Origin of the sequence: Pseudomonas sp. ANT_J12, assembly GCF_008370045.1 — a bacterium.
In the GTDB taxonomy this organism is placed as follows: domain Bacteria; phylum Pseudomonadota; class Gammaproteobacteria; order Pseudomonadales; family Pseudomonadaceae; genus Aquipseudomonas.
In genome coordinates this window covers 1-56,196 of the sequence record NZ_VOBN01000010.1, presented here as the reverse complement: position 1 = coordinate 56,196, position 56,196 = coordinate 1, and the positions used below count along the sequence as shown (strand labels likewise).

Genomic DNA, 56,196 nt, shown 5'->3' with positions numbered 1-56,196 from the left:
TGCCGTTCTGGCAGCCGGTTTTGCGGCTGGTTTGGCGGCCGTTTTTGCAGCAGGTTTAGCGGCTGCGGTTTTCGCCGCAGTCGGTTTGGCAGCAGCCGTTTTTGCAGCAACTGGCTTGGCGGCAGCTGGCTTGGCAGCCGTCGTTCTGGCAGCTGGTTTCGCAGCGCTGGCAGCCACTGGTTTTTTCGCGGCAGGTTTTGCTGCGGCTTTGGCCGGCGCTTTGGCAGCCGGTTTGGCAGCAGGCTTGGCGGCTGCTTTTGCAGCAACCGGTTTGGCCGCGGCTTTCTTGGCAGGTGCCGCAGCAGGCTTGGCCGAACGCAGGGACAACGCCTTGCTCACAGCCTCTTGTACGCGACCGACGCCCTGGGCCAGTTTCAGGCTTTCCTGAGCATCGCGCTTGAGTTGCAGAATGTAGGTGCGGGTCTCGGACTGACGATCTTTCAAGGCATCGAGCAAGTCTTCGAGTTGCTTCACTCCGTCCTTCGCCTTGGCTTGTGCCTTGGCTTTGCCGGCCGCCGCAGCGTCCTGCAATTTGGTACGGGATTTGTGCAGTTTTTCTTGCGCTTTACCGCGCTGCTTTTCCAGTTTGGCGAGCAGTTTTTCAGCATCAGCCAAGGCTTGGGAACAAGCGGTTTCCAAATGCTCGAGCAGGCTGCCCGAGAGTTGTTGGAGTAAGTGCAACGGAGTATTTACAGGCTTCTTGGTGGCCGACATGGTTTACCTCCTGGCTGACGTGAATGCGGCTCATACTAGACCTCTGCTGACACCGCCGCTAGGTCATGTTGACAGTATCCAAAGCGTTGCGTTGCAGCGAATCGAAAATGTTCTGCATCGGCGCAAAAGCAGTTCACCGTTCAACCCATCCTCGCTGGCATAATCCCCCGCATCTCAGGTCGGAGAGTGCCCATGTCGCGTTACCTTTTTTTATCCCTGCTGGTGTGTTTTTCCGTCGCTCATGCCGCGGAAAAAACCGCTGCAAATGATGCTCACGATCTCGCCTACAGCCTGGGGGCAAGCCTCGGCGAACGCTTGCGCCAAGAGGTTCCGGACCTGCAACTTCAGGCGCTGGTCGATGGCCTGCAGCAAGCCTATCAAGGCAAACCCCTGGCGCTGAAAGACGCGCAGATCGAGCAGATCCTGGCCGACCACGAAGCCCAGGTCGCCTTGCAAACGCCAGCGCCGCAAACCGAAGAAGCCCTGGAAAAAGAGCAGCGTTTTCTTACTCAGGAAAAAGCCCGGCCCGGCGTTCGTGAACTGGACGATGGAATTTTGCTGACGGAATTGACCCCGGGCAACGGCGCCAAGGCCGGGCCGAATGGCAAGGTTCAGGTGATGTACATCGGTCGCCTGCCCGACGGCACGGTGTTCGATCAGAACAGCCAGCCGCAGTGGTTCAGCCTCGACAGCGTGATCACCGGCTGGCGCACGGCGCTGCAAAACATGCCGGTTGGCGCGAAGTGGCGACTGGTGATTCCATCGGCCCAGGCTTATGGCGCCGATGGTGCCGGCGACTTGATCGCGCCATTCACTCCGCTGGTGTTTGAAGTCGAATTGCGCGACGCCACCAGCTGAATCGCGGAAACGAAAAACGGCGCGCATAGCGCACCGTTTCGGTTGTTGCGGGAAGGGGTTCAGGCTTGAACCGAATCCTCTTCCTTGTGAGCCGTGTGCAGCACTTCGATCAGGCAATCTTCCAGCTCGAAGCGTTCATGCAATAGGCCACCCAGCTCTTTGAATTTCTCGGCGACACACTTGCCTGCATCACACAGGTCGTTGAACGCGAGCAGCTTCTCGGTGATGACGTCGATGCGTGGGTAGATCGTCTCGGCCAGCTCCAGACCACGCTTGTCACCAAAGGCCTTGGCTTCACCGGTGAGCTGTTCGTAGATCTCGAAATGCCCCGCCGACACGTAGTCGACCAGCACACCGCAAAATTCCTGCAACGGTTTGCGGCTCTCACCCAGCGCTTCAGGCTTGTCGCCGAGAGCATCATAGGCCCGAACCAGTTCGTGACGCTCCTGCAACCAGCGGTCGATCAGCAGATGCACTCCACCCCAGCGTTCCTGAGCATTCTGACAACTTTCGAGCATGGTGATCTCTCTTCCCTTGTGGGTCATGCTGCTCTACACCTGTCGCACCCTTGAAGGTCAAGAATCGGCCAGGCAGAGCGTCATCGAGCAACATAAATCCAATGACACGTGCGGGCCAGATTATGCCCGCACGACAATGCCTTCAAGGTACGCAGGAGATAAAGTTCATACAAGTGTTTAATCACGCGCCACCGCCGGGTGCGACGACACGCCGCTGAGCGGTCGCTGACAGGCGATCCAGACATGGCGCAGCAACTGATAAATGCTCAGGATCAGCATCGCGACGAAGAACAGCAGGCTCCATTCCGGGATGCTCAGGTCGAACAAGGTCCATGAGAGTTGCGCGCAATCATCGCCGCCCTTGAACATCCGTTTCACGGCGCAGGCCCAGGGCAGGTTTTCGTACACGTCATCCAGATTGGGCGAGCAGAGTGACAACTGCTGCAGCGGATCCGCTTGCAACAGCACCTGGCGCCACGCGGTGACGGTCCCGCCCAGGCTGGCAGACAACCCCATCAGCCAATAAACAAAAGACCCGAATCGCCGCGGGCCGTGCACCGAGGCCACCAGGCAAACCAGCATGAGCAGCGCGAGGAAAATCCGCTGCAATAAACACAACCCGCAAGGTCTGAGCCCGACCACATATTCCAGGTAAAAGGAAACGCCCAAGGCCAGGGCACCTGCAGTGAAAGCCATGAAAAACAAGGAGCGTGAGCAGGCCAAAGACATGGCTAATCCGTAACTTTAGAGACAGGCGGTTACGGTAGAGGAAAGCGCGCCAGCCTTTCAAGGCGGGCCACCACGGACACTTCACCAAAGGTGTAGGGAATTCCCGACAGGATCTGAAGGATTAGATGTAGCACCTTGTAGGACGTTGCCGATGGCGGACGACAAGAGCTAAACACAAGACGCTGGAGTGAGCGTTTTGCGGTGAGGCGCTTGCTCTCACAGAGGTGCGAAGCGCCTTCAGATGGGACTGCTGCGCAGTCCAACGGGGGCAAGCCCCCTCGCCACAAGCAAGCTCCCTCGCCCCAGGATTTATGCCAACCCGGAAATCAGGCGCGGACGGCGACGGGCAACGGCGCCGCCAGTAGACGCTCGTCCAACAGGCCAAGGCCTTCCTGGAACAGTTGGTTACTGCGTTCGGTATCGCCCAGTTGCGCCAGCAACCTGGCCAGCTCCGCACAGGCTTCCGGGTTGCGCTGCACACGCAGGCTGCTTTCCAGATAATCCCGGGCCTTGCCCCACAGACTGCTTTGCAGGCACAGACGGCCCAGGGTCAGCAGCAGGCTCGGGTCAGCGGGATGATCCTTGAGCCAACCCTCGGCGGTCTGCAACTGCCGCGACGGATCGCTGCCGCGCACCAACCCATAGAGGCGCGCCAGATGGCTGTCGTACTTGCGCTTGAGCGCCGCACGCAGAACCTCTTCCGCTTCGGCCTGCGCGCCCAACTGCCGCAATTGCTCGGCATAGGCCAGCACCAGTGGCGACTCTTGACGCTGCGCCGTGCTGAGTTGCTGCCAGGCCCGATTGAGGGACTGCAAACCAACGACGCCATCCTCCTCGCGGTGCGCCGCCAGGTTGAGATTTTCACCCCAGGCCCGGCGCTCCAGCTCTGCCAGCTCGGCCGCTGGCAGGACCTTGTCCTTGCGCAGTTCCGGCAGCAGCCGAATCACTGCCGACCAGTCGCCGCGCTGCTGATGCAGGCGCTGCAATTGACGCAGGGTCTGCACGTTATGCGGATGACGCTCGTGCATGGCTTCCAGGGTCGCCAGGGCGCCGTCGGTGTCGCCGCGATCGGTCTGCAATTGCGCGTGGCTCAAGGCAATCGCCAGCTCGGCCTGGGGCTGACGCTCCAGCGCGCGCTCCAGCAAGTTGTCGCTTTCTTCGTAATGACCTTGCTCGTTGGCGGCACGCGCCGCACCGAGGTAATACAACAGTGGCTGGCGCTCGGCTTCGGCGGCCCGATGCAGATGACGCTGGGCACTGGCCCAACGCCCTTCGGCCAAATCCAGCTGACCATGTTCGATCGCCACTTGCACCCGGCGACTGCGATTGCGTCGGGACCACGGGTTGACCACACCGCCGGAGGTCGTCACCAGTTCGACCAACGCCTTGATGCCCCAGAACACCAGCCACAGCACCGCCAGCAAGGCCAGGGTCGCCCACAGGCTCGACTCATAGCGGAAGCTTTTGTAGGCGATCAGCACGTAGCCGGAATGCTCGGCAATCGCCAGCCCCAGCGCCCCGGCAGCGGCGATGACCAGGAACAGGATCACATAGAGGCGTTTCATGGCGTGGCCTCCTGCGCAGTGTTCGCGGCAGGTTTGGCCAGCGGTTTGATCGAATCCTCGGCATTCACATTACGCCGCTCCAGGTAACCCTGAACCGCGCTCAACGTGCCCGTCAGGTCCGGCGTGACGACCGTGACCGGTTGCGTGCCCAGATCGGCCACCTGCTCAAGCATCGCTTTGCTCTGCGGGTTGTCCGGGTTGAAGTTGCCCTTGAGCACATCCCGCGCTTCCTTCAGCGACTGGGTATACACCGAGGCCTGGCCGTTGAGCGCGGCCCACTGCGCCTGCTCCAGCGCCAGGCTCAGGGCCAGACGCACCTGGCTGAGGCTTTGCCCGGCCAGCAACGGACGCACATTCTTGTCGGCGTTGAAGTCGATGCGGATGTAGCGCGAAACCTCGTCCCACCATTGCGCCCAGCGACTGGCGCCGTCGCCATCGGCGGTCAGGCCCAACAGGGATTCGCCACGGTCCTTGTACTCGGGCGCCAGCTCGGTGAGGTTGATCACCTGATCGCGCAATGCACCCAGCCTCAGGAACAACCCGGTGCGATCCGGCTGCTCGGTGCTGCGCAAGGCCACCAGGGTCTTGGCCACTTGCTCGCGGGCGGCGAAGGCGCCGGGGTCGTTCTGTTCGCGCAGGATTTCATCGGCACCCTGCACCAGGGCCTGGGCGCTGCTGATGTCCTGCAACGCGGAAAGACGCAGGCTGGCCAGACGCAGCAAGTGCTCGGCCTCGGCCAGGCGCCAATCCTTGCGACTGGCACCGAGGACGGTTTCCAGCTTTTGATTCAGGCGTTGTTGATCGCCTTGCAGCTGGGTCACCAGACGGCGACGGTCTTCCAGCTCATCGGCGGCGGGCAGTTGTTCGAGACGTGCGGTCAGGCGTTGATCGTTAAGCTTGAGGCTCTGGGCCTGATCGTTCAGCGCCTGGACTTCACTCAACTGCTGTTGGGTGTTGGCCTGCAGGTGGCGCACTTGCCACACCCCCCAGCCGCCCACGGCAACGCCGGCGGCACCCAGCAACAGCGCGACGATTGCCAGTCCATTGCCCCTGCGCGGCACCGCAGCAGGTGGTGGAGTTTCAACGGGTGCATCGAGCACCGGCTGCACGTCATCTTTAGGCAAGACTGTTTCGCTCACGTATCCATCCTTTGCATTAGAGAACGGGTACGGGTTGCTCCCGTAACGCCGTCAGCAAAGCCGTGGCACTGGCGCCACGACAATCCACAACTGTTTGGGCCCCGGCGGCACGTGCCAGCTCGGCGACCCTTGGGCTTGGAACAAACAACGGCAACTGCGCCAACCGTGGCCAGGCATCGCCGGCCAACTGGTGCAGGTGCTCAAAACCCTGTCCACTGCTGACCACCAGCCCGTTCAAGCGTTCCGCTTCGATCCGGTCCGGCAGCGCAGTCGTCGAATAGCTCGGCAAGCCACGACGGTATAACTCCAGATACTCGACACTAGCACCAAGCTCACGCAAACGCCCGGCCAGCAACTCGCGGCCACCCTCCCCGCGCATGATCAACACACGCGGATCAGGCCGGGCGACAGCCTCGCGCAACTGCGCCAGTTCAAGCAAGGCTTCGCTGTCATCGCCATCGACCGGGAAGCTCACATCGAGCCCGAAATCTTCAAGGATTTGCGCGGTCGCGGCGCCTACGGTGAACCATTTCAGTTGAGGTGGCTGCGGCCACTGCTGGCTGAGCAGATCAACGCCAAGCCTGGCCGCCGGCTTGCTGACCACAATCACCGCGCAATAGCGATCCAGCTCCCGGATCACCGCGCGCATTGTGTCAGAGGCGGCAATCGGCTCGATTTCCAAAAGCGGCAGGCAGTTGCTGAAAATCCCGCTCTCGGCCAACACGCTGCTCAGCGCCGCCGACTCATCTGCGGGGCGCGTCAGCAGCAGACGCCAGCCATTCACTCGTGACCTGCCTCGCCGTAGACCGCTTTCAGAATGTCACCGGCCCCCTGGCTCAGCAGGTCTTCGGCGACCTGCACACCCAGGGATTCGGCGTCACTGCGCGGCGCACGGGCCTCGGCATTGAGCAGCAGGCCACCGCTCGGATCGCCCACCAGCCCGCGCAACCAGATCTGCTCGCCTTCAAGCACGGCGTAGCAGGCGATCGGCACTTGGCAGCCGCCATTCAAATGTTTGTTGAGGGCACGTTCGGCGGTGACGCGGGTGGCGGTGTCCTGGTGATGCAGCGGTGCGAGCAAGGCGTGGATTTCAGTGTCGACGCTGCGGCATTCGATCCCGACCGCGCCCTGGCCACCGGCCGGCAGGCTGTCGTCGACGCTGATGGCCGAGGTGATGCGGTCTTCGAAGCCCAGGCGAATCAAACCCGCCGCAGCGAGGATGATGGCGTCGTATTCGCCGGCATCGAGCTTGGCCAGGCGTGTGTTGACGTTGCCGCGCAGGAAGCGGATTTCCAGGTCCGGCCGGCGCGTCAGCAACTGGGCCTGACGGCGCAGGCTCGACGTGCCGACGATGCTGCCCTGGGGCAACTCATCGAGGCTGGCATAGGTATTGGAAACGAAAGCGTCGCGCGGGTCTTCGCGCTCGCAGATGCAAAACAGACCGAGGCCTTCGGGGAAGTCCATTGGCACGTCTTTCATCGAGTGCACGGCGATGTCGGCTTCGTTTTCCAGCAGCGCGGTTTCCAGTTCCTTGACGAACAGGCCCTTGCCGCCGATTTTCGACAGTGGCGAGTCGAGCAGCTTGTCGCCGCGACTGACCATGGGCACCAGCGTCACCAACAGGCCTGGATGGGCTTGCTCAAGACGAGCTTTGACGTATTCGGCCTGCCAGAGGGCCAGCGCACTTTTACGGGTGGCGATGCGGATTTCGCGAGAGGACATGGATCAATCCGTACTGAATAGATACGGCGGATAATAACAGCTCAGCCAAATCCACTTTGACTTGTATCAGGAACTGCTTGGCCTCCCTGGCCTTCGACGTCCGGCAATCGGGTGTGGAGTCCGCCTGGGAACGGCGGATTAAAGCTGCTGCATCATCTTGCGCACGCCGGCCACATGACGACGGCTGACGATCAACGCATCGCCGTTCAAGCCCTTGAGGAACAACTGGAAATGCCCCAGGGGCGTGCGTTGCAGGCGTTCGATGCGTTCGCGGGCGACCAGGGCGTTGCGATGGATACGCACGAAGCGGTCGCCGAATTCGTCTTCCAGGGCCTTGAGCGGCTCGTCCAGCAGCACTTCGCCGCCTTCGTGGCGCAAGGTCACGTATTTGTGGTCGGCAATGAAATAGACCACCTGACCCAACGGGATCAGTTCAATACCTTTGCGGGTGCGGGCACTGATGTGGCTGCGCGGGCCGCTGCCGGTTTCGGCTGCCGGGCGTGTCAGGGCGGCGAGTTGCACGCGATTGGGCCGCTCGGCCTTCTTCAAGGCTTCGAGCAATAACTCGGTGCGCACCGGCTTGACCAGATAACCCACGCCACTGGCCTGCAAGGCCTCGGCGGCGAATTCATCCGGGCCGCTGCAAAACACCACGGCCGGCGGCGTTTCACGCTCGCACAATCGCGCAGCCACTTGCAGGCCATCGAGGCCCGGCATGCGGATATCGAGCAGCACGATATCCGGCTTGTGGCTGTCGATCAGCGCCAACGCCTCTTCGCCGTTCGTGGCACCGGGCTCCATGACACTGTATCCCTCGAGTTCACCGACCATTCGGCTCAGGCGCTCGCGGGCTAGGGGTTCGTCATCAACGATCAGGACATTCATATTGCGCTGGATTCCTGCGTGAGTCTCGCACAAGGATAGCGTAGACAGGTGAAGTGACATCCGTCACCGCGATCCACGCTAAGACTGGCGCGAGGGCCAAAAAGTGCCGCGAGACCGGCGGCTAAATTTTCATCTGCGGGGCGATTGGCGGCCCGGGCCCGCGTTGGCGAGGCATCGCCGTAGGGTTTGCTGATACACAATACGAACACCCCCTTTTTTTATAGGCAGCGCCAGCGCACAGAAGTGCGCTGATCCTACTGTCCAACTGTAGACGGTTGCCGGCGTGATATTGCTCAATTGAAAAATATCGTTGCGCAACGCCTTCTGGCGATACCCCGAGTATGGGCCGGCGTATGAGAAAAAAACGTATCGACCAGTGTCAGCGACAGGATTGGCAACCCTGTTATTATCCGCCCCAGCGTTAAACGCCAACCTTCTTCAAGCCGATACGAGCGAATTCATGAGCACTGACAAGACCAATCAGTCCTGGGGCGGCCGCTTCAGTGAACCCGTCGACGCCTTCGTCGCCCGCTTCACCGCCTCCGTCACTTTCGACCAGCGCCTGTATCGCCACGACATCATGGGTTCGATCGCCCACGCCACCATGCTGGCCAAGGTCGGCGTGCTGACCGATGCCGAGCGCGACAGCATCACCGATGGCCTGAAGACCATCCAGGGTGAAATCGAGGCCGGCCAGTTCGACTGGCGCATCGACCTCGAAGACGTGCACATGAACATCGAGGCGCGCCTGACCGATCGCATCGGCGTGACCGGTAAAAAGCTGCACACCGGCCGCAGCCGTAACGACCAGGTCGCCACCGACATCCGCCTGTGGCTGCGGGACGAGATCGACCTGATCCTCGCCGAAATCACCCGCCTGCAAAAAGGCTTGCTGGAGCAGGCCGAACGCGAAGCCGGCAGCATCATGCCGGGCTTCACCCACCTGCAAACCGCGCAGCCAGTGACCTTCGGGCACCACATGCTGGCCTGGTTCGAAATGCTTAGCCGCGACTACGAGCGCCTGGTGGATTGCCGCAAGCGCACCAACCGCATGCCCCTGGGCAGCGCCGCGCTGGCCGGCACCACCTACCCGATCGACCGTGAGTTCACCGCGCAACTGCTGGGCTTCGATGCCGTCGGCGGCAACTCGCTGGACAACGTGTCGGATCGTGACTTCGCCATCGAATTCTGTTCGGCCGCGAGCATTGCGATGATGCACTTGTCGCGCTTCTCCGAAGAACTGGTGCTGTGGACCAGCGCGCAATTCCAGTTCATCGATCTGCCGGACCGCTTCTGCACCGGCAGCTCGATCATGCCGCAAAAGAAAAACCCGGACGTGCCGGAACTGGTGCGTGGCAAGACCGGCCGTGTGTTCGGCGCGCTGATGGGCCTGCTGACCTTGATGAAAGGCCAGCCATTGGCCTACAACAAGGACAACCAGGAAGACAAAGAGCCGCTGTTCGACGCCGCCGATACGTTGCGCGACTCGCTACGGGCCTTTGCCGACATGATCCCGGCGATCAAACCCAAGCACGCCATGATGCGCGAAGCGGCGCTGCGCGGTTTCTCTACCGCCACCGACCTGGCGGACTACCTGGTACGCCGTGGCCTGCCGTTCCGTGACTGCCACGAAATCGTTGGCCATGCGGTGAAGTACGGTGTGGAAAGCGGCAAGGACCTGGCGGAAATGAGCCTGGAAGAACTGCGCAAGTTCAGCGACCAGATCGATCAGGACGTATTTGCCGTGCTGACCCTGGAAGGCTCGGTGAATGCCCGTGACCATATCGGCGGGACTGCGCCGGCGCAGGTCAAGAAAGCCGTGGTGCGCGGTCAGGCATTGCTCGCCAGCCGTTAAAAGCTTCGCGGGCAAGTCGAATCGTCGCACCGCTCGCTCCTACACAGGTCGCGCTGTACCTGCGTAGGAGCGAGGCTTGCCCGCGAATGCAATTTCGGATGCGCTACACAAACCCTACTTCTTGGACGCGACCATCGCCAAAAACCCTGGCATCGCCGCTTCCTTGTCCGCCGCAATCCGCTGCACATGCGGGTTTTGCTCCAGACGCTCCAGCAGCGCCTTGGCCGCCGGCATTTCGGCCAACAGATCAATCCCGAACAGCTTCTGCCCGACCGCACAGGCCAGCGGCACGCTGTAGAGGAAATACAAATCGGCAATGCTCAGGCTATCGCCCGCCACGTACGGGGCGAACTTGCCGTGGCGGCCCAGCGACGCAAAGCCCAGCAGCAATTCGGCCTTGGTCTTGTCCTTGATCGCATCCGGTACAGGCGAGCCGAAAAACGCTTCGCCATAACAGGCGCGGCCCGGCAACTCGATGTACAGCTCGATTTCCTTGGCCAGCGCCAGGGCCTGCGAGCGCTCGAACGGATCGCTCGGCAGCAGCGGCGTGCCTTTCTGGGTTTGCTCGATGTATTCAAGAATGACGGCGGTTTCGTTGACGAAACCCTGTTCGACGCCCAGCACCGGAACCTTGCCACGCGGGCTGATGGCCAACGCCTCGGGGGTCGGGGACGGGTAAAACAGCACTTCCTCGAACGGCAGTCCTTTCTCGAGCAGCGCCAGTTTCACCATGTTGTAGTAGTTGCTGACGGAAAATCCATAAAGCTTGAGCATCACAAAGCCTCCAGGCCGTGCGGGGTGGGCAGTGCCTGTTTATAGAACGCCCAGGCGTTTCTTGCCAGCAGCATCACGGCGCTGAATGCGGGTAAACTGCCCGCCTTAACTTGAGGAGCCTGCCATGAGCGAGCCGACTGATATCGATAGCGACGAAGAAGAATTCACCGAGAACACCCTGATCGAAGCGATTGAAAACCAGATCGAAAGCGACAACCCGCCGGCCGCCAAGGCCACCTTCAACAAGTTGACCCTGGTGGGTTACGAGCGCGAAGAAATCCTCAACCTGATGGCCCACGTGCTGGCGGTGGAAATCGACGCGATCCTCGAAGAAGACCGCGCGTTCAATACCGAATGGTACGAAGCCGCCCTGCGTGCACTTCCTGAATTGCCACCAGAAAAAAAGTAAGCACCGCCCCCCTGTAGGAGCGAGGCTTGCCCGCGATGAACGATTACACGGTTCATCTGACAGATTGCGGCGCGGCAATCGCGGGCAAGCCTTGCTCCTACAACACCCCGTTATCGGGGAACGGATCCCAAGGCGAAAAAACCCTGCTGCCAGCACTGGACATGCCGCACGAGTGAGCTCACCTTAGGGGCGCTGTCGTCCAATTCCTAGAAAGTCTGGAGTCCTTATGTCGCTTACCCCTGAGTTGGTTGCCGAACTGGAAGTCCTTGCACTCTTCAACCTGGACAGTTCCCAGGAAGGTTTGAAAATTCATCAGACCGCTGCCCCGAAACACATTGCCGCCGCTAAACGCCTGCACGAAAAAGAACTGATCGACCAGCCCGATGGCGGTTACCTGACCAGCCTGGGTCGTGACGCCGCGCAAAATGTACAAACCGTTCTGACCATTCTGAGCGTTCGGGAAACAGCCTAAACCTCACCGCATCGCCCACGGAAACCCCTGTGACGGGATTTCCGCGGGCAGCTTGTCGCCTCGCGATAGAAATCTGGCGCCAAAAAACAAATACAGCTTAAAAGTCCCGGGGCCGAGGCGCTAAACTGCCCCTCATCCGCAGACCCTACGTCCGAGCTTCGCGAGCCGGTTTGAGCTGACATGACCCGAACCCATGAAATCCGCCCCGACCTGGACGAAGGCATCGACCGCAAGGTCCTGAGCCAGCTGCGCGCCCGTTTCCTGAAGCTCAACGAAGGCCGCACGGCCCGCGCCATGGAAGGGTTGTCGACGCGCCAGCAAGGGGTGTTGACCCTGCTGCCGCTGTTTTTCCACGTCAATCACCCGCTGCTGCCGGGTTACGTGTCCGGCAGCGCGCCGGCCGGGCTGTCGAATTACGAGCCCGACGCCAACACCCTCGCCGAAGCCCAGCGCCTGACCCGTTCGTTTTCCTACAAGCCGCGCCACGGCAGCAATCCGCCACGACCGATTCATGGCCTGTTCCTGATGGGCAGCCTCGGCACCCTGGCCCAGGCCGACCAGAGCGACATGGACGTGTGGGTGTGCCACGGCCCGGATCTGAGCGAAAGCGAACTCGTCGAACTGCGCAAGAAATGCCAACTGCTCGAAGCCTGGGCCGCCAGCCAGGGCGCCGAGGCACACTTTTTCCTGATCGACCCGACCCGCTTCATGCACGGCGAGCGCGATACGCAACTGAGTTCGGAAGACTGCGGCACCACCCAGCATTACTTGCTGCTGGACGAGTTCTATCGCACGGCGATCTGGCTCGCTGGCCGCACGCCGATCTGGTGGCTGGTGCCGGTCTACGAAGAGACGGGTTATCACCAATACACCCACACGCTGCTGTCCAAGCGCTTTATCCGCGCCGACGAAACCCTGGACCTGGGGCATCTGGCGCACATTCCGCCGGGAGAGTTCATCGGCGCCGGGCTCTGGCAGTTGTTCAAGGGCATCGAATCGCCCTACAAGTCGGTGCTTAAACTGCTGCTGATCGAGGTCTACGCCAGCGAACACCCCAAGGTCCATTGCCTGAGCCTGCGCTTCAAACAGGCAGTGTTCGCCAATCGGCTGGACCTCGATGAGCTGGACCCATACATCGTCGTCTACCGGCGCATCGAGGAATACCTGACCGCTCGTGGCGAACCCGAACGCCTGGAACTGGTGCGCCGTGCGCTGTACCTGAAGGTCAATCGCAAGCTCACCGGCAGCAACAGCCGCACCGCGAGTTGGCAGCGCTCGCTGCTGGAACGCCTGGCCAGCGAATGGCATTGGGATCAACGGCAACTGGCGTTGCTCGACAGCCGCAGCCAGTGGAAAGTCCGCCAGGTCAGCGCCGAACGCCGGGCGCTGGTCAACGAACTGAATTACAGCTACCGCTTCCTGACCCAGTTCGCCCGCACCGAGCAAACTGTCAGCCTGATCAACAAGCGCGACCTCAACGTGCTGGGCCGGCGGCTGTACGCGGCGTTCGAGCGCAAGGCCGACAAGGTCGAATTCATCAACCCGGGCATCGCCCCGGACCTGGCCGAAGACACCCTGACCCTGGTGCAGGCGCCAAACAAGAAAGAACCGGGGCAAACCCAATGGGGTTTGTACAACGGCAGCCTGACCGCCCACGAGTGGGAGCATTTCGCGCCGATCAAGCGCAGCCGTCAGTTGCTGGAACTGCTGACCTGGTGCCACCGCAATGGCGTGATCGACAGCAGCACCCGCCTGGCCTTGCACCCCGGCACCAGCGACTTGAGCGAATTCGAACTGTTCAACCTGCTCGGCAGCCTGCAGCAGAGCATCGCCCTGCCCCTGACCACCGTCGCCGAAGATGCCCTGTTGCGCCCCAGCGTGCCCGGCGAAGTGTTGATCCTGGTGAACGTCGGCGTCGATCCGCTCAAGCACCATCGTGACCTCAACATCCTGATGACCACCGAGCGCACCGACTCCCTGAGTTACGCCGGCGTGCGGGAAAACCTGGTGCTGACCCTGGATCAGGTCACGCTCAATAGCTGGAATGAAGTGCTGGTCAGCCGCTACGACGGGCCGCACGCGCTGCTCGACTGCCTGCGCGATTACCTCAACAACCTGCCCAAAGGGCCGCAACAGCCGCGCTTGCGGGTCCGTTGTTTCTGCCACAACCGCGCGCAATTCATTGCGCGGCGGGTCGAAGAAATCCTCGATACCGCGCAGAACCTGCTGTTGAGCAAACTCAACCATCGCTACCTGATTCAGGTGCAGCAGCATTACCACGTGCTGGAATTGGTGCCCGGCCAGGTCAACCACGTCGCCCTCGCCACCCTGCCGGCGCTGTTCGACTACCTGGGCGAGGAGCTGGCGAGCTACAGCCCGCTGCACCTGGACCCGATGGCCCTCGAAGAACAGGACCTCGCGTTGCTGTTGCCGATGGGTCAGCCCGAGTGCATCCAGGTGTTCTACCGGATCACCGAGCAGCAGGCCGATCTGTACGTATTGGATGAATTCAACGCGCTGTGGCAGCAACGCCTGCCGTATCACGACGAGCAAAGCCTGCTGGTGCCGCTGCAACGTTTCCTGCAATCGATCCTGTATCGCCGGGACGCCTTGTTGCCGATGGACGCCGCCCAGCCGTTGAGCCTCGACACTTTGTATTACCAACTATTGCCGTCCGGCCCTGGCCGGGCACGTCGGGTCGAAGCGCGGCCAGCGCCGCAAACCCCGGTCAACAAGCCGTTCTACGACGTGCAGGCGATCATCGGCAAAGCCGCACCGGGCCAGGTGCAGGTCACGTTGTATTGCAATCAGCGGGAGTTTTCGGAACTGGAGTATGGCGATCAGCTGTTTACCGTGGTCGCCCGGGAAATCGTCGAGCAGCGCCGCGAGATTGAGCGCTACCGCTGCTACATCACCGACCTGGACCTGTCGGGCCTGCTCGGTGATGGGCAGAGTTCAAGCAATTTGTATCTGCGCTACAAGGCCGACCTGGAGCGCGCATTGAACGAAGCACTCGAGCAGGTCTGAGGCGTTATTCCGGAAAGGCGCCGCCATTGGCCGGCTGCGATTCCACTTCCAGCAGGGTCAGTTTGAGGGTCTTGCCACCCGGTGCCGGCCAGTCGATGTGCTGGCCGACTTTCAGGCCGAGCAAGGCGCTGCCCACGGGCGCCAGAATGGAAATCTTGCCTTCGTCGGCATTGGCATCCTTGGGATACACCAGCGTCAGGTGATAGTCCTTGCCGCTGATCTCTTCGCGGCAATGCACGCGGGAATTCATGGTGACGACATCGGCGGGCACTTCATCGTGACCGACCACTGTATCGGCGCGGTCCAGTTCGGTTTGCAGCGCGATAACGCCCGGCAGCGTGTCATCCAGGCTGTCGATCAGGCGCTCCAGACGTTGCACGTCCAGACGAGTAAGGGTGATGGAAGGTACGGTCATGATCCGGGCAGACTCCTTTCTTCTGCACAAAAAAAGCAAAACCCCGCCAGAAAAAGGCGGGGTTTTCACGAGCCTCGATGGGTTGAGGCGTTTCTGGACACTATCACAGCTCAATAAATATACAAGTGAGGGGAAGGGGCGCTTCAGACACACGGGGAGAAACACTGTGGCGAGGGGGCTTGCCGCCCGTTCGGCTGCGAAGCAGTCGTGAGCTTTTGGGGCCGCTTCGCGACCCAGCGGGGGCAAGCCCCCTCGCCACAAAAGCTCTTACGCCAGGGCTTTGCGGTCAGCCGCCTGGGCGCAGATCACCCGACGACGATCGTCGTCGGCCGAGCGCCATTCGCGGATGTCTTCGACATGGCGAAAACACCCCAGGCAGACCTTCTGTTCATCCAGCCGGCACACGCCGCTGCACGGCGAAGGCACCGACGGGCTGATGTTGCTGTAGAGCGGCTTGGGCGGACGAACCGGTGCAGGCTGAGTCACGGTTTCACAGGCCTTCGAAATCGAATTCGGCGCCCGCCTGCTGCTTGACGATGCGCTCAAGCATTTCGCCCAGCTGCTCTTCGCTCTTGTCGCACATCCAGCGCTCGCTCTCTTCGTCATAGTCGAAGTGGAAGCCGCCGGACACCGCCGCCAGCCACAACTGGCGCAGCGGTTCCTGGCGGCTGAAGATCAACTGGCTGCCGTTTTCGAACTTGACGGTGAGCACACCGGCCGAGCTCTCCAGATCGATATCCAGGTCACTCTCATCGAAAATGTCTTCCAGCGATTGCTGGGTGGCATCGACCAGGTCGTGGAAACGGGCTTCGGTCAAACTCATTGCAGGAACCTCAAAAAGTGTCTGTTCACGCTCAAGCGCCGCAAGATACGGGCGAGCCCCGGCGATTGCAAAGGATAACGACCAAGCGCCCGGTAGCGTTATGAAATATCGACGCAAGACCCGGGACCCGTGAACGCACTTCAATCCAAGGCCCGCCGGACGGGAGCCGCGTTACATAGGCAAGCTGACGGGTGGCCGGTATACTCCGGCGCAATTAACGCATTTTCAAGGATTTCGCCATGAAGCGCCTGATCTCTTCCCTTGCCGCGCTCCTCGCGGTCGCTTGCCTTGTGTCGGCCTGTGGTCAAAAAGGCCCGCTGTACCTGCCTGACGACAACCAGGACCCTGCCGAGCAGGCCCAGTCCTCGCAAAAGCAGCCTGCCTCCAAAGCACACAAGCACGACGTCTACCAATAATAAGGGAACGCCATGGACGCTTTTAATTACCGTGACGGTGAGCTGTTCGCGGAAGGCGTGGCCCTGTCCGCCATCGCCGAACGCTTCGGCACGCCGACCTACGTCTACTCCCGCGCCCACATCGAAGCCCAGTACCTGGCGTATGCCGATGCCCTGGCCGGCGTGCCGCACCTGGTCTGTTTTGCGGTCAAGGCCAACTCCAACCTCGGTGTACTGAATGTCCTGGCCCGTCTCGGCGCCGGTTTTGACATCGTCTCCCGTGGCGAGCTGGAACGCGTCCTCGCCGCTGGCGGCAGCCCGGACAAGATCGTGTTCTCCGGTGTCGGCAAGACCCGCGAAGACATGCGCCGCGCCCTGGAAGTCGGCGTGCATTGCTTCAACGTCGAATCCACCGATGAGCTGGAACGCCTGCAAGTGGTCGCCGCCGAACTGGGCGTTCGCGCGCCGATCTCGTTGCGTGTGAACCCGGACGTCGATGCCGGCACCCACCCGTACATTTCCACCGGTCTTAAAGAGAACAAGTTCGGCATCGCCATCGCCGACGCCGAAGACGTGTACATCCGCGCCGCGCAACTGCCGAACCTGGAAGTGCTGGGCGTCGATTGCCACATCGGCTCGCAACTGACCAGCCTGCCTCCTTTCCTCGATGCCCTCGATCGCCTGCTGGGCTTGATCGATCGTCTGGGTGAATGCGGCATTTACCTGCGTCACATCGACCTCGGTGGCGGCGTCGGCGTGCGTTATCGCGATGAAGAGCCGCCGCTGGTGGCCGACTACATCAAAGCCGTGCGCGAGCGCTGCGAAGGTCGCGAGCTGGCGCTGGTGTTCGAACCGGGCCGCTACATCGTCGCCAACGCCGGCGTGCTGCTGACCCAGGTCGAGTACCTCAAGCACACCGAGCACAAAGACTTCGCCATCGTCGATGCGGCCATGAACGACCTGATCCGCCCGGCGCTGTACCAGGCCTGGATGGACGTCACCGCGGTGCGCCCGCGCGATACCGCTGCTCGCGCCTACGACATCGTCGGCCCGATCTGCGAGACCGGCGACTTCCTGGCCAAGGAGCGTGAACTGGCCCTGGAAGAAGGTGACCTGCTGGCCGTGCATTCGGCCGGTGCCTACGGGTTTGTCATGAGTTCCAACTACAACACCCGCGGGCGTACCGCCGAAGTGTTGGTGGACGGTGATCAGGCATTTGAAGTGCGTCGCCGTGAGACGGTAGCCGAGTTGTTTGCTGGCGAAAGCCTGCTGCCGGAGTAAAACCATGCTGCTGCGTTTTACCAAGATGCACGGCCTGGGCAATGACTTCATGGTCCTCGACCTGGTCAGCCAGCACGCGCATATCCTGCCCAAGCACGCCAAGCAATGGGGCGATCGGCACACCGGCATCGGTTTCGACCAGTTGCTGATCGTCGAAGCACCGAGCAACCCGGACGTAGATTTCCGTTACCGGATCTTCAACTCCGACGGTTCCGAAGTGGAGCAGTGCGGCAACGGTGCGCGCTGCTTCGCCCGCTTCGTGCTCGACAAGCGCCTGACCGCCAAGCGGCAGATTCGCGTCGAGACCAAAAGCGGCATCATCGAACTGGATATCCGCAGCGACGGCCAGATCAGCGTCGACATGGGCGCGCCGCGCCTGGTACCGGCCGACATCCCGTTCGAAGCCGAAGGCCAGGCCTTGAGCTATCAGCTCGAAGTCGACGGCAACACGGTGGAACTGGCGGCGGTGTCCATGGGCAACCCCCATGCCGTGCTGCGGGTCAGCGACATCAATAACGCACCGGTGCATGAACTGGGCCCGAAGATCGAACACCATCCGCGCTTCCCGTCGCGGGTCAATGTCGGTTTTCTCCAGGTCATTGACCGCAACCGTGCACAGCTGCGGGTCTGGGAACGCGGGGCCGGGGAAACCCAGGCTTGCGGCACCGGTGCCTGTGCTGCGGCGGTGGCCGCGATCAGCCAGGGGTGGATGGATTCGCCGCTATTGATCGACCTGCCTGGCGGGCGTCTGTCCATTGAATGGGCAGGCCCTGGCCAACCGGTCTTGATGACCGGCCCGGCAGTCCGCGTATATGAAGGACAAGTGCGTCTTTGAGAGAGCCAAATCCATGAAAGACAAGCCTCAGGTTCCCGCCCTACAGCCCGACGAATCCCCTTCCGAAAGCCTTGAGGCGGCGGCGATTGCCGCGTACCTGGAGGCTCATCCGGATTTCTTCGTCGAACACGAAGAACTGCTCCCGGCCTTGCGCATTCCCCACCAGCGCGGCGATACCATCTCGCTGGTGGAACGCCAGATGACCATCCTGCGCGACCGCAACATCGAGTTGCGCCATCGCCTGTCGCACCTGATGGACGTCGCGCGCGACAACGATCGCCTGTTCGACAAGACCCGTCGCCTGATCCTCACGCTGATGGACGCCGCCAGCCTCGAAGACGTGGTGATCAGCGTCGAAGACAGTCTGCGCCAGGATTTCCAGGTGCCCTTCGTCAGCCTGATTCTGCTCGGTGACAACCCGATGCCGGTGGGCCGCTGGGTCACCCACGCCGAAGCACAAACCGCCATCGGCGGCCTGCTCTCGGAAGACAAAAGCGTCAGCGGCAGCCTGCGTGAACACGAACTGGACTTCCTGTTTGGCGAAGAACAACGCAAACAGATCGGTTCCACGGCCGTCGTCGCCATCAGCCATCAAGGCATCCACGGCGTCCTGGCCATCGCCAGCCGCGATCCGCAGCACTACAAAAGTTCGGTGGGCACGCTGTTCCTGAGCTACATCGCCGAAGTCATGGGCCGTGTGTTGCCTCGGGTCAACAACTCCCTACGCTCGGTACGCTGATCGTGGAACGACAACTGGACGCTTACTGCGAACACCTGCGCAGTGAGCGACAGGTGTCGCCCCACACCTTGTACGCCTACCGCCGCGACCTCGACAAAGTGCTCGGCTGGTGTGTCAAACAGAACATCGACAGCTGGGCCGGGCTGGATATCCAGCGCCTGCGCAGCCTGATTGCGCGCCTGCATTCCCAGGGGCAATCTTCCCGCAGCCTGGCGCGGCTGCTGTCGGCGGTGCGCGGGCTCTATCACTACCTGAATCGCGAAGGCTTGTGCGACCACGACCCGGCCAACGGCCTGGCGCCGCCCAAGGGCGAACGCCGCTTGCCGAAAACCCTCGACACCGACCGCGCGCTGCAACTTTTGGAAGGTGCGGTGGAGGATGACTTTCTGGCACGTCGGGATCAGGCGATTCTGGAATTGTTCTATTCCTCGGGTTTACGGCTTTCGGAGCTGACCGGGCTCAATATGGATCAGCTTGATCTGGCTGACGGCATGGTCCAGGTGCTCGGCAAGGGCAGCAAGACTCGCCTGCTGCCGGTGGGCAAAAAGGCTCGGGAAGCGCTGGAGCTATGGCTACCGCTGCGCGCGATGACTAACCCGACGGACGACGCGGTGTTTGTCAGCCAGCAAGGCCGGCGCCTCGGCCCACGGGCGATTCAGGTGCGGGTCAAGGCTGCCGGCGAACGCGAGCTGGGGCAAAACCTGCACCCGCACATGCTGCGGCACTCCTTCGCCAGCCACCTGCTCGAATCCTCCCAGGACCTGCGCGCGGTGCAGGAACTGCTCGGCCACTCGGACATCAAGACCACCCAGATCTACACCCACCTGGACTTCCAGCACCTGGCCACGGTCTACGACAGCGCCCATCCACGGGCCAAACGCATCAAAGGCGATGAGTCATGAGAATCCAGTTGATCACCTTCGACCTCGACGACACCCTGTGGGACACCGCCCCGGTGATCGTCAGCGCCGAAGCCATGTTGCGCGAATGGCTGACCGAGCATGCACCGAAGCTGGGCGCGGTGCCGGTGGAGCATTTGTGGGCCATTCGTGAGCGGGTCTTGACCAACGAACCTGCCTTGAAGCACCGCATCAGTGCCCTGCGTCGGCGGGTGCTGTTCCATGCGCTGGAAGACGCGGGTTATGCCCAAGACCAGGCTTCGGACCTGGCGGATCAGAGCTTCGAAGTGTTCCTGCACGCCCGGCATCAACTGCAAATCTTCCCGGAAGTGCAGCCGACCCTGGAAACCCTGGCCAACCATTACGCCCTCGGCGTGGTCACCAATGGCAACGCCGACGTGCGTCGGCTGGGGCTGGCGGATTACTTCAAGTTTGCGTTGTGCGCCGAAGACATCGGCATCGCCAAGCCCGATGCGCGGCTGTTTCACGAGGCGTTGCAGCGTGGCGGTGCGACGGCCGAAACGGCGGTGCACATTGGCGATCACCCCGGCGATGACATTGCCGGCGCCCAACAGGCAGGCTTGCGCGCAATCTGGTTTAACCCGGCGGGCAAGGCCTGGGAAGCGGATCGTTTGCCGGATGCGGAGATTCGCAGCCTGACCGATTTGCCGGCACTTTTAGCCCGCTGGAACGCAGCCTCGGCCTGACACAAAACCCGTAGGAGCAAAGCTTGCTCGCGATAGCGGTGGATCAGCCACATCCATTTTGAATGTGACGGCCTCTTCGCGGGCAAGCCTCGCTCCTACGGACTTGTGTCGTACGCCAATTGTATGAACGCCATCAACCCTGTAGGAGCGAGGCTTGCCCGCGAAGGGGCCCTGTCAGTCGGCATTGATATTGGCTGACCCTCCGCTATCGCGAGCAAGCTTTGCTCCTACGCAGGCGTTCCCCGGCTTTTGTTGCGCCCATGAAAAAGCCCGCAGCGACGGCGGGCTTTTTCAGCAAGCAAGCCAGTAGCAGGCGCTTAGATAGGCCGGCTGCCGTACTTGTTGTCAGGCTTCTTGGGCGGATCGGCGACCACATTGGCCTCCACTTCCTGCACCTTGCCACCTTTGGCCAGGAACTCTTCCATGGCTTTGGCCAGGGCGTCGCGTTCCTTGTTTTTGGCTTCGACGCTCGGCAGCTCATCGACTGACACAGCAGCCTTGGCCTTGCCTTTAGCGGTCGGAACCGGCGTTTCACCGCCGTCGTCGTCAGCAACGTCTTCCGCTGCTGCTTCCAAGCCTTCTTCGGCCTCGTCTTCGTCGCCTACTTCGAGGTCGTCGTTTTCCAGATCATCGTCGCTCATGTTCTACCTCATGACTTGCGAAAAGCAGATTAGTTATAGCCCAGCTTCGCCATCTGTCGAAGGCCGCCGGAAAAAAATCAACAGCCGCTGGCAACCAGCGGCTTATGCCCCTTCACCGTGCACGGTGGCGAGGACTTTACGGGCACCGCCAAAATCACGGTGCTCGCCCAGATAAACGCCTTGCCAGGTCCCCAACGCCAGTCGGCCCGCCGAAATCGGCAAACTGAGCTGACAGCCAAGCACGCTGGCCTTGAAGTGCGCCGGGAGGTCGTCCAGGCCTTCGTCGTTATGCTCATAGCCGTCTGTTCCTTGTGGGATCAGACGATTGAAAAATCGTTCGAAGTCGCGACGTACCGCCGGATCGGCGTTCTCGTTGATGGTCAACGACGCCGAGGTATGCTGCAGCCACAAATGCAACAGACCGACCCGACACGCCTTGAGTTCAGGCAAGCCGGCGAGTAACTCGTCCGTTACCAGATGAAAGCCCCGGGGCCTTGCCCGCAGGGTAATCAGAGTCTGTTGCCACATACAGTTCTCCGCACGTTCGGGGCGCATTCTAGCGCGCTCTGGGAAAAAACAAAGGCCCTAATATTCCTGCATTGCTGTAAGTTTTTCGCCCCAGAAAAACGCTCGTCGTAAACACGACTTAAGCCGTAGGAAAAAACCTTTCAGCTACCTCTTTAATGACAAATCCCGGACAAAAAAATGCCCGGCAAGCCGGGCAAGTTTTTTTCTGCGCGTCTTACAAGTTGTAGCCGCGTTCGTTGTGTTGTGCCAGATCGAGGCCGACCGCTTCTTCTTCGTCGGTCACACGCAGACCCATGACGGCGTCCAGGACCTTGAGGATGATGAAGGTGACGATCGCGGTGTAGATCACCGTGAAGCCCACGCCTTTGGTTTGAATCCAGACTTGTGCGGCGATGTCGGTGACGGTGCCGAAGCCACCCAGGGACGGTGCAGCGAACACACCGGTCAGGATCGCGCCGAGAATACCGCCGATACCGTGCACGCCGAAGGCGTCCAGGGAATCGTCATAGCCGAGTTTGCGTTTCAGGGTGGTGGCGCAGAAGAAGCACACCACGCCAGCCGCCAGGCCGATGATCAGCGAGCCCATCGGGCCCACGGTGCCCGCAGCCGGGGTAATGGCGACCAGACCGGCAACCACACCCGAAGCGATACCCAGTGCACTGGGTTTGCCGTGGGTGATCCACTCGGCGAACATCCAGCCCAGTGCAGCAGCAGCAGTTGCGATCTGGGTGACCAGCATCGCCATACCGGCCGTGCCGTTGGCCGCTGCAGCGGAACCGGCGTTGAAGCCGAACCAGCCGACCCACAGCATGGCGGCGCCCATCAGGGTGTAACCGAGGTTATGCGGTGCCATCGGGGTGGTCGGGAAGCCTTTGCGCTTGCCCAACACCAGGCAGGCAATCAGGCCCGCCACACCAGCGTTGATGTGAACCACGGTGCCGCCCGCGAAGTCGAGCACGCCCCAGTCGCCCAACAGCGAACCCGGACCGCTCCAGACCATGTGCGCGATTGGCGCATAAACCAGGGTGAACCAGACGCCCATGAAGATCAGCATCGCGGAGAACTTCATCCGCTCGGCGAACGCACCGACGATCAGCGCCGGGGTGATGATCGCAAAGGTCATCTGGTAAGTAACGAATACTGCCTCAGGGAACAGCGCCGCCGGGCCGGTAATGCTGGCAGGCGTGATGCCCGCGAGGAAGGCCTTGGCAAAGCTGCCGACAAAGGAGTTGAGGTTGACGACGTTGGCTTCCATCCCCGTGGTATCGAACGCCATGCTGTAGCCATAAATGAACCACAGGATGGTGATCAGACCGGTAATGGCGAAGCACTGCATCATCACGGAAAGAATGTTTTTGGAGCGAACCATGCCGCCGTAGAACAGCGCAAGGCCCGGAATGGTCATGAACAGCACAAGGGCAGTCGAGGTCAACATCCAGGCGGTATCGCCGGAATTGAGGACTGGAGGCGCCACCGGATCTGCCGCCAAAGCCAGGCCGGGCATTACGATGGACAACAGGGCTCCTAGCCCTGCGAATTTACGCAGAGTCATATTGTTTTCTCCTGGGGCGTTGGGTGTGTGGCGGCTTAGATTGCGTCGGTATCGGTTTCGCCGGTACGGATGCGAATCGCCTGTTCCAGATTGACCACGAAGATCTTGCCGTCACCGATCTTGCCGGTGTTGGCTGCCTTGGTTATCGCCTCGATAACCCGGTCAAGATCCTTGTCGTCAATGGCGACATCAATCTTCACCTTGGGCAGAAAATCGACCACGTACTCCGCGCCGCGATACAGCTCGGTGTGACCCTTCTGCCGACCGAAGCCTTTGACCTCAGTAACGGTAATGCCCTGCACGCCGATCTCGGACAACGACTCGCGTACATCGTCCAGTTTGAACGGCTTGATGATGGCAGTGACTAGCTTCATGAAAACTCTCTCCCGAATTGGTGGACTTGCCCCAGGAAAACAAACCCGTCTCAAGTCTAAGCGCAGTGCCTGGCTTTGTAACGCATCGTCGGCCCAACCTGCCCGTCCGACGCCAGCTAACCACTCCGTACGAAACTTCCCCGTTTCGTGTGGCGCACTGCATTCGTCACAGCGACTGCATCAGTGCATGGGTCAAGGGTGACTAAGCAGAAACCTTGCCATCTCGCCAAAACTCACTGAATTCAACCCCTTGGTCACTGCTGCAAGCTGCTTTCCACAAATGCCAATGGCATTACGCACAACAACAGTGCGCTGCCGTCCGTCCGCCTGCGCGAAAAGCGTGCATCCCTGCCTGCGGGATTGACTATAGACACTGCGTGATACACTGCCCGCCATTGTTTCCAGGACCTTTCCCATGCTCGCGCCCAAAGACTTCCTCGACGCCCTGAGCGGCACCGCCTCCCGCCTCTTCAGCGGCGACACCCCGCTGCCGAAAAGCGAAATCGAAAGCCAGTTCAAAGCCTTGTTGCAGAGCGGCTTCAGCAAACTGGATCTGGTGAGCCGGGAAGAGTTTGATAGTCAGATGGTGGTGCTCGCACGCACTCGCGCACGGCTGGAGAGTCTTGAGGCGAAGGTGGCGGAGCTGGAAGCGAAGCTCAATCCGCCTGCTGACGCGGAGTAACTGATCGTTCCCACGCTCTGCGTGGGAATGCCGCCAGGGGCGCTCCGCGTTCCGCTCTATGTCCTGCAGGAGCTGCCGAAGGCTGCGATCTTTTGATCTTGCGCCTCGCAACAATCTCGGCAACGTCCTACAAAGATCACTACCGCCGTCCGATAGCGTCGTGAAGCTTCGGCGCCTAAGCTCATTCTCAGCTGACTTATTCAGCACTGGGTTTGGCGACCTGGAACCAAGCTATGCACGCAACCACATCCGATTATGGGTATCTCTCCCAATTCGAAATATGGCGGCTGCGTGTGGGAGACCTTCGGGTCTGCCGGTATTCGCTTGGCCGGTTCGCCAACCCGCACGCAGCTGCCACCCTTATTGTTTGGCGACGATAAGTGGCAGTGATCTATCAAGCGAATTTGAGAACTGTTTATGGACGACAACTATCTAGTCCCCCACGTCTTCACCCGCCACAAACTCCACCTCCACGCCCTCCTCCTCCAAAACCAACCCTGGTTCAGCGCCCGCGACCTCGGCCGCCTCCTGCGCCTCTACCTCGACGAACGCGCCGTGCGCAAACTCGACCCCGACCAACACCAGACTCTGAAAATGCTCAGCCACGGCACCGTCGAAAACACCCTGCTCATCAGCGAATCCGGCGTTTACGCACTACTGATCTACCACTACTGCCCCGAATACCGAGGCCTGCGCGAATGGCTGACCCACGACGTCGTCCCAGCCCTCAGAGATGCCCAACAATCGACCACAACCGAACGCCCGAGCCTGCTGAACTGGCCAGAGATGTCATTGAGCTTGCTGCACTGGAATAACCAGCCGTGGATTCGGTTACAGGATGTGCCGCATATGCTGTTGGAGGGTGAGCGGCCACGGCGTGCGGTGAATGCGCCTTGGTGGAAGCGTGCATCGCGAATGCTCCAGGCATTCTGAGCGACACAAAAAACCCCACGTTTGTAGCGTGGGGTTCGTTCTAGAGCAGAGAATCAGGCGCAGTGCGCAAGACGCTCAACCTGTTCCCGAATCGCAGCCCCTCGTTCAATCTCGGCTTTACGCAAATCGTAAGTCGATTGCAGGTTCAGCCAAAACTCAGGGGTCGTGTCCAGGCAGATAGAAAGCCTAATAGCCATATCAGCACTGACACCACGACGCTGAAGCACGATGTCATTCACCGTAGGCGTCGAAACGCTCAATGCCCTGGCCAACGCCGCTGCTGTAAGGCTCAGAGGCTCCAGGTATTCCTCTTTGAGGATCTCGCCGGGGTGAACCGGGCGCATACCGTTTTTAGTCATTACTCATATTGCCTCTGGCACCGACAACGAATATTCAGCGTTGAATGACGGAGCAAGCTTGAAACATGTAGCTCTTAACTTTCATACAGATCGAAAAACCGCCCCAGCCGAAGCCAGGGCGGTTTCCACCGGGTCAATCCTTACTGCGGATCATCCCAGCGGTCCCGCAGAAACTCGTACAGGCGAAAAGCCCATAACGCGTTTCTAACGAGGCTCCACATATGTTTAAGAAACTTAGACATACTTTGGCCCTCCTTGCGTGAGGCCAAACCTCCAGTGCGCTTTCCGGTGTACGCGCACCTTTGGGAATACATGTGAGTGCATTCATTGAGGCGGCCGGGTGTGGGTTCCTCAAAACCTGCACCGGCACGACTCTCACACCGTGTCGAGGAACATGAAAATCTTTACGCTCCCAGCCACACTTCGCGACTCACTCACTCATCGAGCCTCATCGCGGCGAATGCTATCGCAGTTCTTTCAATGCGTACCTTTCAAATCTGTTAACGAGTTGTATCAAATCATGAAGTGGCGAAATCCTTTTCCGGTTCATCGCCGTTGTTAGTTCCTACCATCAGCAGATTGTTATCGACGCTTGCCTGGAGGAGAAAATTTGAATAGGCTTCCCACCGTGAGTGTGTTCATTGAGGAAGTGCAGGCCTCGGCCTCACCGAAGCCTGCAAATAAAAAACCGTCTACTCAAGGCGGTTTTTTTTCGCCTTCGATTCGGCTTTCACCGACGTCCTTCATCGATCCAGGCAACGTCCTACAACAACCTCATCCCGCGACTGATTACGTCGGCACTCCCCTCTCCCTTACGCTTTCCCCACCAGAAAGACACTCGCAACATCCTGCGAAAGTTTGGCGCCTGCGCCGCCACACGACCCGGCTACCCTTCAAAAACCGCAGGAAGCGGTTCCCGTAAAAGCTCAAGGAACGACCATGTCCCTCTCCATCGTCCACAGCCGCGCCCAGATTGGTGTCGATGCCCCCGCCGTTACCGTAGAAGTCCATCTGGCCAACGGCTTGCCGTCGCTGACGATGGTTGGTTTGCCCGAGGCGGCGGTGAAGGAAAGCAAGGACCGGGTGCGTAGCGCGATCATCAATTCCGGCCTGCAATTTCCGGCGCGACGCATCACGTTGAATCTCGCCCCGGCGGATTTGCCGAAGGATGGCGGGCGGTTTGATCTGGCGATTGCCTTGGGGATTCTGTCGGCCAGCGTGCAGGTGCCAACGTTGACGTTGGATGACGTGGAATGTCTCGGAGAGTTGGCACTGTCGGGCGCAGTGCGGGCGGTTCGCGGTGTGTTGCCGGCCGCGTTGGCAGCGCGCAAGGCCGGGCGGACGCTGGTGGTGCCGCGGGCGAACGCCGAAGAGGCTTGCCTGGCATCGGGGTTGAAGGTAATTGCGGTGGATCATCTGCTTCAGGCAGTGGCGCATTTCAATGGTCATACGCCCGTTGAGCCCTACGTCTCCGATGGATTGCTATACGCCAGCAAACCCTATCCCGACCTGAATGAAGTGCAGGGCCAACTTTCCGCTAAACGAGCGCTGCTGATCGCGGCGGCGGGCGCGCACAACTTGTTGTTCAGCGGTCCGCCAGGCACGGGGAAAACCTTGCTGGCGAGCCGCTTGCCAGGGCTGTTGCCACCCTTGGCCGAGACGGAAGCGCTGGAAGTCGCGGCGATTCAATCAGTGGTCAGTTGTATGCCGTTGAGTCATTGGCCCCAACGCCCGTTTCGCCAACCCCACCACTCCGCATCAGGCCCGGCGCTGGTCGGTGGCGGCTGTGACATTTAGAAATAGATGCAGATTTATAGAAATAAATGCAAATTTTATTGTTCCGTGAGCTACTACGGCGGCAGATGACGTGCGCGTTATCGAACTAATGGACGGCCTAACTTCCGGTTTCTCTTTTGGGATTGCCGGGGAACGATACGCATGTCTCATCCTACATTTCTGAAGAAACCGGCCGTCGCCAAGATAGCTGAGGCCCTTGATTCAGAGCGTCTCGCAATTATGGACTGCTTACGTTTTTTGTAAGCTACGCTTAAGCGTAAGTGGCGCGACCTTTCAACAATCGTAGCGGTTCACTTAGTCATCCTCACGTTAGCGAACCGACCTGCGCGAAGCTTGAGCAATAAACCAAGACAAGCAGCAGCTACAATGTCATAGATCAGGCAGAACGAAGGCCACCACAAGGGAACGCCCGCGTTATCAATAAATAATCCGTGCTTGAAGTCGTAGATACCATGCGCGCACAGTCCGAGAACGATCCACCATGGGCTAAATTTGAATCCGGCAACCGCTACAATCAGAAATACCGTCATCCCCAGAGCTTCAGTGGTTGCCGCTTGCACTGATCCGCCGATAGCTGCGAAAAGCACGTAATAGGATGCAATTACGACAAGAACCGTCGGGTAAAATGCGCGATCTCGATCAAACCCTACTAGTGCCGCAAATACGGCAACTAGCAACGCGAGCCCCGCGCCGATGATATATTCCATTATTCCCCCTGAAGTGCTTCAAGTTTTGATTCAGGCGGACTGCCCGAGTTGTTGTTTCTGCCAAAAATCTTTCAATAAGCGCAGCAAGCTGGTCAGAATTATCGATTCCGGAAAGCATGTCAAACCCTGTGTCAGTAAGAGTCGTGCATTTGGAAAATCACCCTTCGACCACCTTCCGTGTTCAAGTTAAAAAGAAACGGTTCTCCTGCAACCAGGCAATTAATATGGGCGGCCTATATGAGGTGAAACGTATTTGTTGATTCTAGAAATTCCGTAATTCCTCGTCTTGAACAAAACGTCTATATGTCAGGCCTTATCGATCCGTACCGGAAGTAGAATCACCTCGCACGCCTGAAATAAACAGGGAGGAAATTTCGAGCATCTCGAAAAATGCCCGGAGTACCCCCAACGATGAACCTGAACAAGTGACTGAACCAACGATGTAAGAGCCCGAGCAATACCCTGATAGCTATGGACCCGGACAAAGTAGAATTTGAGAATGCGACGGCATCGGCGAATACAAACCAACGCCCGCACCTTCCGTGAATATCAAATGTAGGCTGCCTGGAATAACTGACAAGACGCGTCCATTACGCCTGATTGCGTCCGCTTAAAAATATGCGGACACAATCGCCCTTATCGGCCAGGCGAGGAAGGTTTGTTCCCCGGCCCATTACATTGAAACTTTACCCAGGGCGGGTTGCTGATTTTACATCAGCAATTGTGGATAAGTTTAGTCGGGCACTGGTGGCCTAGGGCCCTATCAACCGAATGTGCGACTTTCACCGTATTCGGCTCAAGCAGTTGTTAACCCGAACAAGCGCCGATCTATGTAGTAGCCAAATAATTTGGACTCTACGATATGTTGATTTGCCCGCTCCCGCTTGTAGCGTTGGCGGCTGGAACCTAGGCTACGAGCACTGGCGAGGAACAGTTTGGCGCCGTCCTTATCGCGGCGGCTCACTTAGCGCAAACTGAAGACTGCTGGTCGGGCGATGACTGCGGGGGTTCCACTCGCCGAGTCTGCCCATACGGGGATGCCGACCCAGCCCACTTCACACGGAGCATGCGTAAGGTGCTTGGCACCACCCTAAAATCAGCATCTCAAATCGTGCGCCGCACCCGAATCACTCAGCCGAATCGTTCAATACAGCTTGACCAGACAGCGAAACAATATGTTCATATTCACTACAAGCAGGTGTATCGCATGGCAAGCCAAGCAAAACGAGTTTTCAAGCTCGAGATGGACTTAGCTAAGAGCGATTATGCCTCCGGACACTGGGCTACTGCCATTCATCACCTAGAGCGTGCGCACATTGTTGGCCAACGCTACTTCTGGGCACACCTGAGCACGCACCTATGGATGCTTCGCATCGCATTTCTGCGCCAAGATCTAAGCGAGGGCATAGGGCAATTCACCCGCATACTTGCCGTTGTGCCGGGTTATATATTCGGTTGGGTTCCCGTTGGCAACACGGGAGGCACCAATGCCTCGCCTATCAAACCCATGCCTATTCCTCAGGATTTAGAATCGTGCTTTGTCCGTTATAGCCTGCGGCGTCAGATCATGTGGCGTCTTGTTGTGGTTGCCCTGCTCCTTCTAGTGGCCTGGCGCTGTTAACGCCTGTACCTACAGACCAAGCGAGCGCTGAGCCGATCAAACGCAACAGTTGGAACTGAGGTCCTTATCCACCTGACGCTCGTCGAGCATCTGCCCAAGCATTTGCTTGCGCAGAACGGGATCATCTGGAAGGTCTACGGGCATGGAATTGTCGGATAGCCCCGGATCATTACTGATCCCGGACTCCCTTAGAACCGTACGTGCGAGTTTCCCCGCATAAGGCTCAAGCTTACGAAAGCTAGTCTATTACTAGCCGGTCACGTTGGAAGGTGGCTTTTTTTGCAAGCCGCTGTGCTTGAGTGGTCCCTTGAATCCCTGCTTGTGAGCCTGCGAGTAGCAGTCGGTGGAACAGAACGCGATTGCACAGCCGGCTGGCACAGAACCCGTCGCGCAGGCTTTCTGGCTTCGTCAAGTGGGCTTGTGGTGCGATTGTCAATATGAAATTGTCGATTCGGTTACGTCAAAGGCCAAGCGAGGAGCGCTGGTGAACAAGATTCGGAACTGGCCGCGATAGGTCTCATCCGTAGCGACAGTTTTGCCCGCGTTGACGAATGACGGTGTGAGTGACGACGGAATCTGCGCCAAAAATAGATCTGTCCCAATTTGTCCCCTTTTCTTTGACCTTTACATCGCTTTGGAAGAGATCGTATCGGCCAACCCAAAACGTGCCTTGAGCAAACGCGGCTAGGCGCGTTCACGCCGCTATAGTCGATTCTATTGCCGACCGTACTTCCAAGAGCCTTTTCCCAGTGTCTGACATGCCGACCAACTTCGCTTACACAAAACGCTTCAACACCGTCCTCGCCTACATTGATGAAAATCTCGAAGGTGACCTGTCGGTGAAGACGTTGAGCCATGTGGCGAACTTTTCGGCGTTTCACTTCCATCGACAATTCACCGCGTTCGTAGGCGTGCCTGTTTCACGTTATGTGCAACTGATGCGATTACGACGCGCGGCGCATCGCCTAGCCGCCGTCGCTGATCACTCGGTACTGGAGGCTGCACTCGGTGCCGGCTTCGAAAGTCCCGAGGCATTTTGCAGGGCGTTCAGGCGGGCGTTCGGTATGACGCCGAGTGCGTTCAGGAAGGAACCGAACTGGCAGGTCTGGAATGCGGTGTTCGCAATCCCTCACTTTTCTAGGACTATCATCATGCAAATACGAATCGTGGAATTCCCTGAAGTCAGGGTCGCAGCGCTTGAACACTGCGGACCCGCCGGGCTCGTCAATGAGAGCGTGCGCAAGTTCATCGAGTGGCGTAAGCAGAGCGGACAGTCGCCGGTGGCATCGAGTCGCAGCTTTGGCATTCCCTATGGCAACCCCGATACGACACCTGCGCAAGCATTCCGCTTCGCAATCTGCGGCGAGATTCACGAGACCGTGGCGCCGAATGAGTTCGGCGTGCGCGAGATCGTCATTCCCGGCGGTCGCTGCGTCGTGGTACGACACGTGGGGTCACCGGATCACATCGGCGAAACGATCTATCCGATTTACCGCGATTGGCTTCCTGCCAGTGGAGAGGAACTTCGTGACCAGCCGCTGTTCTTCCATTACCTGAGCGTCTATCCCGAGACACCGCAGGATCAATGGCAAACTGATGTGTATGTTCCACTGCAATAGCGGAGCGAGCAGCTTTCGACTCTGAACTGACGTTGACGAATGTCCGCTCAGGGTTGTGGATTCAACCGGTCGAGGCAACAGATTGGCTAAATCGTTCAGCGGGCGTTCAGTCCAGGCCTTCTTTTCGGCCAGCAGGGGACGGTCAAAGGTTCTGATAAATTGGTAGAAATTCACTATCTGTTCGAGAACCGCGATCAATGAGAGTTATTCGTAGCAAAGATTTCACCGCCACTCGCGCTTGGGGTGCTGACGACATAGCTAACATGGGTGGAACCACGGTCCGCCTCCACTGGACCGACCAGCCATATAAGTGGCATGTCAACGATGGTGAGAAGGTATTTGCAGTTCTCGACGGCAAGGTAGATATGCATTATCGCGAGTCAGGCATCGAGCGCGTCGTGACATTGGTGTCAGCAAGAGGCAACTCACGGTGAGTATTTTAGGCATGGCAGCGAGGCATGGGCTTTGGATTCCGGGCTCCTCACAGGGAGCGCTGATTATTTTGTCCGCAAAACCACCCCTGACTCCTTTCTGAAAACAGACCTCGAATCAGTGCTGGTAGAAAGCGGCAGTTCTCATCTTGTCGTCTGTGGCTATGCCACGGAGTTCTGCATCGACACCACGGTCCGGCGTGCAGCGGCACTGGGGTACGACGTGACCGTGGTGAGTGATGCTCACACTACTCACGACAAAGCCCATGCCGACGCGGCGCAAATAATCGCTCACCACAACGCTACCTTGCCCAGTATCAAAAGCTTTGGGGTGCATATCCTCGCGCAAGAAAGCGATGCCGTTGAGTTCGTTCACGTATAGAAATCCACCGTTCTGACAGACCGCTACAGGGTCGTTCTCTGCCGGTCGTCACTACGGCGTGTGCTGGTCAAGTCGAATGCAAACGATTGGTCAGCACGTATGCAATTGACTGGTCAGTGGCAATGCAAATGGGTGGTCAAGTCCATGCAATTACACAACAGTCAACCTTGTTCGCTTTGTCGAACCTGTGGATGGTGCGAAAACGGTTGTTGAATGCAGGTGAGGTGCGTCTGTAGTGAGGGCTGATGGCCCTCAAGCACAGCGATCAGAGGAAAAAACCATGAGTTAACGACAGGAAAGGTCTGATTTTGGCCGACTAGCATTTTTTGAACCTCAGGCAGCGAGGGCATCAAAAATCGGTGGGTATTTCAGATCTTCCTGAGAAACGCAGACTTCAAGACGGCGCATGGGGTTTCACACAGTCTGGACCGAAAGTCGCTGTTCTCGTAGACCAGTTCGACCATCGCGGGAGCTGACGCGGGTAGCGCGGGTTAGGCCTAGGTATCGAGATTTTCCCTTACGAGTCAGCGAGAAGATGTGAAGAAAAAAATGAAGGCCGGACTTAGCTTGGGTCGAATAGTGGCTTGGATGCCCCGTGAACACTGAGAAAGAGACTGCCGCATATGTGAAATATAATGTGAAGTGTCACGTCTCGGAGGACGGCTTTTGCATGAAAGCCGACAATCATGCCGAGCCGCTTGTGATGAGCTGGCTTCCCAGCAAACCTTTAAAATTTGAAGCGTGACAGCACTGGGTTCAAGGAGAGGGCGAAGTATTGCGCTTTGGCTTCAGGACTATCGCGCCATCTATTATTTCGATGGTCAACTCATCACCAAGGCTGAGGCCTAGTTTTGCAAGTAGTTCAGGCGGTAAATCGACGATGACGTCGCCACTTCCATCCGCAGTGTCTTGGCATTTGACTGTCCAGTGTTCGTTTTCGCTCATGATCGTAAGACTCTCATTTCGTCATAAGAAACGCCTCATTATGGTCGTGCGGTGTCCCGTGTGGATGGATACAGATCACTGGCTGTTCGTGGCCGATTGCTCCCTGACCTGACCTGACTTGGCTGAAGCAGGCATTTCTGTTTGCGGTGTCGTTAAATTTTGTCGCTTGGTACTTTTCCATATGAAATCGATGCAGGAGTCGCATATTGGCTTCGAGGGTAAAGTCTCGTAAGTGCATCACTTCGCCGGGAGATTGCGGCAACCTCGGTGGATTGTTATCCGTGGACGACCCCGGACACCTCTTCCTTAGCCGCTGAGAGCACGCCTGAGGGATTGGCCAAGAGCGCTTCTTTGGGCCGCTTCCCGCCGAGGAAGGTATTTGGCGAAGCAAACCAAAACGCCATTGCCCACCCGTCCTTAATTGTGGCGAACGTCGAAACTACACTCTCCAGCGCAGAAAGCGGCCGAAAGCCCTGTGCCGGGTCGAGCCCGTAGATCGGGAAATAATCGACGCCTTCATGGCGCAAAGCAAAAATCTTCCCGGCCCGCTTCCATTTGTTGGGCTGCGAGCTGGGGTTGCTGGAGCTGAATTGTGCGAGATTCGAGATCTCGTTGGCCGTCAACCAGTCGTTACTTTGAAGTATCTCGGTTTTCGCCTGTGCCAGCATTCGGGCCTCGCGTAGTAACGTCGACGGCACGGGTTTCTTAGGAACCATTAGTGAGACGATGGAAGAAATCGTATCGGCAGGAAGGGAGTTCATGCGGGCGCGGAATGCCTGGGTGAGCATTTCTACCGAGCATACATAGGCGTCGACCATGTCCCGTGATTTCGCGTTCACGGTAATGACAATCTTATGCCTAGAGTCGTCAGTTTCTTGAGATAGGATTTCAATCTCAATCACGAGCGATTCCGGACCGATTTCAACCGAGTCAGTTCTGAAAGTCATGCCAACTTCCCCAAGGTTATCGGAGCGATCACATATCACCAATAACCAATCTATCCCCGAAGGCTAGTTATCGCAATGATCATCTGACGGTGGTAGCCGTGTTCCTTTTTGCTGGCGAGGATTCCCTGAGATGCAAAAAACGGTCGTGGAGCGGGGAAATCAAGACCAATGGCACGAGGTATACCGATACTCGATCAATGGTTAAACGTCTCTCGAAGGAATCGTTGTTGCCTCACACCATGGTGGACCGTCACAGACTAGAGACATCATGAAAACCTGTTCCATTTGGCGCGCAGGCATAGATTAAGCTCGGTAAGTCGAGACGGGTTGTGGGAACAGTGATGCCGATAACTGTACCGGTGCGTTGCAGGTGCAGAGCGCTATCGTTAAATTCTCGGCCTGGTTCTGTGAGGCATCAGCGACAACCCTGCTAGCATCCCGACTGGTTCTTGCTCGATATCAAATGTGGAGGCAGCAACTAGAAATCGCTGTTGAGTCCTCAGTGATCTACCGGCCAACAGGCATTGGGCCTCGGTCCTGAGCTGTTGCTCCAACCCCCACTTGGTTGTCTTGGCCTTACGCTTACCTTTCATGGCCTCCGATGCTCCTGTGTTCAGAATGCAAATGGTTCTGCTGCTTGGATCAGCATCAGCTCGACCTCCCGTGTGCCGGGGTGGTAGAGAGCATCTCGTACGGCTTCCTGCCGGCCAGCCGTTCTTTGGACTTTGAGAGCCATCGCCTAGCCTTCGTTTCGTCCCCGAAAAGTACCTCCGCCATGGCCGTGATGTGCACAAATCTGAAAAGCCGGTCGCTCTCGTACACTGTGAGTCGCTGATTACGAGCCGCTCTGTCTCTCAAAGTTCTCAGCGGAATAATCTGGTCACGCTCTAGCGGGCTCAGTAAGCGAAGATCGCTGAGTGAAATGACGCTGTTGGGCATGAAGCAGCCATCAAACAGTTCATGTATGTCTTGATCGGATGCGTGCCTGGGGATGCCTAATAGCAGTTCCAGCCGAATCCGGTAGGAGCGGTAAGGTAAGGATCTTTGAGCATGAGTTCGGCAAACATGGCGCCACCCTTCGGCCAGGTAAGTGTTGCAGAACAGCATCCTACAAATCTCTAGTCCTGTGAAGTCGGTTAGTCGGTAGGCAGCGCCTGGTGCGGTTCTGAAGATATCTTTTCATTCACCGGAGAGGGAAAGGCCTAAACGTTAAACTCATTATCAACCTTGTCGCATTGATTGCCGAAAAGTCGCATTTATTTCCAAAACCTACACCAAGGTCGCCAGTTTGGCTTCGATCAACGAAGTGCTGCTAGACGAAAACCGAGAGCTGAAGGCTAAGCTAAGCGATCCGAATGTTGTCGATCTGGCCTCGAAGTAGGCTCAGAAATAGGAGCGTGGTCGTCACTGGGTAATTGCACTGCCTTGACCACCCGTTTGCATTCGACCTGATCAGCCATATTGGACTTGACCAGCGCGCTTCGTAGCGATGACCGGCAGAGAGCGGCCGAGGCTGTGTAAAAACGTTTTAGAGCAAGTGTGACAGTCAGAACCAGGACGAAAATCGAGTTCCTGCGCAAATTTCAGGTCTGCTGATTAACCAAGCACTGGCAGGTTTTACGTAGCAACGCAGACTTCAAAACGGCACCTGCGTTTTTACACAGCCTGAGCCAAAAGCAATGGGATGGACTCCTCCTCACTTCGGTATCTTGAGTGCCAGACTGAAGGTGCGAACCACAGTCAACAGTGAGAAGGAGTCCACACATGAAGCTTATGCGCATTGGGGTTGACCTGGCCAAGAACGTGTTTCAGATCCACGGTGTGGATTGCCATGAGAAGCCGGTCTGGCGGCAGTGGCTACCACGTGATCGCTGGCTTCAAGCGGTGCTGGAAAAGGTCGAACCTGGTTGTGGGATCGGCATGGAGAGTTGCGGTGGGGCCCATCATTGGGCGCGGCAACTCGAAGCTCGCGGATTTCGAGTCAAGCTGATCGCCCCCAGTTCGTTAACCCTTATGTCAAAAACAACAAGGACGACGCGAACGATGCCGAGGCGATCTGCGAAGCGATGAGCCGTCCCAGCATGCGCTTGGTCGCCATCAAGACGATCGAACAACAGGATATCCAGTCGACGCATCGCATCCGGGCCGGCTTAATCGAACAGCGGACGGTCAAAGCCAATCAGATCCGTGGGCTGATCGCCGAGTACGGTCTCGTTGCATCGAAGGAATTGCTAATGCTGGGTCGTGCAAACCGTCCTGGCTAGAGGATGCGGATAACGGTTTGACGGCACGCTTTCGTCGTCTGCTGGATGGTTTGTGGGACGACCTTCGTGCGCTGGATGGGGGTGTATGCAAGCTCGACGGCGAGATCACTGCGATCGCGACAAACGAGCCGTCCGCCGTTCGCCTTCAACAGCTGCGCGGTGTCGGTCCAATGATCGTCACAGCGCTCGTCGTCGCTCTCGGTGATGCTCGTCAGTTTGCCAATGGCCGACAGTTTGCCGCCTTGCTGGGACTGACACCGAGGCAACACAGTTCTGGTGGTAAGGATCGACTGCTCGGTATCAGCAAGCGCGGTGATACGTATCTGCGAACATTGATGGTGCATGGCGCACGCTCGGCGCTACGCACAGCCAAATCCAATTAGGATCGGCTCAGCCAGTGAGCCGTTCGTTTAGCCGAGCGATCACATCCCAATGTGGCCGCTATTACGCTGGCCAATAAAACTGCACGCATGGCTTGGGCGATGCTGCGTCACGGCACTGATTACCAACCGAATCAGGCAGCGGCCTGATCTATTTACCCGGCGTATTCTACGAGAGAAACAACTCTTAACCACGATTGCGAAGCAACCTGAACGATGACAAACCGGTCGAACCGGCGTCGGCAAAACCCTCGAATGTCCAAGTGCGAAAAGCACGAAAAAGCGATCGAGAGCCGGCGCGCGAATAGCGCATCATGGCCCTGCATCGAAACGATGCCGTATTTAGAGGCCGAATATACGCGTGCAGTCGGCACGGGAGCCAAAGCAACGGGGCTTGCAATGAGGAGGAGTCCATATACGGACGGTGGAACTAGGAGTCGGTTCCTACCCAAAGCAAATTTCCGGTTTGTCCATATAAGCAGCAGGTCGGGTGAGATTAGAGGCAATGTGCGAGGTGCTCTGGATACGATCAACAAGAATGAAGAGTCAACATACGGTTCCAGCGCCCAATAGGGCCGCAAAGGGCCCCCTCAATCGATAATTCATGCAATAAACGTTCGCTTTTGATCAAGAGAATTAACATATGACCATACGTTCCAGGATTCTCAGCGTCCTCTCCTAGATCCGGCCCTCACTGAGAGACCTAATTTAAACAGGCCAAAAACAATACTATTTATCGAACGCCTAGAAAAGCGTAACTACTCGATATCGATCGGAAGCTCAAATCCAGCCTTTACCCTATCCATCACAACTAATGTTTTAAAACTTTTAATATCCAAATTCTCATAGAAAAATCTCCTGGTAAACCGCTCGTAATCTTCCATATCTTTTGAGGTTATAACGAGAACGAAATCAGAGTCCCCTGTCACGTAGTACCCCGTCATAACCTCTGGTGTATTACGGATCGATTTTTTGAATTTATCAATGATATCCGCTCGCTCTCTTTCTAGAGAAACAAGTACTAACATGAATACGTGACGCCCCACTGCCTTAGGCGACACGATTGACACATCACCTTCGATAACACCATCCTTTCGCAACGCCTTTAATCGCCTTTGACATGCCGTAGCAGACAAGCCCACAGCGTTGCCCAACTCCTCAGAAGTGATTCGATTATTTTTTTGGACGGCACTCAGTATGCTCGCATCGATTCGATCCAAAGATATCATGCAGTTTTTCCTCCAATACTATCAATTTAACGCATTAAAAATGCAAAAGCTCATATATTAACGCCGAAATACGCTCTGAGGATCTCATAAACTTATTGCTGCGGCAACGGGACGATTCAGCGCAGAAAGCGCCAGAAACGGCGTTTACACAAAGGACGACATTGCCCGAATTACGTATATAAGTATCTGAATTAACAAGTACGGCCTTTCTTATCTCATCAAAAAACTGCCTTTAACAATAATCGAAGTGGGAGTTACAAAGATGAAAAAAATCACACTATTCCTCGGTGTCGTAGGGCTTATCGCCTCGCTTTCTATCGCCCCTACGCAAGCTAAAAGCCTGGAGGAAATACAAAGCTCCGGAAAAATTATTATCGGCACGGACGGTACATTCCCTCCATTTCAGTACTTTGACGGCGGAAACCTCACTGGATTTGAAATTGATATCGGTAATGAAGTTGCTCGGCGGTTGGGCGTAACGCCCGAGTGGAAGCCTATGTCTTTTGACTCGCTGCTGGCCGGCTTGACCCAGGATCGATGGGATATCGTTATTGCGTCATTCACCATTACAGACGAACGCGCCAAAGCCGTCCATTTTACATCTCCGCTTTACTGCACTGGCGGAGTGATTGTTAGCAATCAACCTGGAATCAAAGGCGCCACAGATCTGAATGGAAAGGTGGTGTCCGCGCAAACGGGGTCTACCTACTTCCAAAAAGCGAGCACCATCCCCGGTATAAAGCAAGTCCGAAACTTTGCGTCTGATAGTGATGCCCGTAACGCAATGGTTTCGGGCCGCGCCGATGCATGGGTCACCGATAAATTTGTAGCTAAATTGTCTGTTGAGAAGCAACCTACACGCGGAATGACTGTTGGAGATTACCTTTTCTCCGAGAAGGTTGCATCGGCAGTTAAAAACAACAATGACTCACTCGCCGCGGCCTACGACACAACGCTTGCGGATATGCAATCTGATGGCACTTACGAAAAAATCTCGAAAAAATGGTTCAACGAAGATATTCGTTGCTTATAAAAATTTTCGGTAAAAGCTAAGAATCAAGTAGCTTGGATTTTGAGGTACTACTATGTCTTCTAGTGCAAAATTTTGCGTACTCCCAAGCAGAGCCCTGAAAATAAATAATTCGCTACTCAAAGGTTTGTTAGCGACCGTCATCACGTCAGCAATACTATTTGCAATGGATGCGATACTGCATTTTTTTCCAAACCCGATTGGGCCTAACTCCAAGGAGCTGGCAGCAGCTGTATGGGTAACGGTAAAGTTGACCGTTATGGCGGGAATTTTCGGAGTAGCAATCGGAACCATTATCGCCTTGGGAAAAGCATCAACCCTTCCTCCTCTGCGATGGGTTTGTTCGTTCTATGTTTGGGTAGCACGAGGAACCCCATTATTACTGCAAATTTTGTTTGTGTTTTTTGCGCTCCCTGTAATATTACCGTCCTTAGAGTTCAATGACTTCACCTCTGCCGCCGTTGCATTGGCATTCAACATTGGCGCTTATAATGCCGAAGCAATTCGCTCAGGTCTGCAGTCCGTTCCAAAGGGGCAAATAGAAGCGGCTCATGCACTTGGGCTCTCCAGATTTACAATTTTCATCAATGTTGTGATGCCTCAGGCACTACGGATCTGCCTACCCCCTCTTGTGAACAATGGCGTCTCACTATTAAAGGACTCCTCACTGGCTTATGCCATCGGAGTGGTCGAGCTTTCCAATGCGGCCAGCCGCATCCAGTCCGCGACATTTGAGCCAGTCCCGGTCTTGGTTACGTCCGCTCTTATCTACTTGACGCTCACCACTGGACTCACCCAGGTTACTAATGCGCTTGAACGCTACCTAAGTGTTGAAAGGAGATAATGATGGAGTCGCCTGAAGTGTCCACTCTGATTAATATAGCCGGCGTCAAGAAAAGCTATGGTGCAACCTGTGTGTTGAAACGCGTGAGCGTACAAATAAAGGCCGGCGAAGTTATCGCTATTCTTGGTGCTTCCGGTTCAGGAAAATCCACCTTTCTACGTCTTTTGAATAGGCTGGAAAAACACGAAGAAGGCTCGATTGTCATCGACGGCGTAGAGGTATCAGACAAACCATCTAACCTCGCGTTGCTGCGTCGCGAGGTGGGAATGGTTTTCCAGTCATTCAATCTATTTCCACATCTGAGCGTGCTGGATAATCTTTGTCTGGCGCCGATGAAAGTTCGAGGACTGTCACGTGCAAAAGCAATGTCACTGGCCAACGACTTGCTACAGAAAGTAGGTATGGGCGACCACAGCCATAAATATCCTCATGCGCTTTCAGGTGGTCAGCAGCAGAGGGTCGCTATTGCACGAGCATTGGCAATGGAACCTCGGATTCTTCTGTTCGATGAGCCCACGTCGGCGCTTGATCCGGAAATGGTCAACGAAGTTCTGGATGTAATGAAACGCCTTGCGGCCACAGGTATCACCATGCTCATTGTTACCCATGAAATGGGTTTTGCCAGTCAAGTAGCTGACAGGGTGATTTTCTTCGATCAAGGAGAGATTGCGGAGGATCTTCCGCCCTCCCAATTCTTTGGGGATAATAAAAACCCACGGGTCAAAGCCTTTTTAGGCCGTGTGTTACAAACAGGTATTTGACAAAAAAAGCAAAAATCGGAGTACGGGATGATCGCGCTCTACACGGCTGAATTTACTTGCGCGCCTATTCCCTTCAGAGTTTTATTTTTGCATTGAGTAAGGTTTGGTCACCCGCCCAATGCTTTTTTTATAATGAGCGTCTTCCGGTCAATGCGAACCGTCCTGGTCGCTACACGCAATGCCTTTTTCGGCTCGTACAGCCTCCAGACGTCGTAATCTGTTGGCGCTGATTGAAAACTGACCCACTGGGAATATGCTTTCATTGCTGGAACTGCGTCTCCGTTTTACGGGATCGACGTCAGGTTTTTCGCTTCTGCTACGGGACAGTTCCGCTCGCAGGGTGGATTGGCTGTAACTGTCGATAGCAGTTTGCAACAATGTCTGGACTGGAAACCGGACGTTGTTGTCGTCTTTGGAGGAATGGTCTGGAAACGTGCAGAAGCACCGGATATTCGAGAGTTTCTTCATGCTAGTCGTTCAAGTGGAGCGACAATTGCCGGTATCTGTGGGAGAACGCTGGCACTTGCGAGGGCCGGGCTTCTCGACACGGTTCCTCATACATCGAACAGCGCTGACTTCTTACAACAGAATGCCGTAGGTTATGAAGGGCCCACGCTTTATCGAAGCAGTCCAGTGGCTGTGGTTGCAGACCGCATCATAACTGCTCCAGGCCCTGCACCCGTTAGCTTCACCTGCGCAGTGTTCGAAGGTGCCGGGCTATCTTCAGAGATCACTTCTCAATTCAGGTCAATGTTGGCAGCGGAACATCAATGACTGCTTCGTCCTACAAAACAGCCAATCCGTTGCATCGACCGGTTCAATCCACAGCCGTTTGCTGCCAGTCGCGAGAGGCAGAAATCGAATCAAAACAGCCCTCCATTGCAGGTAACCTCCCTCGAATTAGGAAAGCGTAGCAGCCAAAAAAATGGCCCGCATGCGGGCGTGCCAAATGGGAATTCTTCAAATGAGCAGGGGTAATCTGCGCTCCATTCTGTGATCACTGCGTGAAAAGCATGTCGCAGAAACTAAAGCATTCGGTCGAAGCAAACACACTACTTTTGCTGATGCAGGTATTTCTGAATTGCATCAATTTCAAGTTTGCTTGGCTTTACACCGTTGTCAGATTTGAAGCTAGCGTTAACCCAATGCGGCATTGGCGCCTTCAGAGGCGCCCCATGGTCGTCGATACCGCTCAGCACGGCTCTCTCAAATACTTTTGATTTCCACTCACTGGCATCTCCGGCCAGCTTAGGTGCCGATCCTCCCGTGCCTCGAGGCCCATGACAAAACATGCAGTTATCTTGAAAAAGTGTTTCTCCATCTGGCGGTGATGCCATTGCCGATGAGCAGGTGAGTAGGGCTATGAACGTCAGAAATGCGAATTTCATTTTAGGCTCCTGACGACCCAACGATGACGTGAGCTGCTTAGGGGCGCTAAGTGAGAGCGTAGCAGGAGGGGAATGACGATGGGCGAAAACGGCTGCAACCGACCCTTTGCCGTAGGTCATGCTTCCCGGAAGCTGTCGTTCAACGCCGAGCTAACAGGCCGCAACCTATGCCGCGCAGCGCCAGTCTTCGGTTGCGGTCCGGGTTGAGGGAAGGGTTAGACCTCAGTTGGCCGCGCATGATGATTTGGACTTTGGCTTACGTCTCCGTCGCCGACGGCCAGCCGATCCGTGCCGCACGACGAAGATTGGACTGAACGACTAAGCGATGAAACGGGGCAATGAGAAAAATATAGAGACGACCTAAGCGATTGTGGCAATGAACAACGGTCGACAGAATCAAGTGACGTTTAGCTCCCGGCGACGACTGACCGGAACACAGAACAGAGAGCCTGAAGTCCAGGTGCTTGTCGTCTTCTCCAAGAACAACTTCAGTTGGACTTGTGCTGTAGATCTTAAAGATGCCGAGTCGGCCCGCTCCGCTCTCCGCATCCAGTGATGCGAGATGCTTAGCTGTCTTGAGGCCGAAACCGGCTACGAGCGCGTCTCGAACCGTCAAGAGGCTGCTGACCCAAGGCGCTTGGTGAGCGAAGATGAACCTCGCCAACAATTCGGGATTGGTTGACGCTCCGGTGGGAAGCTCGATCGAGTAAGCGTCGGCGAGATTCATTGATGCGTAGGCTTTAGCAATCGCCGACTCCGGAGGAAGCGACACAGATGTTGCGTGATGGTGTTCGGTTGACATGTATGCGGCCTATGGTTCGTTTCTGAGGTCTAAAATTTCAACCACATGATCTGGCATATCCTGCGGGAGCATTTGACTAGCACTGTAATTGGCATCTTCTTTGCTATCCGCCCGAATCGGCCTTGTGCCTTCGGACCAGGACTCGCTATCGAGCGACGACTTGAGGCGATATCTGTACTTCACGAAAAAGAACCTCAGTGCTGTCATTTTTTGGCCCTAGATGAGGGTTCGAGTACGAATCACAGGAAGCGTAGCATTGAATAGCCCCTGGCTTAGTAGTCGCAACCGAACGCCCCACTGATCTCCGACTCTTACTGGTACTCGCCGGCTGCTTTTGGCCCAGAGTGTGTAAAAACGCTCTCGCAAACCCTTGCTATGATTTCTGAGGATTTCATCTCAGGGATCGCCCATGAAGCGCTTTATCCAAGGTGAACATCGAGACCAAGGCACCTTCCTTCCGGAGAGCCTCGACGATTACGTCACGGATACCAACCCGGTGCGCGTAGTCGACGTCTTTGTCGACGAATTCGACCTGGTCAAATTGGGTTTCGAAGGTGCCATACCGGCTGATACAGGCCGGCCGGCTTACCATCCCGCGATCCTGCTAAAGATTTATATCTACGGCTATCTGAACCGCATTCATTCAAGCCGACGCCTGGAGCGAGAGGCCCAACGCAACGTCGAGCTGATGTGGCTGACCGGACGTTTGATACCCGATTTCAAGACCATCGCCAACTTCCGAAAAGACAACAGCAAGGCCATCCGAGGCGTCTGCCGCCAATTCGTGGTGCTGTGCCAGCAGCTGGGACTGTTCGGAGAAAATCTGGTCGCCATCGACGGCAGGAAGTTCAAGGCGGTCAACAACCGCGACCGCAATTTCACCAGCGCCAAACTGAAGCGGCGAATGGAAGAAATTGAATCGAGTATCAATCGGTACCTGACTGCGCTCGACGAAGCCGATCAGCAAGAAGCCTCAATCGCTCAGCCCAAGGCTACTCGCCTGTTCGTGTTTTCCGCTGCATTAGTCTGCTCAACTTCCTTTTTGATATCCCCGCGAATCAACCGCTGCATAACGTTGACAAGTTGAGGCCAATCCAGGCTTTTCCCTCTTCGACTCTTACTTTGATAGACCATTGCGTTCAAATGAGCTGAATCATTCACGTAGTCACTGCTTATCATGCATATGTTAAATTCATAGCACCTCAAGAGGTAATTACAGGATAAAAAAGGCCGGTGAGGTTCCGGCCAAGAGTAAAAATCATTCTTTTAGTTAAGAATCAGCGCAGGGCGCCTTCAGCGGTCAATTCGTTGATAATTTTTTGTACAGCTTGATGGGCTAGATCAATTATCTGATCGACTTCTTTTTCGGTGGTCACCAGAGGTGGAGCGAAACCTAGGATTTCGCCATGGGGCATTGCCCGGGCAATCAGGTTCAAATCGCGAGCAGCCTTGGAGATACGCGCACCTACTTTCAGGGCCGGATCGAAGCGTTTCTTGGTAACCGGATCCGCGACAAACTCCAGAGCTGCCATCAATCCGACGCCCCGAACCTCTCCAACAATCGGCAGACCACCGAACACTTCCTTGAGGCTGCTCTGCAGATAAGCCCCCACTCGAGCGGCGTTGCCGGGGATATCTTCTTGCTCAACAATGTCCAGGACAGCATTTGCGGCAGCGACACCAATTGGATGGCCAGAATATGTATACCCGTGCGAGAACGCACCGACATGATCGGCCCCCTCTTCCATAACCTTGTAAACCTTCTCGCCAACGATAGCAGCGGACAGTGGAGCGTATGCCGAGGTCAAGCCTTTTGCTACGGTGATAAGGTCAGGCTCGATGCCGTACTTATCGCAGCCAAACATCGCGCCGGTGCGACCAAATCCCGTGATCACCTCGTCGGCAATCAGAAGGATGTCGTATTTCTTGAGGACTGGCTGGATCGCAGCCCAATAGCCGGCTGGAGGCGGAGTGATACCCCCCGTGCCCAGAACTGGTTCAGCAATGAAAGCCCCGATCGTGTCCGGATCTTCATGCAAGATCAGCTCCTCCAGCTCCTGTGCGCGACGGGCGGAAAATTGCTCTTCAGTTTCACCAGCTTCGGCCCCCCAATAATGGTGCGGGGCCCCGGTACGCAGGATGCCGGTGACAGGCAAGTCCATGTAGTCGTGGTAGAAGCTCATCCCGGTCATAGAACCCGAAATCACCGAACAGCCATGATAGCCACGATCGCGGGTGATGATTTTTTTCTTCCTCGGCAGACCACGCAGATTGTTGTAGTACCAGACCAGTTTGGCTTGAGTTTCGTTAGCATCGGAACCGGAGAGACCGTAAAAAACCTTGCTCATCTTGCCGGGTGCCATGCGAACCAGACGATCCGACAGGCGAGCCAATTCGTCCGTCGTGTGGGCTGCATAACTGTGGTAGTAGGCGAGCTTGTGTGCTTGACGAGAAATAGCCTCGGCCACTTCAGTACGACCGTAACCAACGTTCATGCAATACAAGCCCGCAAAACCGTCGATGTATTCACGACCGGTGGAATCTGTGATCCGGATTCCTTTACCAGACTCAACGATGGTGGGATCACCAAGTTTGCCGCTGGCGAAATCTTTCAGATTGGTAAACGGATGCAGGACGGCATTACGATCCTGGGCTGCAATCAGATCATGTGTTTGCTTATTCATGTTGTTATCTCCTCAATTCTCACAGGTTGCCGAAGCAGACGTATTTGAGTTCCATGTATTCGGCAAGGCCGTGTTTGGAACCTTCTCGGCCTAGGCCGGATTGCTTCCAGCCGCCGAATGGGATGGGAGCGCCAGTAAACTTCGGCGTATTGAGCGCGACCATGCCGTATTCCAATCGATCAGAAAGTCGAAGTGCCCGGCGCAAATCATTGGTGTAAACGTAGGCCGCAAGGCCAAACTCGGTTTTGTTAGCCCGACGTAAAACCTCATCCTCCGTATCAAATGGAAGAATCGCAGCAACTGGCCCAAAGGTTTCTTCGAAGGCGATGTCCATCTCGTCGGTGACATCTGCTAGAACGGTCGGCGTGACAAAATTCCCGTGAATAACCGCACTACCAACCACAATGCGCGCCCCCAGGGACGTAGCATTCTCAATATGGTCACGGCACTTGATAGCGACCGAACGACGAGTCATCGGGCCGATATCGACACCTCTCTCAAGCCCATGACCAACCGTCAACTTAGCTGTAGCAGCAGCGAAAGCTTCGACGAACTTTTCGTAATGGCCGCGCTGAACATAAATGCGGTTAGCGCCGAGACAGTCCTGCCCTGATGTTGAGAATTTGGCACCAATACAACCAGCAACTGACTCTTCAATCGAAGCATCATCGAACACGATGAAAGGCGCATGTCCACCCAATTCGAGCGATACTTTTTTCACTGTGTCACCGGACTGCTTCAGCAGCAGCTTCCCTACTTCAGTAGACCCAGTGAAACTGAACGCACGCACCTCTGGGCGCTGCAGCAGACGAGCGGATTGCTCAATCGCATCACCGGTCAGGACTTGGAATACGCCCGCAGGAATTCCTGCTTCCTCGGCGAGCTTGGCCAGTGCAAGTGCCGACAACGGCGTTTCAGGCGCCGGCTTAACGATCATCGTGCAGCCGGCAGCTAGTGCGGCACCCGCCTTACGAGTAATCATTGCACTTGGGAAATTCCAAGGTGTAATCGCGGCGACAACTCCGAGAGGCTGCAGTTTTGTTAGAAGCTGACTACCAGCCAAATGGCTCGGAATGGTCTCTCCGTAGCAGCGCTCCCCTTCAGCAGCGAACCATTCCAAGAAAGCTGCACCATAGGAGATTTCACCCAAGGACTCCTCAAAAGGCTTGCCTTGTTCAGCGGTCATGATGACCGCCAAATCTTGGGCATGCTCGAGAGTCAGCGCTGCCCACTTCCGAAGAATTACGCCCCGCTGAGCTGGTAACAAATCGCGCCATGCAGGGAATGCGGCACCGGCCGCTTCAACGGCGCGATCAACCCAAATGACATCGCAATGGGCGACTTCTGCGATTTTTGCATCGGTAGCCGGATCTGTAACAGCCAGGCGAAAATCGACATCAATCCACTCTCCATTAATATATGCGCGCGTTTCCAGGAGGTCTGGGCGAGTAAGTTGACTCAAAGCATTTTTGGCAAGGTTTTTCATCGCGACCACTTAACGTGTTTTTGTTGTCGCCAGTTTATTGACCTTATCGAGCGGCAAAACGTCTATAAATACCAGTACGACACATAATTACTGCGTTTTACTAACTTCTTGCGCTCTTTTTCTGCGCGCCCGTTTTTTGCTAGTTTCTGACCAAGGCAAAACACGCTAGAGCCCCGCGAATTACCCAAGGAAGATGAAGGCTCGCCGCCAGACTGTTGAGTATCCTTTCGGAACGCTCAAATATTGGATGGGAGCCACCCACTTCCTGACTAAAACTCTGCCAAGGGTAAGTACCGAGATGAGCCTTCATGTGTTCGCGTACAACCTCAAACGAATGATGAGCATCTTCGGCATCCCAGGATTGCTTGAAGCTATTAGGGCGTGAACCAAGTCGTTTAATCGTTAGTGAATGGCTGTTTTGGCCGCTGACGCGGCCTAAACAGCATTACGAGGTTCGATGTTACTGCCAGGAGCAATTCGCGCTTCCGCTTGCTGGTTACACAGCAATCCAAGCAAAACCCAATATGCGGATCATGGGCGTTGCGATGCACCAAGGGCGACGGCCTGCGCTAATGCTCGCTGCAGGTGTGATAAGCGGCTCATTTTTTTGGGGGTCGATGGCTGCAACCGGCGTATCCGCCATCCTCACGCAATACGCGCAGGCGCTAGGGATCTTGAAACTACTCGGTGGGGCCTATTTGCTTTTCCTTGCTGTCAAAGCTGGGCGCTCCGCGCTGACCACGGATAAAAGGCACGAAATGCAAACGGCAGCCGCGCGGCAGATTACCGGCTTCAGCCTCTATAAACGCGGTCTACTCATGCACCTGACCAACCCCAAAGCGCTACTGGGCTGGATCGCTACCATGACGCTCGGATTAGGGCCGCAAGCCTCTCCCGCTAAGGTGGCTGTGATTCTGGCTGGATGCGCCGTTTTGAGCGTCACCATTTTCTGTAGCTATGCCGTCATTTTTTCAACAGCACCCATGATCGCATGCATATCGTCGAGCAAGACGATGGATTGAAGGTACTCTCGCCGCCGTTTTCGGAGCCGCCGGTCTCAAAATCATGCTTTCTGAAGCGTAAGCCAGCCCGGAAACGCGCTCGACTAAACAGTGTAATCATCAGTCATCAAGTAGCTGCGATAGCCTTCGCGAAATTGCACTGGACTTAACCATCTGTTTGCATTCGACCTGACCAGTCTTTTGCATTCGTTCTGACCAACGATTTCTTTGCAAACGGCCAAAACCAGAGCCCACCTGATATGGGCAGACGCAAGTTGATTCCGATATGGACTGTCAGATCATGGGGCGTAACAGGTGTTGTCCTGCGTTCGAAGTATGAGGGTGACCTCACTACGGCCTGCCGAAAGTCAGGATCTATACGAAATCCGATCATGGCCCTGGCCACCTGCTCGCCTAAACGAATCCCGGCGTCGTACCGTTGCTCGACGAAATCCACCAACCCATAGTCATTGGTGATTTCGACCCGAACCTCTGCGTAATCCAGCATGAGCCTACTGACCGTTGTCGTCAGAATCGTTGCAGATGCATGTTCTACCGAGGTGATCCTCAGGTGCCTGCTGGTTTCCGCTTAGCTCGGACAGATCTGCCGACCCTGCTTCAATGCCTTAAAAGTATGGACCGATGGAGCCAATCAAGCGTTCTCCAGCCTCTGTCGGTGAAAGGCTGCGGGTACTGCGAGTTAGCAACTGCACACCCAATTGCTCTTCGAGATGTCTGAGCGTTCGGCTCAGTGCTGTTTGTGACGCCCCCACTTGAGCCGCCGCTTTGGTAAAGTTCGACGCTTGCTCGTCGAGGCAGTAAAGGTGTTAGTCAATACCTGATCAAGCCAAAGAAAAGAAATTGGCACTTTGTTTTTTGGTTTTCCTGCACAAAAGGTTTATTAACTAACGCGACACTCTTGCCTCAGCCAAAACCTCAAAGCCTCAACCGCGCCACCCTGCGCGAAGGAGCCTTTGGGGCCAATGAGATAGTAGCCTTCATCGACGGGAAGTAGAGCTTCAAATGGTTCGATCAACTCGCCGCTTGCAATTTCATGCTCCACGAGCGACGTACTGGTCAGCACGACCCCCTGATGGCGCTTGGCAGTATCAACCGCCAGATGGGATGCATCGAAGTTGATGGTGGGAATCTCGCCAATTTCTCGCCCCGACAACTTGGTAAATTGCAGGAGCCAGCGCTCCCAATAGGGGTGGATTTTGGTTGCCAAAAGAGTCGCTTTTGCTAAATTAACCGACTGTTTCAGTTCCAGTTTTTCGCAATACATTGGACTGCAATATATCCGCAGCTCGTCAAGAAAAAGCAATTCAACATCGAACCTGTTGCTCTCCTGCGCCTTGAAATGCCTGATCGCAATATCAACCGATTCGTTGTCAAAATCCACTAGTGCTGCGCTTGCATCGATGTTCAGGCGGATTTCAGGATGAAGGTCCATGAACCGCACCATGCGTGGAACAAACCACTTCCTCGCAAAGCTGGGCGGCATCGAAATTCGTACCTCATTGTAACTGCGCTTCTTGAGCAGAATGCTGGCATGCGAAATCTGGCCTAGAGCGGAACTGATACGCCCGAAATAAGCAGCGCCGGCTTCGGTTAGAGAGACCTTTCTCACCTCTCGGTAAAATAGTTTTATTTCTAGCCAGTCTTCTAGCTTATGGATTAATTGCCCCACCGCCCCTGGCGTCACATACAGTTCCTCAGCAGCTTTCGTGAAGCTGAGGTGCCTCGCCGCAGCCTCGAAAGCTACTAATGACCGAAGAGGGGGAAGATTTTTCATGGGATAGTTATTCTATTTCATATACGAATAAAAGTAAGTTGTCGGGTGTTAGCCGTACGATCACGATGCCTGCGTGGGATTCATTCGTTGGTGACTGACACATGACGAAGCGTCCCAACTAAAATCCAAGCATTTTCCACCGTTCACAAGGAGATCTCACATGCCGCTCGTTCGCATCCATGTTCCGCAAGGCAAATCCGCCGAGTATCGTAGTATCATAAGCGATGTTATCTACAATACGACGCTCACAGTACTGAATGTTCCAGAATACAATCGATTCCATGTGATTTCCGAGCACTCGACCACAGATTTGGTGATTGACCCAACCTATTATGGTATTCACAGAAGCGAAAACGCCATCATCATACAGATCACGCTGAACGAGGGGCGAGCGACATTGGCACTGAAGACGCTGTACTACAAAGCTTTAGCGGATGGTTTGCACGAGCGTTTGGGGTTGCGCCGTGAAGATGTGTTCATTAACCTAGTCGAGGTAAAAAAGGAAAACTGGTCATTGGGCAATGGCGAAGCCCAATATGCCTGATGACTGGCTATGTAGAGTGCTCGACACCAATGGCTTGCCTCAAGAGATAATCCTGGTCGATTGTTAAGCCAAGTTTTGGCGGGTTTACGTCGCCGGTGAGGAGTATCTTTAGTGATCAGCCAATCATGCCACGACACCTGGAAAATCTCTCGTCAGTTTTGTCGTTGTTTGAGAGTATCAACAAGCGACGTCACTGAATGGCGATACTGTTGTCTGTATTGGGATGTCGTCATTCCGGGCAGTTTTCTGAAGGCGCCCATTAAGCTTGCCTAGTCAGTAAAGCCCATCTCAGCACATATCGTCTTTACCAATGCCGTAGATGATAGATGGGTGTTTGCGACTTGAAGCAGCTTAATCAGGCGTAGCCATTCGCACGCACTAATTTGAGTAGCCTAGTCAATTTTTCTACTTAACGTTCTTTACGACATAAAAAGGTATTATTCTGCCGCACTTAGGTCAAGTCGAACGCTGGCGCCGTTGGGGCATAAGCAATCAATTCCTGTAGTTGCGGCTCAGTCTGGCCAATCATTTCAGCCGATCTGAACACTGGATGAGCGGTGTTGGCGCGAGGAACCAACAGTGCCTGCTCGACGTCCCGAGTCACTTCTGCTGGTATCCGAGTGATTATTAGCTTGCTTAACATTGCCAGTAGCCATTCGCACTAGCCGCGATAATGGCGTGGTGATCCTCTTTGACGGCTTGCTGCAAGTTTCACCCGACTGACGTAAAATGTTTTCGAAGTGACTGTTCAAGCCACCATGTCGCGGTCACTAATGCCGCCCATGCAATAGGCCCGCAATGAAATATCTTTCGAGGCTTGACGTCGTCCGTCGATGAAGAGCGATTGCCGGTCCAGCATCCGGTCGATGTCAGTAGCGGTTTCAGCCCAAAAACTACGTATTAAATAGGCGTCGCAGGGTCCGGTAGTGAATAGTCCATCACGAGGGCCGGTCCACCGCCCAAATTCACCCTCTCGTTGCCAGTACCTATCCATATCGGCTCGAAGACAAGTTTCCCTTTCGTTGGTTGCCGCCCTAAAAAATATCAGCCACAGCAAAAAGCCTGGCCGACACGCATCCTAGGTAGACCAAAAGTCCGATTTTTATAAGATTCTGCGGTAAAGGCTCAATAAAACAGGGTGGCATAATTTGCATCAATTATGACATAAATTGCCATATTCATTTATTTGTGAATCGATGAAACTGCGGTCATGCGTGCATTTCTGTTGCACGTCTTACTTAAAGGTGGCCACTATGTTTGTGAATATTAAAGGAGCAAAGATCAATTTTTCAGATACAGGAAAAGGCGTACCAACGCTCTTTTTGCATGGCATACCTGATTCCGGTACTGTGTGGAAGGACGTTACTCGCGTCGTGAGTTCCTCGTACCGATGCGTTGTACCAGACCTTCCCGGATTCGGGCAGTCGGCAGTGCCGACCGGCTTTCAGATAACCCTTAATGGAATGGCTGAGTTTATTGACGCTTTCCTTGCAGCCGTCGGTATCAGTGAGCCAGTAAATTTGGTTGTTCATGATGTCGGAGGTCCATTCGGTCTGGCGTGGGCGGTGCGCCATCCAGAAAAAGTAAAAACCATAACCATCATGAATACGGTTTTTCAGTCCGAGTACCGCTGGCACCGCTACGGACGTATTTGCCGCACTCCAATTCTTGGTGAGTTGCTCCATATTCTCATGTCGCAGTCTGGACTAGCACGCTCAATACGCTCCAACTCAGGGATAACTAAGCCTAGCCGCGAATACATTAGCGCCACTTACCGAGATTTTACCGGTTCGGTGCGTCAGATGGTGCTTCGTCTTTACCGGGGACTCGATCCGGAAGTCTTTCAGACTTGGAATACTGAATTGCGCGCGCTTGCGGCTAATAAACCTTCCCTGGTCATTTGGGGCGACCGTGATACTTATATTGATAGTCGATTTGCAGAATGTTTTGGCGCTCAGAAGGTGAAGCACTTTCCGCATTGTGGCCATTGGCCGATGCTGGAGATTCCAGACGTAGTCTCCAGAAGATTGTTAGAGCATTTTTCTGAGGCGGTGGCTTTGGCCTGAAGAGTTGAAACAACGATTGAATATGATCCGTAGATTGGCAATGTTGTTCGAGTATAAAATGGGCTTTCCCCTCGATCATCAATCCCCCTGGCCTAGCGACTGACATAAAGGAAAACTGCCATGACTCTTAAATCCAAACTCGACACTTTCAAAGCTGATTTCGACGCCGGCAAGCCGCCTTACAACGTACCGCATTCAGGAATCGAAGTGATGCAACGAGCCACCGCCGAGCTGCGCGCTTCCGGCGTGGCCGACAAGGCCCAAAAAATGGGCGACAAGGCACCAGTGTTCATGCTGTCAGACCCGCATGGTGTTGAAGTAAACTCGGCGATATTCTCAAAAAAGCGTTCGCTAGTGCGCTGTTCTCGAAATAACTTTTCTGTGGTCTTGGCTACACTTCCGCTGTCTCAAACTGTCCAATGATCCACATTTCGAAGAGTAGTTCTGGGATGTGATCGGGCTGTATCTCGAACCGCCGGATAAGGCATTAGTGATCTGTTGCTATGAAAAAAGCCAAGTTCAGGCTCTGAAGCTTACTCAGCTGGACTGCCTTTGGGGATCGGTCATATACGCACGTAATAGCACGATTATATTCGCCACGGCACCGTCACCTTATTGACTGCGCTGGATTATCTTCAGGGACGCTTGATCAGTTCCATCGAGCGACAACACCGGCATCAGGAATGGCTGGAATTTCTCAAAAAAATCAATCGCTAAACGCCCAATCACATTCAGTTGCATCTGACCGTCGACAATTACACCACACACAAACACCCGAAAGTGAAGGCCTGGCTTGAGAAGCACAAACGCTTCCACATGCATTTCACCCCGACCTCCAGCTCGTGGATGAACATGGTTGAGCGGTTCTTTCGCGACATCACGGTATATTTGCGTGAGGGCAGTTTCAGTTCAGTTCGCGAATTGGAGAGCTCGATTACCACGTTCCTGGCACTGCGAAATGCGCAGCAGACTCGCTACGTCTGGAACGCAAAGGGAGAAGATATTTTGAACAAAATACAGAGAGCCCGTGAGGCGATGGCCTCACAGGTTGGCGGGTAAATTATTTCTAAAACAGCACACTAGCTCTCAGCGGGCAGTTGATCGCTAGCGAAACCCCTTATGCGACTGCGCTGAATCTTCTAATCAACCAACGCTAGCTCTCCCCTATAGAAGCGTTTGGGATTGGGTTTCTATTCGTAGGGGGGGCGATTCACGCTTTTTATCGCAGGAGAACACGCACTGAGATGCATGGCGGGATATAACTGGCCTTAGCAAAAACTAATGAGACTTTGCCGGTACGGGTTTCAGGTGTCAACTTCGGATTGATCTGGCATGCGGGGATAAGGAATGTGTGTTGGACTGGCGGTTACGCTCTAACTAAATACGCATTATAGAAAAACATTTATATGTCAGCTTGATAAAAATATATCGACGGCTATTGAGTACTCTATATGATAAATACGCACGTAATTCTGGGGTTTTTGGTGTTAATAATTGCAGCTTCTATTATTCTGATTTACTTCTTACGAGTTAATGTTAATAAAGCGCGCCAGCGCATGGAGTTGCTCGACAAGCAACAAAAAAAAGACCGCGCCGAGGAATATGTTAATATTTTTGAGCTGCTGAAGTTAGTTGGTAATAACTTAGAGGCTTCAAAGGTTTCTCTTCAGCAGATTACCCCAAAGATCAAAGTTGACATAATAAAAAATTCAGGTTTTTCGTCTCGAGTGGAAAGTAGTGCCGCAAAAGACGCTTTAGTGAAATCAAAAAAATTTGTTTTGGGCGATTACATGGCTGAAGAATCGGCGGTAGAAAAAATAGGGGTAATAGATCAAACAACGGATTCAAATATTTTTCAGCATAAAATCGCGAAAGCTACCGAAAATATACATGGGTTAAACGATGCTCTGAGGCGGTTATTGGCAGCAAAGGAGCGTGTAAGAACCGAAGCTCCATCGTTGGCAATGGATGATTTTTCAGGTTTATCTTTATTTCGGCCATATCTCCCTTTTATTTTAGGTGGTGAACGGTACGCAGTAAGTATTGCTACGGTTGTAGAAGTTTTGCATGCTACTAAGCTTTTTGCAGACCCAGGTGTACCAGATAAAATTCGTAGTGCTATTAATCTAGACGGATCAGTGGTGCCTGTGATTGATTTGAGTAATCATTTTAGCGGTGAGAAAACTAAAATTGGTCGAAATACTCTAATTGTTATCTTGTTGTTGAAATCTGATAGCGAAGTGCAAAAAGTCGGTATTAAGGCAGATGGTGTTGGTAATTTAATTATGGTGGATCAAGCGAATATTGTACCGACTCGCGCTAAAGCTGATAGAGCTCGAAATGATTTCGCGCAGGGTGAATACAAAACAGAAAATGATTATGTAACGATACTGGATTTAAATAATTGGCTCAGATTTAACCATGTGCCAGGGTTGCGCTCTCGAGATGAAAATTTGCCAGGTCCTTATAAAAAAGCTTGATCTTTTTTAACTATTTTACTGACTAGCGATCTCATGAAATTTTTCGAAAGGTTTTCGTGTTTGAATTTTTTGGCTCGAGCGATTTATGGTGATTTTTGTTTTCCGCCGTATTATTTTTCGCTGATTTTTAAAGTCGGCGACATTTGTATGACGAAACTAAAGTATCTGTTTTTACTGTGGTGCAAAGTACAGAAAGTAGGCGCGCAAATACGCTTAAAATACTATTACCCAATACGGCTATCACTTGCAAAGCTGGAAAATTTATTTTCAGACATGTTATGTGCGCGTGTAACATGGAGATATGCTAAAAAGTCTACCCCGCAGTGCGAACGGTACGTTTTTTGGTAAATAGCGCGGAGTGGCAGGGGATTTTCAACCTGACGCATGACGATACCTGCGAGTTTTTAAGGTAGTGATCCACGAATACTTGCGATCACTGCACGCCCCGGTATTACCCGGTTGCCATTGCATATCTCAAGCACCTCGATCTGGCACAACTGACTCAGCCGTTCGGAGAATGCTTTGGTAAAGCGCTGTGGCATTCGCTGAACGATTGCGAGGCTATTCACGCCCCCCTTAGTCTGGCGAGTGAGTATCGACTCAAAAGCTTGGGTGCCGCCGGTGTTGGCCTATTCGGTTCGGCGCAGCTGCACTGTGTTATCTGTTTGCCAACCGCCGCGCCAATCACATGAAAGTACTGGTGCAAGAGGGGCTGGGCATCTGGTTGGCGGCCCGTCGTTTGCACAAGGGCAAGTTTTTCAGGCCGGGTTCTCGGAACTGCTCTCAAATAGAATTGAGCGCTGAACAACTGCATGCCCTGGTGCTGGGTTATCTTTGGCAAAATAGGCTGGCTTGGCAACGCCATTTCCGTCGTATAACGTCTGCCATGACGGTCGTGGTAGTAATGGCAGTTACCTGCAACCCTCCCTCCACAGATCCGTACGTGCGGAGTTATCGCATACAGCTCTTGCCTTGGATTTTAACGTCGAAGCGAGCTATGAGATAGGGGGCATAGCCAACCCAGCACCGAGGCTTAAGGCTTAAGGCTTAAACAACTAGCCCCTACTCAATCCAGTCAAACGCGATGACAACGCTTGCATGGCGCGGCTGACCTGATCGAGCGCCTGGGCGTCACGGGCGTTCTCCTCACTGATGCTGTTGAT

55 protein-coding genes and 8 pseudogenes (1 of these 63 only partly in view) are annotated in these 56,196 nt (G+C 55.7%); 33 read left to right on the top strand and 30 right to left on the bottom strand.

The window, feature by feature from the left end:
- Window positions 1–714: the 5' portion of an AlgP family protein gene (locus FQ192_RS20655; protein WP_149660200.1), read on the bottom strand. The gene continues 450 nt to the left of window position 1, outside the view; 714 of the gene's 1,164 nt are visible here — the first part of the coding sequence; the start codon lies at window positions 712–714; its stop codon lies beyond the left edge, outside the window.
- Window positions 715–906: 192 nt separating this feature from the next.
- On the opposite strand from FQ192_RS20655, the gene FQ192_RS20650 reads away from it, so the two are divergent.
- Entirely contained in the window at window positions 907–1,572 is a 666-nt protein-coding gene (locus FQ192_RS20650; RefSeq protein ID WP_149660199.1) for an FKBP-type peptidyl-prolyl cis-trans isomerase, read from the top strand.
- A 59-nt stretch (window positions 1,573–1,631) separates the two neighbouring features.
- Here the strand turns inward: FQ192_RS20650 and rsd are convergent, their stop codons facing one another.
- From rsd to FQ192_RS20615, 7 genes are all read right to left on the bottom strand, one after another.
- Window positions 1,632–2,090, bottom strand: a complete 459-nt coding sequence (rsd, locus tag FQ192_RS20645; protein ID WP_149660198.1) for a sigma D regulator — start codon at window positions 2,088–2,090, stop codon at window positions 1,632–1,634.
- A 177-nt stretch (window positions 2,091–2,267) separates the two neighbouring features.
- Window positions 2,268–2,819: a disulfide bond formation protein B gene (locus FQ192_RS20640; RefSeq protein ID WP_149660197.1), complete on the bottom strand. Its 552-nt coding sequence runs from the start codon at window positions 2,817–2,819 to the stop codon at window positions 2,268–2,270.
- 326 nt (window positions 2,820–3,145) lie between these two features.
- Window positions 3,146–4,384, bottom strand: coding sequence for a heme biosynthesis protein HemY (locus tag FQ192_RS20635; protein ID WP_149660196.1), 1,239 nt, complete (start codon window positions 4,382–4,384; stop codon window positions 3,146–3,148).
- On the bottom strand, window positions 4,381–5,523 hold the full coding sequence (locus FQ192_RS20630) for a uroporphyrinogen-III C-methyltransferase (RefSeq protein ID WP_149660195.1): 1,143 nt from the start codon (window positions 5,521–5,523) through the stop codon (window positions 4,381–4,383). The genes FQ192_RS20635 and FQ192_RS20630 overlap by 4 nt, the downstream gene beginning before the upstream one ends.
- A gap of 16 nt (window positions 5,524–5,539) precedes the next feature.
- Window positions 5,540–6,307, bottom strand: a complete 768-nt coding sequence (locus FQ192_RS20625; RefSeq protein WP_149660194.1) for a uroporphyrinogen-III synthase — start codon at window positions 6,305–6,307, stop codon at window positions 5,540–5,542.
- Entirely contained in the window at window positions 6,304–7,245 is a 942-nt protein-coding gene (hemC, locus tag FQ192_RS20620; protein WP_149660193.1) for a hydroxymethylbilane synthase, read from the bottom strand. The genes FQ192_RS20625 and hemC overlap by 4 nt, the downstream gene beginning before the upstream one ends.
- A 138-nt stretch (window positions 7,246–7,383) precedes the next feature.
- A complete protein-coding gene (locus FQ192_RS20615; protein WP_149660192.1) occupies window positions 7,384–8,130 on the bottom strand; it encodes a LytTR family DNA-binding domain-containing protein in 747 nt (248 codons plus the stop codon).
- 460 nt (window positions 8,131–8,590) lie between these two features.
- Between FQ192_RS20615 and argH the strand changes: the two genes are divergently transcribed.
- Complete coding sequence (gene argH, locus FQ192_RS20610; protein ID WP_123509691.1) at window positions 8,591–9,985, top strand: argininosuccinate lyase; 1,395 nt, start codon at window positions 8,591–8,593, stop codon at window positions 9,983–9,985.
- 114 nt (window positions 9,986–10,099) lie between these two features.
- On the opposite strand, the gene FQ192_RS20605 is transcribed toward argH, so the two are convergent.
- The gene (locus tag FQ192_RS20605; protein ID WP_149660191.1) at window positions 10,100–10,759 is read right to left on the bottom strand and encodes a glutathione S-transferase family protein; all 660 of its coding nucleotides are present in this window, start codon (window positions 10,757–10,759) and stop codon (window positions 10,100–10,102) included.
- A gap of 124 nt (window positions 10,760–10,883) precedes the next feature.
- On the opposite strand from FQ192_RS20605, the gene FQ192_RS20600 reads away from it, so the two are divergent.
- From FQ192_RS20600 to FQ192_RS20590, 4 genes are all read left to right on the top strand, one after another.
- The gene (locus FQ192_RS20600) at window positions 10,884–11,168 is read left to right on the top strand and encodes a hypothetical protein (RefSeq protein WP_008024357.1); all 285 of its coding nucleotides are present in this window, start codon (window positions 10,884–10,886) and stop codon (window positions 11,166–11,168) included.
- A 26-nt stretch (window positions 11,169–11,194) separates the two neighbouring features.
- On the top strand, window positions 11,195–11,344 hold the full coding sequence (locus tag FQ192_RS34075; protein WP_178129178.1) for a hypothetical protein: 150 nt from the start codon (window positions 11,195–11,197) through the stop codon (window positions 11,342–11,344).
- Between the two features lie 50 nt (window positions 11,345–11,394).
- Window positions 11,395–11,640, top strand: coding sequence for a TIGR02647 family protein (locus FQ192_RS20595; protein WP_149660190.1), 246 nt, complete (start codon window positions 11,395–11,397; stop codon window positions 11,638–11,640).
- Window positions 11,641–11,820: 180 nt separating this feature from the next.
- On the top strand, window positions 11,821–14,667 hold the full coding sequence (locus FQ192_RS20590) for a class I adenylate cyclase (RefSeq protein ID WP_149660189.1): 2,847 nt from the start codon (window positions 11,821–11,823) through the stop codon (window positions 14,665–14,667).
- A gap of 4 nt (window positions 14,668–14,671) precedes the next feature.
- Here FQ192_RS20590 and rnk read toward each other — a convergent pair whose 3' ends face one another.
- The 3 genes from rnk to cyaY form a co-directional block, all read right to left on the bottom strand.
- Window positions 14,672–15,082 (bottom strand): nucleoside diphosphate kinase regulator, encoded by a 411-nt coding sequence (gene rnk, locus FQ192_RS20585; RefSeq protein ID WP_149660188.1) that lies wholly within the window; start codon window positions 15,080–15,082, stop codon window positions 14,672–14,674.
- Window positions 15,083–15,349: 267 nt separating this feature from the next.
- The gene (locus FQ192_RS20575; protein WP_149660186.1) at window positions 15,350–15,568 is read right to left on the bottom strand and encodes a DUF1289 domain-containing protein; all 219 of its coding nucleotides are present in this window, start codon (window positions 15,566–15,568) and stop codon (window positions 15,350–15,352) included.
- A 4-nt stretch (window positions 15,569–15,572) separates the two neighbouring features.
- Window positions 15,573–15,905 (bottom strand): iron donor protein CyaY, encoded by a 333-nt coding sequence (gene cyaY / locus FQ192_RS20570; protein ID WP_017341439.1) that lies wholly within the window; start codon window positions 15,903–15,905, stop codon window positions 15,573–15,575.
- 239 nt (window positions 15,906–16,144) lie between these two features.
- On the opposite strand from cyaY, the gene FQ192_RS20565 reads away from it, so the two are divergent.
- The 6 genes from FQ192_RS20565 to FQ192_RS20540 are packed head-to-tail and all read left to right on the top strand — an operon-like array spanning window position 16,145 to window position 20,761.
- Window positions 16,145–16,321, top strand: coding sequence for a lipoprotein (locus FQ192_RS20565; RefSeq protein ID WP_149660185.1), 177 nt, complete (start codon window positions 16,145–16,147; stop codon window positions 16,319–16,321).
- A gap of 12 nt (window positions 16,322–16,333) precedes the next feature.
- Complete coding sequence (lysA, locus tag FQ192_RS20560) at window positions 16,334–17,581, top strand: diaminopimelate decarboxylase (protein WP_149660184.1); 1,248 nt, start codon at window positions 16,334–16,336, stop codon at window positions 17,579–17,581.
- A gap of 4 nt (window positions 17,582–17,585) precedes the next feature.
- Entirely contained in the window at window positions 17,586–18,416 is an 831-nt protein-coding gene (dapF, locus tag FQ192_RS20555; protein WP_149660183.1) for a diaminopimelate epimerase, read from the top strand.
- Between the two features lie 13 nt (window positions 18,417–18,429).
- A complete protein-coding gene (locus FQ192_RS20550) occupies window positions 18,430–19,155 on the top strand; it encodes a DUF484 family protein (RefSeq protein ID WP_149660182.1) in 726 nt (241 codons plus the stop codon).
- Between the two features lie 2 nt (window positions 19,156–19,157).
- Window positions 19,158–20,057 (top strand): tyrosine recombinase XerC, encoded by a 900-nt coding sequence (gene xerC, locus FQ192_RS20545; protein WP_149660181.1) that lies wholly within the window; start codon window positions 19,158–19,160, stop codon window positions 20,055–20,057.
- Window positions 20,054–20,761 carry an HAD family hydrolase gene (locus tag FQ192_RS20540; protein WP_149660180.1) on the top strand — a complete coding sequence of 236 codons (708 nt, stop codon included), beginning with the start codon at window positions 20,054–20,056 and terminating at the stop codon, window positions 20,759–20,761. The genes xerC and FQ192_RS20540 overlap by 4 nt, the downstream gene beginning before the upstream one ends.
- Window positions 20,762–21,078: 317 nt before the next feature.
- Here FQ192_RS20540 and sutA read toward each other — a convergent pair whose 3' ends face one another.
- From sutA to glnK, 4 genes are all read right to left on the bottom strand, one after another.
- Window positions 21,079–21,402, bottom strand: a complete 324-nt coding sequence (sutA, locus tag FQ192_RS20535; RefSeq protein ID WP_054617023.1) for a transcriptional regulator SutA — start codon at window positions 21,400–21,402, stop codon at window positions 21,079–21,081.
- A gap of 102 nt (window positions 21,403–21,504) precedes the next feature.
- Window positions 21,505–21,930 carry a secondary thiamine-phosphate synthase enzyme YjbQ gene (locus tag FQ192_RS20530; protein WP_033060691.1) on the bottom strand — a complete coding sequence of 142 codons (426 nt, stop codon included), beginning with the start codon at window positions 21,928–21,930 and terminating at the stop codon, window positions 21,505–21,507.
- A 214-nt stretch (window positions 21,931–22,144) separates the two neighbouring features.
- Window positions 22,145–23,482, bottom strand: a complete 1,338-nt coding sequence (locus tag FQ192_RS20525) for an ammonium transporter (RefSeq protein WP_123597492.1) — start codon at window positions 23,480–23,482, stop codon at window positions 22,145–22,147.
- 35 nt (window positions 23,483–23,517) lie between these two features.
- Window positions 23,518–23,856, bottom strand: coding sequence for a P-II family nitrogen regulator (gene glnK, locus FQ192_RS20520; protein WP_002555808.1), 339 nt, complete (start codon window positions 23,854–23,856; stop codon window positions 23,518–23,520).
- A 415-nt stretch (window positions 23,857–24,271) separates the two neighbouring features.
- On the opposite strand from glnK, the gene FQ192_RS20515 reads away from it, so the two are divergent.
- Together FQ192_RS20515 and FQ192_RS20510 are read left to right on the top strand one after the other, a co-directional pair.
- The gene (locus tag FQ192_RS20515; RefSeq protein WP_007894783.1) at window positions 24,272–24,538 is read left to right on the top strand and encodes an accessory factor UbiK family protein; all 267 of its coding nucleotides are present in this window, start codon (window positions 24,272–24,274) and stop codon (window positions 24,536–24,538) included.
- A gap of 417 nt (window positions 24,539–24,955) precedes the next feature.
- Entirely contained in the window at window positions 24,956–25,471 is a 516-nt protein-coding gene (locus FQ192_RS20510) for a Bro-N domain-containing protein (RefSeq protein WP_149660179.1), read from the top strand.
- 53 nt (window positions 25,472–25,524) lie between these two features.
- Here the strand turns inward: FQ192_RS20510 and FQ192_RS20505 are convergent, their stop codons facing one another.
- Window positions 25,525–25,830, bottom strand: a complete 306-nt coding sequence (locus FQ192_RS20505; protein ID WP_149660178.1) for a HigA family addiction module antitoxin — start codon at window positions 25,828–25,830, stop codon at window positions 25,525–25,527.
- 939 nt (window positions 25,831–26,769) lie between these two features.
- Between FQ192_RS20505 and FQ192_RS20500 the strand changes: the two are divergent.
- Window positions 26,770–27,615: pseudogene (locus FQ192_RS20500) on the top strand (YifB family Mg chelatase-like AAA ATPase); the annotation flags it as partial.
- Window positions 27,616–27,917: 302 nt separating this feature from the next.
- On the opposite strand, the gene FQ192_RS20495 reads toward FQ192_RS20500, so the two are convergent.
- Window positions 27,918–28,334: a hypothetical protein gene (locus FQ192_RS20495; RefSeq protein ID WP_149660177.1), complete on the bottom strand. Its 417-nt coding sequence runs from the start codon at window positions 28,332–28,334 to the stop codon at window positions 27,918–27,920.
- A gap of 1,075 nt (window positions 28,335–29,409) precedes the next feature.
- On the opposite strand from FQ192_RS20495, the gene FQ192_RS20490 reads away from it, so the two are divergent.
- From FQ192_RS20490 to FQ192_RS20475, 4 genes and pseudogenes are all read left to right on the top strand, one after another.
- Window positions 29,410–29,955, top strand: a complete 546-nt coding sequence (locus tag FQ192_RS20490) for a DUF3703 domain-containing protein (RefSeq protein ID WP_218585784.1) — start codon at window positions 29,410–29,412, stop codon at window positions 29,953–29,955.
- 749 nt (window positions 29,956–30,704) lie between these two features.
- Window positions 30,705–31,574: a GyrI-like domain-containing protein gene (locus FQ192_RS20485; protein WP_149660176.1), complete on the top strand. Its 870-nt coding sequence runs from the start codon at window positions 30,705–30,707 to the stop codon at window positions 31,572–31,574.
- 197 nt (window positions 31,575–31,771) lie between these two features.
- Window positions 31,772–31,981: pseudogene (locus FQ192_RS20480) on the top strand (cupin); the annotation flags it as partial.
- 58 nt (window positions 31,982–32,039) lie between these two features.
- A complete protein-coding gene (locus FQ192_RS20475) occupies window positions 32,040–32,387 on the top strand; it encodes an isochorismatase family protein (protein ID WP_256672324.1) in 348 nt (115 codons plus the stop codon).
- A 756-nt stretch (window positions 32,388–33,143) separates the two neighbouring features.
- Here FQ192_RS20475 and FQ192_RS20470 read toward each other — a convergent pair.
- The 3 genes and pseudogenes from FQ192_RS20470 to FQ192_RS35080 all read right to left on the bottom strand — a co-directional run bounded on the left by FQ192_RS20470 (window position 33,144) and on the right by FQ192_RS35080 (window position 35,386).
- Window positions 33,144–33,332: an AbrB/MazE/SpoVT family DNA-binding domain-containing protein gene (locus tag FQ192_RS20470; protein ID WP_149660175.1), complete on the bottom strand. Its 189-nt coding sequence runs from the start codon at window positions 33,330–33,332 to the stop codon at window positions 33,144–33,146.
- A 275-nt stretch (window positions 33,333–33,607) separates the two neighbouring features.
- Complete coding sequence (locus tag FQ192_RS20465; RefSeq protein WP_149660174.1) at window positions 33,608–34,279, bottom strand: hypothetical protein; 672 nt, start codon at window positions 34,277–34,279, stop codon at window positions 33,608–33,610.
- 613 nt (window positions 34,280–34,892) lie between these two features.
- Window positions 34,893–35,386 (bottom strand): annotated as a pseudogene (locus FQ192_RS35080) (antitoxin Xre/MbcA/ParS toxin-binding domain-containing protein).
- Between the two features lie 657 nt (window positions 35,387–36,043).
- Here FQ192_RS35080 and FQ192_RS20450 point away from each other — a divergent pair.
- Window positions 36,044–37,073: pseudogene (locus FQ192_RS20450) on the top strand (IS110 family transposase).
- Between the two features lie 608 nt (window positions 37,074–37,681).
- Here FQ192_RS20450 and FQ192_RS20445 read toward each other — a convergent pair.
- Window positions 37,682–38,152, bottom strand: coding sequence for an Lrp/AsnC family transcriptional regulator (locus tag FQ192_RS20445; protein ID WP_149660173.1), 471 nt, complete (start codon window positions 38,150–38,152; stop codon window positions 37,682–37,684).
- Between the two features lie 262 nt (window positions 38,153–38,414).
- Here FQ192_RS20445 and FQ192_RS20440 point away from each other — a divergent pair, with 262 nt between their 5' ends.
- The 4 genes from FQ192_RS20440 (at window position 38,415) to FQ192_RS20425 (ending at window position 41,561) form a co-directional block, all read left to right on the top strand.
- Window positions 38,415–39,185 carry an ABC transporter substrate-binding protein gene (locus tag FQ192_RS20440; RefSeq protein WP_149660172.1) on the top strand — a complete coding sequence of 257 codons (771 nt, stop codon included), beginning with the start codon at window positions 38,415–38,417 and terminating at the stop codon, window positions 39,183–39,185.
- 52 nt (window positions 39,186–39,237) lie between these two features.
- On the top strand, window positions 39,238–40,026 hold the full coding sequence (locus FQ192_RS20435; RefSeq protein ID WP_149660171.1) for an amino acid ABC transporter permease: 789 nt from the start codon (window positions 39,238–39,240) through the stop codon (window positions 40,024–40,026).
- Between the two features lie 2 nt (window positions 40,027–40,028).
- Window positions 40,029–40,787, top strand: coding sequence for an amino acid ABC transporter ATP-binding protein (locus tag FQ192_RS20430; protein ID WP_149660170.1), 759 nt, complete (start codon window positions 40,029–40,031; stop codon window positions 40,785–40,787).
- A gap of 237 nt (window positions 40,788–41,024) precedes the next feature.
- Window positions 41,025–41,561: a DJ-1/PfpI family protein gene (locus FQ192_RS20425; RefSeq protein WP_149660326.1), complete on the top strand. Its 537-nt coding sequence runs from the start codon at window positions 41,025–41,027 to the stop codon at window positions 41,559–41,561.
- A 278-nt stretch (window positions 41,562–41,839) separates the two neighbouring features.
- On the opposite strand, the gene FQ192_RS20420 is transcribed toward FQ192_RS20425, so the two are convergent.
- Both FQ192_RS20420 and FQ192_RS20415 read right to left on the bottom strand, forming a co-directional pair.
- A complete protein-coding gene (locus FQ192_RS20420; RefSeq protein ID WP_149660169.1) occupies window positions 41,840–42,175 on the bottom strand; it encodes a cytochrome c in 336 nt (111 codons plus the stop codon).
- Between the two features lie 256 nt (window positions 42,176–42,431).
- Window positions 42,432–42,977: a DUF2867 domain-containing protein gene (locus tag FQ192_RS20415; protein WP_149660168.1), complete on the bottom strand. Its 546-nt coding sequence runs from the start codon at window positions 42,975–42,977 to the stop codon at window positions 42,432–42,434.
- 409 nt (window positions 42,978–43,386) lie between these two features.
- On the opposite strand from FQ192_RS20415, the pseudogene FQ192_RS20410 reads away from it, so the two are divergent.
- A pseudogene (locus FQ192_RS20410) lies at window positions 43,387–43,980 on the top strand (transposase); the annotation flags it as partial.
- Window positions 43,981–44,254: 274 nt separating this feature from the next.
- Here FQ192_RS20410 and FQ192_RS20405 read toward each other — a convergent pair.
- A complete protein-coding gene (locus tag FQ192_RS20405) occupies window positions 44,255–45,661 on the bottom strand; it encodes an aspartate aminotransferase family protein (protein WP_149660167.1) in 1,407 nt (468 codons plus the stop codon).
- A gap of 19 nt (window positions 45,662–45,680) precedes the next feature.
- Complete coding sequence (locus FQ192_RS20400; RefSeq protein WP_149660166.1) at window positions 45,681–47,147, bottom strand: NAD-dependent succinate-semialdehyde dehydrogenase; 1,467 nt, start codon at window positions 47,145–47,147, stop codon at window positions 45,681–45,683.
- 184 nt (window positions 47,148–47,331) lie between these two features.
- Here FQ192_RS20400 and FQ192_RS20395 point away from each other — a divergent pair.
- Both FQ192_RS20395 and FQ192_RS20390 read left to right on the top strand, forming a co-directional pair.
- Window positions 47,332–47,532, top strand: a pseudogene (locus FQ192_RS20395) (transposase); the annotation flags it as partial.
- Between the two features lie 139 nt (window positions 47,533–47,671).
- The gene (locus FQ192_RS20390; protein WP_256672323.1) at window positions 47,672–48,169 is read left to right on the top strand and encodes a LysE family translocator; all 498 of its coding nucleotides are present in this window, start codon (window positions 47,672–47,674) and stop codon (window positions 48,167–48,169) included.
- A 145-nt stretch (window positions 48,170–48,314) separates the two neighbouring features.
- Here FQ192_RS20390 and FQ192_RS35075 read toward each other — a convergent pair whose 3' ends face one another.
- The 3 genes from FQ192_RS35075 to FQ192_RS20380 form a co-directional block, all read right to left on the bottom strand.
- Complete coding sequence (locus tag FQ192_RS35075) at window positions 48,315–48,680, bottom strand: hypothetical protein (RefSeq protein ID WP_372242355.1); 366 nt, start codon at window positions 48,678–48,680, stop codon at window positions 48,315–48,317.
- 94 nt (window positions 48,681–48,774) lie between these two features.
- Entirely contained in the window at window positions 48,775–48,921 is a 147-nt protein-coding gene (locus tag FQ192_RS34195) for a LysR family transcriptional regulator (protein ID WP_218585783.1), read from the bottom strand.
- Window positions 48,922–49,049: 128 nt separating this feature from the next.
- Entirely contained in the window at window positions 49,050–49,943 is an 894-nt protein-coding gene (locus FQ192_RS20380; RefSeq protein WP_149660165.1) for a LysR substrate-binding domain-containing protein, read from the bottom strand.
- A 160-nt stretch (window positions 49,944–50,103) separates the two neighbouring features.
- On the opposite strand from FQ192_RS20380, the gene FQ192_RS20375 reads away from it, so the two are divergent.
- The 5 genes and pseudogenes from FQ192_RS20375 to FQ192_RS20350 all read left to right on the top strand — a co-directional run bounded on the left by FQ192_RS20375 (window position 50,104) and on the right by FQ192_RS20350 (window position 55,033).
- On the top strand, window positions 50,104–50,487 hold the full coding sequence (locus tag FQ192_RS20375; RefSeq protein WP_149660164.1) for a tautomerase family protein: 384 nt from the start codon (window positions 50,104–50,106) through the stop codon (window positions 50,485–50,487).
- 1,253 nt (window positions 50,488–51,740) lie between these two features.
- Entirely contained in the window at window positions 51,741–52,553 is an 813-nt protein-coding gene (locus tag FQ192_RS20370; protein ID WP_178129177.1) for an alpha/beta fold hydrolase, read from the top strand.
- Between the two features lie 120 nt (window positions 52,554–52,673).
- Window positions 52,674–52,976, top strand: a complete 303-nt coding sequence (locus FQ192_RS20365) for a hypothetical protein (RefSeq protein WP_218585782.1) — start codon at window positions 52,674–52,676, stop codon at window positions 52,974–52,976.
- A pseudogene (locus FQ192_RS20360) lies at window positions 52,954–53,612 on the top strand (IS630 family transposase); the annotation flags it as partial. The gene FQ192_RS20365 and the pseudogene FQ192_RS20360, both read left to right, overlap by 23 nt.
- A 392-nt stretch (window positions 53,613–54,004) precedes the next feature.
- On the top strand, window positions 54,005–55,033 hold the full coding sequence (locus tag FQ192_RS20350; RefSeq protein WP_149660162.1) for a chemotaxis protein CheW: 1,029 nt from the start codon (window positions 54,005–54,007) through the stop codon (window positions 55,031–55,033).
- Window positions 55,034–55,437: 404 nt separating this feature from the next.
- Here the strand turns inward: FQ192_RS20350 and FQ192_RS20345 are convergent.
- A pseudogene (locus tag FQ192_RS20345) lies at window positions 55,438–55,647 on the bottom strand (chemotaxis protein CheB); the annotation flags it as partial.
- 17 nt (window positions 55,648–55,664) lie between these two features.
- Here FQ192_RS20345 and tnpB point away from each other — a divergent pair.
- On the top strand, window positions 55,665–56,039 hold the full coding sequence (tnpB, locus tag FQ192_RS35070) for an IS66 family insertion sequence element accessory protein TnpB (protein ID WP_372242354.1): 375 nt from the start codon (window positions 55,665–55,667) through the stop codon (window positions 56,037–56,039).
- Window positions 56,040–56,196: the final 157 nt, after the last annotated feature.

Excerpts from the sequence above, each read along its gene's own strand:
- sutA (WP_054617023.1), bottom strand. The coding sequence starts at position 21,402 with ATGAGCGACGATGATCTGGAAAACGACGACCTCGAAGTAGGCGACGAA.
- FQ192_RS20350 (WP_149660162.1), top strand. The coding sequence starts at position 54,005 with ATGATAAATACGCACGTAATTCTGGGGTTTTTGGTGTTAATAATTGCA.
- FQ192_RS20615 (WP_149660192.1), bottom strand. The coding sequence starts at position 8,130 with ATGAATGTCCTGATCGTTGATGACGAACCCCTAGCCCGCGAGCGCCTG.
- FQ192_RS20515 (WP_007894783.1), top strand. The coding sequence starts at position 24,272 with ATGCTCGCGCCCAAAGACTTCCTCGACGCCCTGAGCGGCACCGCCTCC.
- FQ192_RS20600 (WP_008024357.1), top strand. The coding sequence starts at position 10,884 with ATGAGCGAGCCGACTGATATCGATAGCGACGAAGAAGAATTCACCGAG.
- FQ192_RS20430 (WP_149660170.1), top strand. The coding sequence starts at position 40,029 with ATGGAGTCGCCTGAAGTGTCCACTCTGATTAATATAGCCGGCGTCAAG.
- FQ192_RS20375 (WP_149660164.1), top strand. The coding sequence starts at position 50,104 with ATGCCGCTCGTTCGCATCCATGTTCCGCAAGGCAAATCCGCCGAGTAT.
- FQ192_RS20470 (WP_149660175.1), bottom strand. The coding sequence starts at position 33,332 with ATGAGCGAAAACGAACACTGGACAGTCAAATGCCAAGACACTGCGGAT.
- FQ192_RS20415 (WP_149660168.1), bottom strand. The coding sequence starts at position 42,977 with ATGTCAACCGAACACCATCACGCAACATCTGTGTCGCTTCCTCCGGAG.
- FQ192_RS20435 (WP_149660171.1), top strand. The coding sequence starts at position 39,238 with ATGTCTTCTAGTGCAAAATTTTGCGTACTCCCAAGCAGAGCCCTGAAA.
- FQ192_RS20365 (WP_218585782.1), top strand. The coding sequence starts at position 52,674 with ATGACTCTTAAATCCAAACTCGACACTTTCAAAGCTGATTTCGACGCC.
- FQ192_RS20595 (WP_149660190.1), top strand. The coding sequence starts at position 11,395 with ATGTCGCTTACCCCTGAGTTGGTTGCCGAACTGGAAGTCCTTGCACTC.
- dapF (WP_149660183.1), top strand. The coding sequence starts at position 17,586 with ATGCTGCTGCGTTTTACCAAGATGCACGGCCTGGGCAATGACTTCATG.
- FQ192_RS20465 (WP_149660174.1), bottom strand. The coding sequence starts at position 34,279 with ATGACTTTCAGAACTGACTCGGTTGAAATCGGTCCGGAATCGCTCGTG.
- hemC (WP_149660193.1), bottom strand. The coding sequence starts at position 7,245 with ATGTCCTCTCGCGAAATCCGCATCGCCACCCGTAAAAGTGCGCTGGCC.
- FQ192_RS20590 (WP_149660189.1), top strand. The coding sequence starts at position 11,821 with ATGACCCGAACCCATGAAATCCGCCCCGACCTGGACGAAGGCATCGAC.
- FQ192_RS20640 (WP_149660197.1), bottom strand. The coding sequence starts at position 2,819 with ATGTCTTTGGCCTGCTCACGCTCCTTGTTTTTCATGGCTTTCACTGCA.
- FQ192_RS20540 (WP_149660180.1), top strand. The coding sequence starts at position 20,054 with ATGAGAATCCAGTTGATCACCTTCGACCTCGACGACACCCTGTGGGAC.
- lysA (WP_149660184.1), top strand. The coding sequence starts at position 16,334 with ATGGACGCTTTTAATTACCGTGACGGTGAGCTGTTCGCGGAAGGCGTG.
- rsd (WP_149660198.1), bottom strand. The coding sequence starts at position 2,090 with ATGCTCGAAAGTTGTCAGAATGCTCAGGAACGCTGGGGTGGAGTGCAT.
- glnK (WP_002555808.1), bottom strand. The coding sequence starts at position 23,856 with ATGAAGCTAGTCACTGCCATCATCAAGCCGTTCAAACTGGACGATGTA.
- FQ192_RS20405 (WP_149660167.1), bottom strand. The coding sequence starts at position 45,661 with ATGAATAAGCAAACACATGATCTGATTGCAGCCCAGGATCGTAATGCC.
- FQ192_RS20650 (WP_149660199.1), top strand. The coding sequence starts at position 907 with ATGTCGCGTTACCTTTTTTTATCCCTGCTGGTGTGTTTTTCCGTCGCT.
- FQ192_RS20530 (WP_033060691.1), bottom strand. The coding sequence starts at position 21,930 with ATGTGGCAACAGACTCTGATTACCCTGCGGGCAAGGCCCCGGGGCTTT.
- FQ192_RS20445 (WP_149660173.1), bottom strand. The coding sequence starts at position 38,152 with ATGATATCTTTGGATCGAATCGATGCGAGCATACTGAGTGCCGTCCAA.
- FQ192_RS20510 (WP_149660179.1), top strand. The coding sequence starts at position 24,956 with ATGGACGACAACTATCTAGTCCCCCACGTCTTCACCCGCCACAAACTC.
- FQ192_RS20505 (WP_149660178.1), bottom strand. The coding sequence starts at position 25,830 with ATGACTAAAAACGGTATGCGCCCGGTTCACCCCGGCGAGATCCTCAAA.
- FQ192_RS20550 (WP_149660182.1), top strand. The coding sequence starts at position 18,430 with ATGAAAGACAAGCCTCAGGTTCCCGCCCTACAGCCCGACGAATCCCCT.
- FQ192_RS20525 (WP_123597492.1), bottom strand. The coding sequence starts at position 23,482 with ATGACTCTGCGTAAATTCGCAGGGCTAGGAGCCCTGTTGTCCATCGTA.
- cyaY (WP_017341439.1), bottom strand. The coding sequence starts at position 15,905 with ATGAGTTTGACCGAAGCCCGTTTCCACGACCTGGTCGATGCCACCCAG.
- FQ192_RS20565 (WP_149660185.1), top strand. The coding sequence starts at position 16,145 with ATGAAGCGCCTGATCTCTTCCCTTGCCGCGCTCCTCGCGGTCGCTTGC.
- FQ192_RS20635 (WP_149660196.1), bottom strand. The coding sequence starts at position 4,384 with ATGAAACGCCTCTATGTGATCCTGTTCCTGGTCATCGCCGCTGCCGGG.
- argH (WP_123509691.1), top strand. The coding sequence starts at position 8,591 with ATGAGCACTGACAAGACCAATCAGTCCTGGGGCGGCCGCTTCAGTGAA.
- FQ192_RS20605 (WP_149660191.1), bottom strand. The coding sequence starts at position 10,759 with ATGCTCAAGCTTTATGGATTTTCCGTCAGCAACTACTACAACATGGTG.
- FQ192_RS20380 (WP_149660165.1), bottom strand. The coding sequence starts at position 49,943 with ATGAAAAATCTTCCCCCTCTTCGGTCATTAGTAGCTTTCGAGGCTGCG.
- rnk (WP_149660188.1), bottom strand. The coding sequence starts at position 15,082 with ATGACCGTACCTTCCATCACCCTTACTCGTCTGGACGTGCAACGTCTG.
- FQ192_RS20495 (WP_149660177.1), bottom strand. The coding sequence starts at position 28,334 with ATGGAATATATCATCGGCGCGGGGCTCGCGTTGCTAGTTGCCGTATTT.
- FQ192_RS20400 (WP_149660166.1), bottom strand. The coding sequence starts at position 47,147 with ATGAAAAACCTTGCCAAAAATGCTTTGAGTCAACTTACTCGCCCAGAC.
- FQ192_RS20420 (WP_149660169.1), bottom strand. The coding sequence starts at position 42,175 with ATGAAATTCGCATTTCTGACGTTCATAGCCCTACTCACCTGCTCATCG.
- FQ192_RS20370 (WP_178129177.1), top strand. The coding sequence starts at position 51,741 with ATGTTTGTGAATATTAAAGGAGCAAAGATCAATTTTTCAGATACAGGA.
- FQ192_RS20390 (WP_256672323.1), top strand. The coding sequence starts at position 47,672 with ATGCGGATCATGGGCGTTGCGATGCACCAAGGGCGACGGCCTGCGCTA.
- FQ192_RS20440 (WP_149660172.1), top strand. The coding sequence starts at position 38,415 with ATGAAAAAAATCACACTATTCCTCGGTGTCGTAGGGCTTATCGCCTCG.